The organism is Clostridium malenominatum, assembly GCF_039521365.1.
Lineage (GTDB): Bacteria > Bacillota > Clostridia > Clostridiales > Clostridiaceae > Clostridium_AW > Clostridium_AW malenominatum.
Window position 1 is genome coordinate 1,672,468 of the sequence record NZ_BAAACF010000001.1, and the last position, 44,226, is coordinate 1,716,693.

Consider the following 44,226-nt stretch of genomic DNA (forward strand, 5'->3'; position numbering starts at 1 on the left):
ATAATTGTAACATTATTTTTATCATCTATAGCATTAATATCAGAGATTATTTTATTATTTTCATCTTCAATTATTGAATAACCTTTGTTTAAAACTCTTAGAGGATTATGGGCATTTAATAATTCATTCATTCTTCGGAGAACCTCTTTTTTCTTCTCAATATTTAAATCCATGCTCTTATTAAGGTTATCCTTAATTCTATCTATTTTTTGGTACTCATTTACTACAATTTTTTCAGGGCTATTATAATCTATAGTTCTTTTTAGTAAATTTACTTTATTATGTTTTTCTTTTATCACATTCATTATTAATAAATTCATTCTCTTTTTATGATTTTCTAATATATTATTAAATTCATTTAAATTGAAAACAGCCACTTCGGCCGCTGCCGAAGGAGTTGGGGCCCTCCTGTCACTAACAAAGTCAGCTATGGTAAAATCAGTTTGATGACCTATTCCTGTAATTATTGGTATCTTAGATTTATAAATTGCTCTTGCTAATTCTTCATCATTAAAGGACCATAATTCCTCTATAGACCCTCCCCCACGAGCTAATATTATAACTTCTATATCTCCTCTACGATTTAAAAATTCTATGCCCTTTATGACCTCTTTGCTGGCTCCTAATCCTTGAACTGCTGAGGGGTATATAATTAAATTCACTTTATTATTTCTTCTTCTTGTAACATTTATTATATCTCTTATTGCAGCTCCTGTTGGAGAAGTTATAACTCCAATATTATTTGCATACTCTGGAATTGATTTTTTATTTTTTATATCAAATAATCCTTCTTTTTCTAAAGTATCCTTCAACTTTTCAAAGGCAATATATAACTCTCCGACTCCATCTCTTTTCATCTCTTCGCAATAAAGTTGATAAGAGCCTTCCTTTACATAAAGAGAAACCTTTCCCTTTACTACAACCTTCATTCCATCTTGTGGCATAAATTTTAAATTTTGAGCATAACTTTTAAACATAACACAATTTATTTTGCTTCCAGAATCTTTTAATGAAAAATAAGCATGACCCGAAGAGTGCAGTTTAAAATTTGAAATCTCTCCACTAACTAAAATGTTATTTAATATAAAATCATTATCAATTACTCTTTTTATATAATTATTCACATCAGAAACAGATAAAGTTTTAATATTCATTACCTAATCCCTCACATGTATTCTTTATAAGCATAATAGATGTCATCGCACCTACTCCCCCTGGTACGGGAGTGATATAACTAGCTTTATGAATTACATTTTCATAATCTACATCCCCTGCCATTTTACCATCTACTACAGTAAATCCTACATCTATTACTACAGCACCTTCTTTTATAAAATCTTCCTTGACAAAATTAGGACTTCCTATGGCAGCTACAATTATATCTGCATCTTGGCATATACTCTTTACGTCCATTGTTTTTGAGTGACAAACCGTTACTGTTGCATCCTCATTTAATAGTAATTGGGCCACGGATTTTCCCACAATTATACTTCTTCCAAGGACTACTGCGTTTTTTCCCTTAATCTTTATGCCAGTACTTTTAATTAACTCAATAATCCCTTGAGATGTACATGGAATAAAGCACTTTTCTCCTTTATAAAACTTTCCACAATTAATATCTGTTAGGCCATCCACATCTTTTAAATGACTAATTTTATTTACTATAACCTCTTCATCTAATCCCTCTGGTATTGGCAATTGGATAATAATGCCATGAATATTTTCATCATTATTTAAATCTTCAATAGTATTTAAAACAACCTGTTCTGAAGTTTCCTTAGGTAGGATTATCTTCTTATATTCTACTCCAATTTCGCTACAAAGCTTGTTTTGATTATTCATGTAAAATATAGATCCTTTATCTTCACCAATCAATATACTTGCTATACACGGGGAATTTAAACCTCTTAGGGCTCTATCTTTGATAAAAAGCTTCAATTCTTCTTTATATTTTGCTGCGACAATTTTCCCGTCTATTGGAACTCCCATTAAATTAACACCCCTTATTTTTTTCTTTAGAAATATTATCTAAAACTGCATTGATAAAAGCTGGTGACTTATCTTCTGAATATTTTTTAGCAAGCTCCACTCCTTCATTTATAGAAACATTAACTGGAATGTCTTCATCAAATAATATTTCATAAGTACTTAGCCTTAATATTGCCAAATCTACCTTTGCTAGTCTATCAAGCTTCCATTTCTTTAAGTGTTTTTCTATTGTTTTATCCAACTCTTTCTCATTTTCTTCTATTCCCTTTAAGGTTCTTGTTAAATATTGTATGTCTATTTCCTCCAAGTCCCAATTTTCAGGATCTTTTTCTTTGCTCTTTTCATCTGCGTCTATTAAATCACTTACAAATTCGTCTTTCTTAGTAACTTCTTTCAAGTTTGTAAGAACTTCTAAATAATTTTCTTTTTTAATCATCATTTCAAATAGTAATCTCATTCCTAAATCTCTTGTTTTTTTCCTATTCATATTTTTCCTCCAAACATTAATTCAATTTAATTATACTACTTATTCTAAATATGGAAACACCCTCTGATAACAGAGGGTGATTTCTTATGCATTTTCTACAGTACTTGTTTCTTCATTTCTTTGAATTAAAACATTTTGTACATGTATGTTTATTGCTGAAACTATTAGTCCTGTCATTGACTCTACTGCTTTTTTAACATTCTCTTGAACCTTTACAGCTACCTCTGGAATTTTAACACCATAGTCTACAACTATATGTAAATCTATTGTAGCGCTATTTTCTCCAACTGTAACCTTTACCCCTTTAGATAAGTTCTTTTTACCTGTTAAAATTTGCGTTATACCACCTACAGGGCCAGCACTCATTCCAACTATTCCCTTTACCTCCGTTGTAGCTAATCCTGCTATAACTCCAACAACTTCATCTGATATTCTAACTATTCCTAAATCCATTTCTTTCTTAATAGATTCTTCCATGCTCTCTACCCCCTAGTTTCTTCTTTTATACTAGCAAAAGATTAATCTTAAGGTATATTATATCAAATTGCTCTATCTTTTACAATTATTATTGCATTTCTTGAATTTCTACATTTTTAATCTTGGTCTCGCTCATAACTACACTTTGTATTTCCTTAGTTTGCTTATCAGTAAGCTTCTCCTTAACTTTTACAGTTACTGTAACCTTATCCTCATTAGCTAAACAAACTACGTCTTCATATCCTTTAGCCTGTAGGTTAAGCTCAACTTTGTTTTCATGTGTTGTTGCCATTGTTAAAGCAACATATTGCTCTGCAGTTTTATCTCTTTGCTGTTGTGATATGTTCTTATCTTCCATTATAGTCTTTAACCCCTGTAGCGCTTGTGCATTTCTGTTGTCCCTAGCCATTTTAGCTTCAACAAAATAATTGGAGTTTGATGAAGTCTTTTCGTTACCCTTTAATGATATTGCACTCTTTTCTCCTGTACCCTGAACATATAGTGGATTATTGAGTCTCGTAGCTAGCAACCCCATAGACACTATTAGTGCCAAAAGTGTTAAAATGATTGCCGCTTGTTTTTTATTCATACATTATTCCCCCCATCTATCTTTCTACAAAATTATATGCTTAAAATTTAAAATATATACTACTTTTTCATAGGATAAACATTCACTTTGTTTTCACCTATATTAAATAAATTTGTAACTGCTTTTCTTATTCTATACTCTGTTACTTTATCCTCAGCTCCTTCGGCGACTATAAGCACTCCAGTAACCTTTGCTTTATTCTTTTTTACTATAAGAGGCTCTGTCTTATCTCCCTCCGAAGTCATAACTATAGTAGTTCCACTATTTTTTTGAGTGGTATTTCTTCTTCCTCCTTCATTATCTACTTCCTCTGTGGTATTGGTTGAATCATTCATATTCACTGCTGGAACATGTTCTTCACCACTAGAAAAATATATCATTACCTCAACTCTTCCTACCCCTTCAGTTTGCTGAAGTATATTTTTCAATTCATTCTTAACTTCTCTCTCAGCCTGGTCACTATTTGGTTCATCTATCACTTGTTCTATTCCTGAATCATTCTTATTTTCATTTTTAACCAAAGTACCTTTTACACTAGAAGTTGTACTCTTAAATAAATTTGCAGTAAGCAGTATTAAAACACCCATTAAAAACACTATTATCAGATTCATAACATTTTTACTAAAAATAGGCTTACTCTCTCCACTCTTTAATTTCTCTAAAAATTTTTTAAAATCCATAATGTACCTCCCATTATAACTTGTAAATAGTTATTATTTTTTCTTGAACCTTAAGCTCCTTTGATAAATAAGATTTAATGTCATCATGAAGTTTATCCTTTTCCTCAATATTTTTTTCCCCTATATTTACTTTTACCTTTTCAACTTTTTGAACTTTACCACTATTAATACCAACTTTTATGTATTTAATCTCAAATTTACTCTCTTGAGTAACATATTCTGCTTTTACTTCTAATTTATTATTTGATAAGTTAAATTCTTCCTTTAACTTTTCCCCTATGATTTGTGTTAAATTATTTTCAAAATTATTTATTGTGTTTTTTAAACTTTCCTCTTTATATTTTTCTATGGACTTTGCTGTATCCTCATCATAAATTGACCTTGAAATATTTTGGCTATATACGCTAATGTTAAAATTTCTATTAAATATTTTTATTATTGGATTAATTAGCACAGTCATTAATATTAATCCTAATACAAATTTTGAGTATTTTTTCAAGCTATTATCTGGCAAGAGCATTTCTACCGCTGTAATAAAAAGAACTAATGAGGCTATGTTTATTATCCATTCTTTAAGTAAATCTATCATTTACCTAACCTCCTATGGCTAATTTGCCTGCTGTTGCAATTATGGAAACCATTATAAAAAACATTACTGACACTGAAATAAGACAAGAAGTAATAAGTATAAGTGAATTTCCTGCAGAAGTTATACTATTTACTAGTCTTTTTTCAGCAATAGGTTCAATCAAAGCCGCTGTAATTTTATAAATGAAAGCTGTTAAAGCTATTTTTATTACAGGCAAAATTACTATAAGTATTAAAATAATTAATCCTACGCTGCTTAGTGCATTTTTTAGCAATAAAGAGTATCCTGCCACAGTGGATACTGCATCGGATAAACACTTTCCTACTATAGGCACAAAATTGTCTACAGCATATTTGGCAGTTTTAGCTACTACCTGATCTAAAGTCTTTGATGATATACCTCTAACTGTCATCACTCCTATAAATATAGTCATGAGTATGCCTTGCCCCCATAAGGCTACTTGATTTAATAGTTTAGTTAACTTTTCTATTTTAAATTCCTCTGTCATATTATTTACAAATTGTAGTACAAAAGTGGCTGATATTAACGGAATTAATATATTTGAAAATATTCTTGCTCCTATATTTACAGCAGCAATTACTACTGGATCCATAACTGTGGCTTCAGCAATTCCACCTATTCCAACTAATAACATTAAAAGAACAGGTATTAAAGCAAGCATAAAATCTGACATTCTTTGAACTGTTTCCCTAGCTATTTGAACTCCTATATAAAAGCTTCTAGCCATTATTATAATTAGCAGAGCATAGCAAGCAAAATAGGCTATATTAGTTAGGCGTTCATTGCTAAAAGCCTTTTCTAAATTAGTAATCAAGGCACATACAATAGATATTATTATTAAAGTTGACATGAGCTTTAAAGAAGCTAAGGTCTCTCTTAAGATAAATGCGCTTATGGCTTGTATTAATTTGCCTGCAGAAAATTCTCCATCTCCCTTCTTCATATAGCTGCTTACAAAGGATTTAATGTCCATGTCCTTTAAAAGTTCATGTTCATTTTTCATATTTGTTATGTAATCATATAGCTGTTCTACCTCGGTGCTATTCCTATTATCCACTGTAGATGCTTGTACACTATAGCCTGTCGTTAATAGGAATATAGTCAAAAGAAGAATAATAATTGAATACTTTTTAAAATATATCTTCATATCTCTCCCCTACATTATTCTTAAAATTGATTGTAATACAGCCATTAAAATTGGTATTGCCAACACCAAAATTAGTATTTTACCTGCAAACTCTACCTTTGATGCAATACTTGACTGCCCTGCATCTCTGCAAATTTCACTACAAAAGGAAGCTAAATAGGATATCCCCAAAATTTTAAATACAGTAGTCAAATAAACAAAATCTATATTTGCTTTCAAAGATAGTTGTTGAAGTAAACTCATAATGGCTGTTATTTTGTTTATCATAAAAAGAAAAATAATTATGCCCGCACATAAGCTTACTTGCATTGCTAACTCTTGTTTTTGTATAGTTAAAACAATAAATAAAGCAGTAAAGGCAAAGGCTACTATCTTTACTATCTCCATTTCATCCTCCTATAGCTGAAACATAGTTCTAACAGCATTAAATAGTTTATTAATTAAGTTTATTACCATCATAAGTATTATCAAAAGCCCTGCTAAATTTGTTATTACTGCGTAATTCTCATAACCACTAGTTTTAAACATTTTATCTAAAAAAATAACTAGAATACTTACACCTGCAATTTTGAAAATTAAATTTACATCTAACATTTATATCCCCCTTTAAATGAATATGATTACTACCATCATTCCTATGGTAAAACCTAAGAACCTGTACATTTTAACGTTTTTTTTCACAAGCGTTTCTGCCTCTATCAATTGACTTTTCAAATTATCTAAAGTAAGAGCAACCACCTTTTTTTGCCCTTCTATATCAGTCTCTCCTAGTCCTTTGCCTAGATTGTATATTAAATTTAAATCCTCTTTGTTAAAATTTAATATATCTTCCATTCCCTCATAAGCTTTTTTAATTCCCTCATAAACGCTATCAACTTCATTTGAATAAAGTATACGAGAGAGTTCATTAAAGAACTTGTCCATGGGTACCTTACTCTTTTTACTTATACTTAAGAAAACTTCTGGTAAAGGAGTATAAGTGTATATTATTTCATTTTGCAATTGATAAATGCATCTTTGAAATTCCTTTAACTGATTATTTCTTTTATTCAAATTGCTACTATAGAAAAAACCAATCCATGTAGTTGACACTACTACCATTAAACTTCCAATTATTTTTAACATATTACCCCCTATAGATATAGGCTTTATCTTTAAAGTCATATACATAATGCACTGTTCCTACACCTTTTTTATTATTTAGTACAATAGCTCTATGAAATATATTGTTCTCCACTATGTTTTTAAACACTTCCCTAGCATACAAATCCTCTATTCCATATCCATGTATAGTGGTAACTATGGAAACCCCCGAATTTGAAGCCTTAATGATACTTTCCATATCTAAAGCTGTACCTATTTCATCGCAAATAATGACTTCGGGTGACATGCTCCTTATTCCCATCATTATACCTTCACTTTTAGGACAACTGTCTAAGACATCCGTCCTAAGTCCTACCTCAAGTTGGGGTATACCATTATAACAAGAAGCAATTTCACTTCTCTCATCTATTATGCAAACTTTCTTTCCTGAAAAATTTAAGCCTTTAAATCCATCTGATATATTTCTTCCTATATCTCTTAAAAGAGTTGTTTTACCACATCTTGGAGGTGATATTATTATAGTATTTAATACTTCCTTTTCTTCAAATATGAAATTCATTATTCTATCGGAGCACCCTATTATTTGGGTACATATTCTTATATTTAGAGAAGCTATCTCTTTTATGGTCTTTACATTATTTTTTTCTATAACACAAGTTCCACATATACCAATTCTATGTCCACCTTTTATAGTAATATAACCTTGTCTTATCTCGTCGTCATAAGCGTATATAGAATAATTACTAATTCTTTGAAGTATTGTTTTTATATCCTCTAAGGTAGCAATATAATTTGTTATTACCTCCCCTTCTCCAATTTGTAAAATAGTTTTCTTCCCAGCTTTTATTCTTATTTCTTGAAGAGATCTCATTTTTTCAAAATTTAATAAATTTCTAATACCTTCCGGTAACATATTATTAATATCTTTAGTGTTTATCATTTTTATCCTCCTTTCTTATTAAAAGGTATTTTAGTTTTGCCAAAAATATTCCACAGAAAACAAAAAAATAAAAAGGAATCCTATTTTGGATTCCTTTTTACAATGAAAAATTAACAATCACAATCGTCATCGCAGTCAGAGCAACAACTTGACTTAAATTCAATTTCTTTATGACAATTAGGGCAAGCTATGTTATGTCTATTTTCAAGTATGTTTGAATCAACATATATAGTTTCACCGCAACTATCACAAGTCATATCAATAAAATCTTCTATATCTTCATAACTATCATCTTCATCATATAATTCATCTTCTATATTTGTTAAGTCCTCATCTAATACATCTATGTATTCTTGCATATCCTTTTGAGCATCTTTAATTTCATCGATTTCTTCACTGATGCTCTGTAGAATAACTACTATTTCTTTAATTATTCTTCCTTCTTTACTTCCTTCCTCTAATCCTAGTCCATCAACTAAACCATTTAAATATGATACTTTTGAACTAATTGAACTCATTCATATTCACTCCTTTTTATTATAATTAATAACGACATACTTTCATGTATGCCGTTACCAAAATACGTTAATTATATTATTGACTAAACTCTTTCCATATATTCACCAGTTCTAGTATCTATTCTAATAACGTCTCCTTCGTTTACGAATAGTGGAACTGATACAATTGCTCCTGTTTCAACTGTAGCTGGTTTTAAAACGTTAGAAGTAGTATTTCCTCTAGCTCCAGGCTCAGTATGAGTAATTTGTAATTCAACAAAGTTTGGTGCTTCTACTGAGAAAGCTTCTCCCTTAAAGAATTTAATTACTGCAAACATATTTTCCTTAAGGAATTTTATTGCATCTTCAACTTGTTCAAAATTTAATGGAATTTGTTCAAAAGTTTCTTGGTCCATAAAATAATATAACTGACCATCAGAATATAAATATTGCATTTCTTTTCTTTCAATTACAGCTTCTTGAAGCTTTTGAGTTGGGTTAAAAGTTGTTTCAGTACTTCCACCAGAAATAACATTCTTCATTTTCGCTCTAACGAAAGCAGCTCCTTTTCCTGGTTTAACGTGTAAAAAATCTACCACTGTATAAACTTGTCCATCTAATTCAAATGTAGTTCCTTTTCTTAAATCTCCTGCTGATATCATATCAAAGAATCCCTCCAAAACTATTAATTCATTTATATTATAACCTTATTAGGTAAGATAATACTTATTTGTTTTTATATAATTATTAAATTTTTAGGCGACTTTGAAAGTGTCTCAAAGCCATCTTCTGTAACTAGTACTAAATCTTCAATTCTAACTCCAAATTCATTAGGAATATAAACTCCTGGCTCATCGGTAATAATCATCCCTGGTTTTAATACATTAGTTCCCATAGGACTTACTCTAGGGCCTTCATGAACTTCTCTACCTACTCCATGACCTAGACCATGACCAAAATAGTCGCCATATCCTTCAGCTTTTATTATATCTCTTGCAACTTTATCTACATCTGCACCAGTAACTCCAGGCTTTATGCTCTTTAAAGCTTCTTCTTGAGCTTTTAACACTGTGTTGTAAACCTGCAGCATCTTTTCTGTAGGGTCTCCCATAGCTATAGTTCTTGTCATATCAGAACAATAACCATTATAAATACATCCAAAGTCTAAGGTAACAAAATCACCCAGTTTAATAACTTTATCTGTAGGTTGACCATGAGGTAAAGCTGATCTTTCTCCTGATGCAACAATGGATGGAAAAGAAAGTCTTTCTCCTCCATATCTTTTTAACCAATATTCTAATTCTACGGCTACCTCTTTTTCAGATTCTCCTGGCCTGATAAATTGTAATATTTTTTCGAATGCTCTATCTGCAATAGATGCAGCTTTTTTTATACATTCTATTTCATAACTATCTTTTACTAGTCTTAAATTTTCTACCATTCCATCAAGAGGAAGCATTTCGCATTGAAAGTTTTCTTTGTAATTCATATAAGTTTTATATGTAATAATATCTTCTTCAAAAGCTAATTTTTTTATTCCTAATTCCTCAATTATTGAATTTAAAGTCTCTTCAACTTTCCCTTTATACTCTCTAACCTCAATGTCCTTAACTTCTTCTTTTGCTTGCTGAGTATATCTAGAATCTGTTAAAAAAACTGCTTTTTCTAGTCCAACTACTAAAAAACTCTCATCTCCAGTAAAGCCTGATATGTAATTTCTATTATAATCTCCTAATAATAATACTCCATCTAAATCTTTAGACTTCATTAGGTTTCTTAGTCTGCTTATTCTTTCCTTATGCATCTTTTCACCCCTATTTTAAAAGCTAGAGCCTTCAATTATATAATTAATTATTGCATTAACAGACATAATATATCCAAAATATCCAAAACCTGTTATGACTCCAATACATCCTTCTGCAGTCACACTTTTCCTTCTGTATTCCTCTCTTTTATATATATTGCTTAGATGAACTTCTACAGTAGGTATGTTAACACTTCTTATAGCATCTAAAATAGCTATACTATAGTGGGAATATGCTGCTGGATTTATTATAATTCCAGAGTATTTATACATACTTTCTCCTATAGTAGTTATTATTTCTCCCTCATTGTTGCTTTGAAAAAAATCTATACTTACTTCGTAGCCGTACTGAAAATTTTTCACCTTATTATTAATCTCTTCTAAAGTTAAACTTCCATATACATTTTTTTCTCTTACTCCAAGTAAATTCAAATTAGGCCCATTTATTATTAATATTTTTATGGGTTGCAAATTTAACAATTCCTCTCTAATGAATTTTTTATATAAACTGGAATACATTTGAACAATGATATTTTATCAAAAGTTCTATCTATTTGCAAATAATATTATTTAATTTTATCAATAATGTTCTTTACTATACTCTCTACAGTAGTATTATTACTATCTACTATTAACCTTGCCTTATTATAAATTGGGAGTCTTTCTTTATATAATTTCTTTAGAGCTTCTTCTTTGCTTTTAGCTAGCAAAGGTCTATCAGATAAATCTTTTTTAATTAATTCTTCAATAGGTATTCTTAAAAATATAGTGAATCCTATTTTATTTAGTAATTCCATATTGTTATTATATATAGGAAATCCCCCACCTGTAGAAATAACATATCCGTCATAGTTTATTATTTCACAAAGTACTTCTCTTTCCAGCTCTCTAAAATATTTTTCTCCCTTATCTTTAAATATAGTTTCTATAGAATAACCTGTTTTATTTTCAATATATGTATCCGTATCCATAAGTTTAAAATTTGTAACTTCCCTAAGCTTTTCCCCTACAGTGCTTTTTCCACTACCTGGCATACCGATAAGTATTATATTCATAACATCCACTCCTCTGTTTCTTTAGAATAGATATTATCATAATAACATATAGAACTATTTTAAAATATATTTCAATAACAAATAATTATTTATATATACATTACACTCCATAGATAGGAGATAAAAACTCATAGTTATACATAAAATCCCCATAAAAAAACTATAAGGAATTATAAATCCGTCTCTTTTCTTATGCCAAAACATCTCTCATACTCCTTTCTATCACTCAGTATAATCTTTATATAAATAGTATTTTCCACTTCTGTTACCACAAAACCCTTTACACCTATTAGTATATTATTTATAGTAGCATAACTACTTTTACCGTATGAAATTATTATCTTATCTTTATAGAGCTTTATATAGTCACTCCTATCTCTAGTAGTTATTTCTATTTCATCACTATTAGAAGTTTTTAAAACTTTAATATTATCTCCTTCTTTTATTTTCCCTTCAATGAATAGAAATGCTTGATCTATATAAAGCTCTTCTTTATGGTTAGATATGCTATATTTATAGTTACTTAGTTGTAAAACTAAATTTTTACCTACAGTAATAAATATAATTGATACAATACCTATTGATATAATCAATTCAATTAAAGTAAACCCTTTTTTCATTCGTCCTTCAATTCCTTAAATAATTCGTATTTATGAGAACTCTTTTCTGTTCTAAATTCTAATTTTATCAAAAATGAATTTACATTCTCTTCATTTTCGAAGGTCTCTAGAAAAATATATATTCCTCTCTCCCCTGATGATTCTTTACTTAATATATTTTGTAGATTATGCTGTTTTAATTGTTCTATATTCATATTCTCTTCATAAACATAAAGAGGAGAATTATTATGCATATATATTATTTCTTCTTCACAATGATTATATTTTAAAGTGTTTATCAATGCCTCACAAAATATTATAGATTTGTTTAATCTTAAATTATAACTCTTAAGCTTTAAATATTGCATTGTTCCTAGCAAAGATGACATAAATAAAATTGAAACTATAGACATACTTATTGCAATTTCTATAGTAGAAAATGCTTTTTTATTTAATTTGAACATATCCTGTACCTACCGAAACCGTTATAGTTTGTTCATTATTGTTTCTATCTTTGTATTTCATTGTACACCCATCACTACTTTGCCCTAATTTATTTACATTCAACACACTGTTTGTAGCATTAATAAATGTAATTTTAAAACCTGAAGGTAATTTATATTTCTTTACATTTCTTCCACCTATAATTAACATCATTGAATTTTCACCCTTGGAAAAATACACCTTACCAAGGGCGTCATTTTCTCTACAATATCTCTTACTAAAGTTAATAAACTCTAATACTGAATTATTACACTTCAATATATCTACCTTATTTAATAAGTTATGAAAACCTCTGTAAGTAAACTTATACATGGCCATCATAGACATAATTATAGCTATAGATAGGGTCAGTTCAATTAAAGTAAATCCTTTTTTAATTCTTTTCAAAGCTATATCTTTCAGGGTTTATGCTTAAATTATAAATTTTGCTATCTAAACTTAACGTTACTTTTACAGTTTCATCTTCAGGTTGTTCTATTTTTATTCCATCTCCTATTTCTCCATCTTCGGTTATCGATAAAATATCTACAAGCTCCTTTATACTTTCTTCCAATTTGTCTTTACGAAATTTTCCTCCTGATTCTACATAACTCATCATGGCTGCTGTGTAAATTTGCTTTCCTACATTCTCTGCTTTAATAAAATTTGCTTTATCCCTATATCCTGAAAATTTCGGTATAATCATGCTCATAAAAACAAATATAATAGACATAACCACTAAAAGCTCAACTAATGTAAATCCTTTTTTCTTTCTTTTAATCAATGTCATAACCTCCGCAAATTAAATTCCAATTAATGAATCCATCAACTTTATAATTGGAATAAAAAACGCAATAACTAACACCCCTACTAGAATAGACATAACGCCAATAAGTATTGGCTCTATGTATTTTGTAGACTTTGATAAAGAGTGAATTAATTCCTCCTCCTGAACTAAGGATAAGTTAGTTAACACTTGAGGAAGTTCCCCTTTTTCTTCACCTGACGCTATTAAAGTTAAATATTTTTTATTTATTATTTCATTTCCTAATAGTGAATAACTAAAGCTTTCACCTTTTAATACAGCATCTCCAGCCTTGTTAAAAGTTTCTATTATAAAAAGACTATTTAGAGTATTACAAGCCTTATTTATTGCTTCTACTATATTAATACCTGAGTCCAACATAAACCCTAATGATGAAAACATTCTAGAGATTTGAAGTTTTTTATAACTGTTCCCTATGTAGGGAATTTTAAATATGAATTTATGCAATAACTTGTTTCCATTTTTGAATAGCTTTTTCCATAAATATAGAGATGTGATTATGAATAATATAACTACATGAAAATTTTTATATATCCATGTAAAAAATACAAAACATACTATAGTGAGTTTTGGTGCTTCTACTTTAAATTCCTCTAATATCTTTAAATACTCCGGCAAAATATTAATAACTAAAAAACCTATAGTTAAGTTAGTTATCAAAAAAGTTATTAAAGGATACACTAAAGCTTTATTTATTTCTTTTCTTAAAGAATATTGCCTTTTATAATATTTACCTAGCTTTTCTAAAGCTTCTGCTAGTTTTCCAGATTCTTCTCCTACCTTTACCATTTGAACAAAAAACTCTGGATAAATATAACTAAAATCCTTTAGAGAAAAATACATTCCTTCACCAGAGTATAATTTATCTTTAACGATTAAAAGACTTTCCTTCACATTTTTATTAAAATAATCCTTAACTAAATCTATTGCTACAGGTAAATTAAGGCCTGAATTAAGTAGAGAAGATACTTCTTCACATAAAACATATAAGTCTTTTTCCTTTATGGCTTTTCTTGATTTTAACTTATCTACTATGGCTAAACCTCCTATAATGCTTTTAGTTCTTCTAAGGATGTAATTCCTTCTCTAAATAGCTCTAACCCCCTGCTCTTTAAAGATTTCATTCCTGTTCTAATGCTGTGGTTTTTAAGAAGCCTAGTTGAAAAATTGTTATTTATGATTTCTTTATGAATATCGTCTATTTCCATTATTTCATATACAAGAGTTCTACCTAAATATCCTACATGGTGGCAGGAAGTACACCCCCTACTTTTATAAGCTATAAAATCCATTTTTATATTTTCATCCTCGACCTTACAGTGGGGGCAAAGCTTTTTTATAAGTCTTTGTGCGATAACAGCTCTAACAGCATTCCCTACCATATATTTAGGTATTCCCATATCAATTAACCTTAATATGGTTGAAGGTGCATCCTCAGTGTGTATAGTAGACATTACTAAATGACCTGTTATAGCTGCTCTTGCAGATATTTCTGCCGTTTCTTTATCTCTTATTTCTCCAAGCATTATTACATCTGGGTCCTGTCTAATTACACTTTTTAATGTTTCTGAAAAAGTAAGTCCTATTTTAGGATTAACATTTATTTGATTTACTCCATCTACTGAATACTCTACAGGGTCTTCTAGGGTTATTATGTTGTTATTTTTATTAAGAATTTCATTAATCATTGCATAAAGTGTAGTAGTCTTTCCACTACCTGTTGGTCCACTTATCAATATCATTCCGCCAGATGCCTTTAAAAGTTTTTTTATTCTTTTTGATACCTCTTTGTCAAAACCTATTTGATTTAATTCTGAAATTTTCAATTCATTATAGAGTATTCTAATTGAAACCTTTTCTCCCTTAATTGTAGGAATGATAGATACTCTTATATCATGTATTTCTTCTTTAAATTTAAACTGAAATTTCCCCTCCTGAGGAATTCTTCTTTCTGTAGTATCCATGCCTGACATGACCTTTAATCTTCCTACCACTCTTGAATAACCCTCTAAAGGTAACTGATGTATTCCATATATAATACCATCAATTCTGTACTTTATATTAACTTTAGAACTATATGGATCCATATGTATATCACTACAACCCATTTTCATAGCTTCCCTTATTATATTGTCAATAAAAGCTATAGATGAAGCTACCATAGTATTGCCACCTACCTCCGTTTTTATTTACATTATAGCCATTTATTTTATAATTAAACATTTTTATCACAAAAGGCCGCACCAATATAATATCGGCACGACCTTCTATTTAATTAGTTCCTATTATTTTGTATTTTGATGAATTTATAGATATAAGTGTGTTTGAATTTTCTTTAGGCACATATTTAAATACATCGTTGTTTACACCCTGTATTTCAGTATATCCACAATAATAAACCGCTCCTTCATTATCTATCTTTAATCCACCGTAGGGATCTACCTCTAAAGGAAAATCAAAAGTTATTCTTTCTAGCTTATTTTTCCCTATATCCAATGAGTATAGTTCTGGCACTTCATTATTCTTTCCAAGCCCTATAAAATACATTATATTATTTAAAGAATCGTAACTACCGTCGTATATCTCCTCTATAGCATCGCTAATTTCTATAGATTTATCATTTTCTTTATCATAAAAATAAAGCATGTTATTGTTTTCATCTCTAGATAAAATTATTAAATTATCTCCACAAGGAAGAAAATAAGTATAGTATCCCTTTATGGAATTTACATATAGTTCTTCTTCGCTGTTTTTAACATTATATTTAAATATACCTGCAGTTTTATCTTCTTCATGAGCACCGTAGTAAAGTATTTCTTCCTCATTAATCCATTGATACAAGTTTCCAGATACCAGAACTTTACTATTCAATTGAATTTTTTCACTTTTATTCACGTTATATAAGGATAGTCCTTCTGCACTATCTAAAGATTGAGTAGAATAGCTTCTATAGGACAACAGTGAACCTTTAGGCGAAAGTCTTAAATCTTTTGCATAATAAAACCCTTTTACATCAGACACTTTATCATCTTTTAAAATATTTATACTATTCCTCTTTATTTCATTGGCATCGTGGACTAATAGTGAATATATTGAGACCTCTTTCTTATATACTATTTCAGATACATATTCTAAGTTATCAATTTTTTTAATAGAATTATTATTCAACTTAAAAATATTAGTTTTAATATCTTTATTTTCTAAAATCATAACATCATTAAACTCTAGGTTACTTAAATGTATATTTTTCTCTGGAGAATTTTCTTGTGTTTTGCTGCAGGCTGATAGGGTCATTGTTAGTATTATTGCCATAATAAAGGAGCTAAGTTTGAATACTAATTCCATTTAAGTATCTATTTCTCCTTTAAATACGATTTCAGCAGGTCCAGTCATCATTATACCTTCAGGCGTAATATTAATTTTAAGACTACCTCCAGGTAAATAAACTTGAACTTCTTTATCAACTAACCCCATTTTGTTTGCAGCAATTACACTGGCACAGCTTCCCGTACCACAGGCTAGAGTAGATCCCGCTCCTCTTTCCCACGTCTTCACCTTTATTTCATTTTTATTTATAACTTCACAAAAATTTACGTTTGTTCTATTAGGAAATATTGAATGCTTTTCAATTGCTCTACCTTCACATACATCATAATCATCTGATATGCCAAATATTACAGCATGGGGTACCCCCATATGAAAAGCCGTAATAGTATACTTTTTGCCTTCTACTACTAATTCCCTATTAATTATTTCAGAATGAAAAGAAGGTTTTCCCATATTTATAGTAATATCAGCTATAGTCTTTTCTTCAATTTTCAACACAGCCTCTTTTACTCCATCTCCTGTTTCTATTGCAATGGGATTTTTAAGACATATACCTTCACTGTAAACATATTTAGCAAAACACCTTATTCCATTGCCGCACATGGAGGCATAGGAGCCATCCGCATTAAATATATCCATCTTTATATCTGCCATATTACTATTTCTTAAAAGTATTAATCCATCTCCACCAATTCCAAAATTTCTATTACATAATCTTTTAGACAAATCTTTTTCTTTGCCTAATAAGCCATTATCAAAATCTTCTATGACAATAAAATCATTACCATTTCCATGCATCTTAGTAAATTTCATATTTTCTTCCCTCCTAAAACCCCAGAAATAGTTTACTATTTAAAAGCAATAATATCAATAAATAAATACAACTTTATTTTAATTTTTTATAGTGTTATACTATTCATTATTATACTTGAAAGGATGATAACTTTGGCATTTGACGGAATTTTTTTATATAGTATAGCTCAAGAATTAAAAAATTCTATTTTAAATAGTAAAATCGAAAAAATAAATCAACCTGAAAAAGATGAGTTAATTATTTCCTTAAGAAAGGATAAAACAAACTACAAGCTACTAATAAGCGCTAGTCCTGTATATCCTAGAATCAATTTAACTAACTTATCTAAGGAAAACCCTATGTCTCCTCCTATGTTTTGTATGCTTTTAAGGAAGCATTTAAACAATGCTAAATTAGTGAACATACGTCAATTAAATAGTGATAGAGTTTTATTTTTAGACTTTGAAAGCAAAGATGAACTAGGATTTAATAGCATCTATACCTTAATTATAGAAATAATGGGAAAGCACAGCAATATAACTTTAATACGGGAACGAGATAATATTATTATGGATAGTTTAAAGCATCTTAACCCTAGCTTTAATAGCTTTAGATCTCTTTACCCTGGAATAGCTTATGTGTTTCCTCCAAGCTCTAATAAATTAAATCCTCTAAATTATACTTACGAAGATTTACACTCTTTTGTGTCAGAAAAAAATATAAAAATTGATAAAAATTTTCCTTCAAAGGTATTTGAAGGAATTAGCACTCAATTTTCCAAAGAAATATACTTTAGATTAGCTTTAGATAATTTAGAAATGTGTGAGAATAACTTACAAGAAATAAATAGAAAACTTCTAGAAATATTTAATCTTGTTAAAAATAATGATTTTTATTTTGCCTCATATGAAAATGAAAAGGGAGATAAGGATTTTTATTGTATAAAACTTAATAATTTAGAAGGTTTTTCAATTGAGGAATACACATTTCCATCAAACTTAATAGATAATTACTATGAAAAAAAAGATAAGGAAGATAGATTAAACAGCAGAACCTCTAACCTTCAAAAGCTTATTAATAATAATTTAGATAGATGTTATAAAAAAATAACTTTACTAAAAAACAACTTAGAAGAATGTAAGGAAAAAGATAACTATAAAATTTATGGAGAATTACTCACAGCAAATATTTACAGTATACAACCTGGAGATAAAGAAATAACGGTTTTAAATTATTATAGTGAGGACGAAGAATATATCACTATTCCTTTAAACCCAAATAAATCCTCCTCCCATAATATACAAAGCTACTTTAAGAAATATAATAAGTTAAAAAAATCTGAAGAAGCTTCCACTGAACAAATTAATTGGGCAGAGAAAGAAATAGAATATCTTCAATCCGTATTAACAAATATAAATAATCTTGAGGACTATAAAGGTATCGATGAAATAAAAAAAGAATTAATGGAAGCAGGATATATTAAATTTAAAAAGGATGGCAAAAAGAAAGATGCCCTAAGCAAACCTATGCATTTTATATCATCTGAAGGAATTGATATATATGTAGGAAAAAATAATATTCAAAATGATTATTTAACATTGAAATTTAGCAATAAAAATGATATATGGATGCACACTAAAAACATTCCAGGTTCTCACGTTATTATAAAATCTACAAAAGAATTTACAGATAAGACCTTAATTGAGGCTGGAAATCTAGCGGCATTTTATAGCAAGGCTAAGGATTCTTCCAACGTGCCTGTGGACTATACAGAGGTGCGAAATGTTCACAAACCCAATGGAGCTAAACCTGGAATGGTAATTTACTCAACAAATAAAACTCTATATGTAAATCCTGAAGAACCAGGAATTAGACGAATAGTTTAATTCAGAGAATAGATAAAAGAGTATATCTATTCTCTTTTATTTATTCTCTATTAAAGTTCAATCATTATTGGGCAGTGGTCTGAACCCATTATATCTGTAAGTATTCTTGCATCTTTTATGCTATCTAATAGATTATTTGATACAAAGAAATAATCTATTCTCCATCCAGTGTTCCTTTCTCTTGCTTTGAATCTATAACTCCACCAACTATATTCTATTTTTTCTGGATTAAAATGTCTATAAACATCTGTATAGCCATTGCTTATGAATTTATCAATCCATGCTCTTTCTATGGGTAAAAATCCTGAAGTTTTTTCATTAGCTTTTGCATTTTTTATATCAACTTCCCTATGGGCTGTATTATAATCTCCACATATTATTAACTTTTTTCCTGAAGCTACTAAGGAATTACAGTACTCTAACATAGCGTCATAAAAATCCAATTTATACGTAAGCCTTTCCTCGTTCATCTGACCATTAGGGAAATATATATTTAGCAACGTAAATTCTTCAAATTCTGTAACTAATATTCTGCCTTCATTATTAAATCTTTCGATATGTATTCCTTTTTCCACTTTTAACGGTTCCATATTTGTATATGTGGCAACACCACTATACCCTTTTTTATCTGCAAAGCTAAAATAGGACTTATATCTATTTATGTTACTTAAGCTTTCTTCTAATTTCCCCTCATCAATTTTTGTCTCTTGAATGCATAGTATGTCTGGTTTTTCTTCTTCTATCCATTCATAAAAATTCTTTTTAGCTATAGCTCTTAAACCATTAACATTCCACGAATAAATTTTCACTCTTATCACCTTCTATAATTTTTTATTTGCTAGCTCTATTAATATAAGTATTCATAGCCTGTATACCTTTATATGCGAAAAATATAAAGGCCATTTTTGCCATTATGGTAACTATAGGGTCTATAATAGAACAGACTACTATGAATCCATTAAATCCATTAAATACACTCATCAAAAATTCACTCCTTTGTTTTATTATAACAAATAACTGCTATCAAATAACAGTGAAAAATAATAAAGAACAAATAATGATGGAAACTCCCCTAAATGGAGTATCCATCATATCTGTTCTCTGTACTTTATTATCTATTTTTCTTTTAATTATCTTCAGTGTTACTATGAGCTGGTAGTATTAAATTTAGTACTATTCCAACTAAGGTTGCTAAAGCAACTCCCGCTATTTCAACTGGTGAACCATTAAATTCAAACTTAATTGCCGCCCCACCAATTCCTAAAACTATTATAACTGAAGCTATTATAAGATTTCTTTTTTTACTAAAATCTACTTTATCTTCTACAAACACTCTAAATCCAGAAGATGCAATTATACCAAATAGAAGTATACTTACCCCTCCCATAACTGGCATTGGCATTGTTTCTATTACAGCAGATACAGGCCCTATAAAGGATAGTATTATAGCAACTATTGCCGCTCCTACGATTACCCATACACTGTATACTTTAGTTATTGCCATAACACCTATGTTTTCTCCATAAGTAGTGTTCGGAGGTCCACCTACTAATCCTGCAAATACTGTTGCTAGTCCATCTCCAAGTATTGATCTATGAAGTCCTGGATCCTTAGTGAAATCTTTTCCAATAACATTATTAGTTACATATACGTGTCCAATATGCTCTGCTAAAGTTACAAAAGCTACAGGCGCCATTAATATCATTGCATTTATGTTAAACTTCGGCAACATAAATGGTGGTAACTGAAATAATTTAGCATCCATAATTTTAGCTATACCTTCTGGTGATATTACTCCAAACATAAGAGCTGATATATAACCTACAACCATTGATATTAATATAGGGATAACTCCTAAAAATCCTTTAAAATACATAGTTCCAAGTATTCCAACTCCTAAAGTTATAGTTGATACTGCTATCCATGCCCATCTTGGTACATGATCCATAGATGGAGTTGTAAAAGCTGAATTTAAGCCTGCCCAGTTAATTGCAACTCCAGCAAGTCCTAAACCGATAACTAACACAACAGAACCTACAACTACTGGTGGAAGAAGCTTGTTTAACCATTCAGTACCTGTTAGGCTTATGATATAAGCCACAATTACATAGACTATTCCAGCTGCAATTATTCCTGACAGCATTGCATTTGGCCCAAAATTTGCCGCAGCAACAGTCATAGGGGCTATAAATGCAAAAGATGATCCTACGTAGGCTGGTAATTTAGCCTTTGTACAAAATGTGTAAATAAGAGTTCCCACACCGCTACAGAAAAGTGCCATTGATGGACTCATTCCTGTAAGCATTGGTACTAAAATTGTTGCTCCCACCATTGCAAATAAATGTTGAAAGCTTAAAGGGATGGTTTTGCTAAGGGGTAATTTTTCATTAACATCAACATAATTTTTCATAAATAATTCCTCCTTTTTTAGTCTCACTGGACTAATTAAAAAGACTTTCATCTTTTAATTTTTATACTTCATAAATTTTTACTGAGTCCATTCCATCAATTTCTTTTACTTCAACTGAAACCATTTCTCCCTTTGATGTAGGTATATTTTTCCCCACATAATCTGGTCTTATTGGGAGCTCCCTATGACCTCTATCTACTAATACTGCTAATTGTATCATCTTAGGTCTTCCACCACTGAATACAGCATCTATGGCTGCTCTTACAGTTCTTCCTGTATATATAACATCATCTACAATTATAACAGTCTTATCCTTAACTTCTACTCCAATATTTTGCTCCCTTACACGTGGTTGCTCACCAATGGTAGTAAGGTCGTCTCTATATAAGGTAATATCAACACTTCCAACAGGTATTTTTATTCCTTCAAATTCTTCTATTTTTTCAGCAATTCTTTCGGCTATAGGATATCCTCTTCTTTTGACTCCAATGAGAACTATATCTTCTACGCCTTTATTTTTTTCAATAATTTCATGTGATACTCTTGTTAGCGCTCTACCTACAGACTTATCATCTAAAATTGATGCTTTTAATTTCATAACTAAACCACCTTTCACTAAACTCTTTCTACACAAAATTAAAAGCCTTGACCACTAGAGTCAAGGCGTAATTATCTTACATTACAAAACTTATTTCTCATACGCCTTATGATTTCTCTGAATCACTTAAAGGTTTTTCATTTATTAAATAATATCATATAGCTTTGTTCATTGCAACTATTTTTCTACAATATCCAATATTTTTTTAAAGTATTTCGGTAACTCTGTGTCAAATTCCATATATTCCTCTGTACTAGGATGAATAAAACCTAATTTCTTAGCATGAAGCATTTGGCCTTTTAAATTAAACTTTTGCTTTTTATATCCATATACTGGATCCCCTACTAATGGGTGTCCAATATGAGCCATATGTACTCTTATTTGATGAGTTCTACCTGTTTCCAGTCTGCACTCTACTAAAGTATTGCCCTCATATCTTCTAACTACTTTAAAATGAGTTACAGCGTTTCTTCCTTCCTTTAATACAGAAATTTTAATTCTATCCACGGGATGCCTCCCTAAAGGTGCATTAATTGTACCTTCATCTTCTTTCATGATACCTTCTACTAAAGCAACATATACCCTTGTCATACTGTGGTTCTTCAACTGTTCTGCTAACTTATTATGAGCATTGTCATTTTTAGCTACAACTAAAACCCCCGAGGTATCCTTATCAATTCTATGTACTATGCCCGGACGAGTAATGCCATTAATTCCTGAAAGGTCCTTGCAATGATATAACAATGCATTAACTAAAGTTCCAGAATAATTCCCTGGAGCCGGATGAACGACCATCCCCTGAGATTTATTTATTACAATAACATCACTATCCTCATATAGTATTTCTATAGGTATTTCCTCAGCTTCTACATCTAAAGAGATTGGCTCAGGAATAGATAAAGAAATTCTATCTCCTTTTTTTAGCTTATAATTGCTTTTTCTTATTTTATCATTTACTTTAACTTCTTCTTTTTCTATGAGTCCCTGAATATAAGCCCTAGATTTCCCCTCTAAATGATCTGTTAGAAAAACATCCAATCTTATATCCTCATAATTATCCTCAATTAAAAATTCCTTTATCTCCATAACTCTCTTCCTTTAATATAAATAAAGTTAATAACACTGCACCAATTGAAACACAAACATCTGCCACGTTAAACGTTGGGAAATAATACTTATCTTTAAAATGAACTAATATAAAATCTACTACATATTTATATTGCACTCTATCAATCAGATTTCCTATAGCTCCGCTTATTATCAACGCCAAACTAATTCTTAGTAAAATCCAAGAGGGTTTGTAATAAAACAAATATACTATTAATCCTATAGTTACTAAAGAAGTAATTAAAGTAAGAAAAAATAGTTTGTCTCTAAATATCCCAAAGGCTGCTCCCGTATTTTCCAAATAGGAAAATTGAAAAAAATCCTTTATAATCACTATATCTTTTCCAGAAGATAAGTTTTTAATTGCCCAAAGTTTAGTAATTCTATCTAAAAAAATTCCTAATAATATAATTGCTATCTCCACAAAAATCCCCCCATTACTATACAAAAATTCACAGTGGACAGCTAAAAAACTGTGCTATCCACTGTATTTTATTAATATAAACTATTTCTGTATTGCTGATTACTTATTTTTTCAACAGGTTCAACAATTCCAATATCTTCATCATCATATTCTTCTTCATATATATAATCTCTGTCATTAAATCTTCCTACGCTTTGATAAGTATCTTCGCTGTCAAATCCTATTTCTCCTCTTCTATTAAATCCTGTTAACTCCTCTTCTATAGGTCTATCCTTAGGAATAAACCCTCTAGTGTAAGGCTTTTCATTAATTAGAGAATTATTTTCTTTTTGACAATCTATACAATATTCTGCATATGGTATGAAATTAAGTCTCTCTTCATTAATCTTTTTCCCACAGCTTTTACAGGTTCCATAGCTACCATCTTCCACCATCTTTAGGGCAGATTCTATCTTATTCAATATATTCATTTCATTTCCCTTAAGGGCTAAGCCTCGTTCTTTATCAAAGGTTTGGGTAGCTAAATCAGCTGGATGGTTATCATAAATTGATAATTCATTTGCCATTTCTACATTTGAGTCAATAGTACGCATATCCTTCATTAGATTCAGCAAATCCTCAACATCCTTTTTCTCTGCTAGTAACCTTTTTTTGTACATGTCAATCTTATTATTATCCATAATTATAGTTAACCCCTTTCTTAACACGGATTTTTGTAACTATAATTATTTTATCTTTTATCCATTAAATTATTCTAAGAAAGTCCTTAAAATAATTTATGGCATTAGGAAAAGATATTTCACTGCAACTCCAACCATTAATAATGGTTTTTCCAGAGTTTCTCATAGCAATTCCTAAAAAACTCATAGCAATTCTATGGTCATCGAAGGACTCTATAGATATTTCTTCATTAAAATAGTTATGTCCTCCTTCAATAATTAAATCTCCTGAACTAAAGTAGGAATTAACTCCACATTTATATAAATTATTTATTATTGCCTCTATTCTATTGCTTTCTTTATATTTCAATTCTTCTACAGATTTAATTATGGTTTTACCTTCACTAAAAGCAGCTAATACAGAAAGCATAGGTATTTCATCTATGATATAGGGTACTACCTCCCCTTCTATGATTACTCCCTTGAGCTTACTGCTTTTTATTTCAATAGTGCCGATCTCTTCATTGTTAACTATATGCTCTATTGTGTAATTAGCATCTGCTCCCATTTCCTTTAATATATCTAAATATTTTCTCCTTCTTTCATTAAGAGAAACCTTTTCAATTTTTATAAAATTATTTTCTCCAAGTAAAGCAAGGGAAATCAAAAAGGCTGCCGAGGATATATCTCCAGGCACATATATATCCTTAGCTTCTATTTTAGAATTTTTTATGCTTATTTTATTTCCATAAACCTCTATATCCGCTCCTATATACTTAAGCATTCTTTCACTATGATCTCTAGTAAATAATTTTTCCCATACTGTTGTAGTATTCTTACTTAGAAATCCAGCAATAAGTACGCAGGACTTAACCTGAGCAGAAGCTACAGGCATATGATATTCTATTCCCATTAACCCTTCATTTTTGCTAAAAATTAAGGGAAGTCCTTCTTTTGAACTACTTATATTAGCTCCCATCTCTCTTAATGGAGTAACTACTCTACCCATAGGTCTTTTACTCAAAGAGCTATCTCCTATTAGTTTTCCTTCTATACTTAAAGCTGCTAGTGTTCCTGATATCAGTCTAGCTGCTGTGCCGGAGTTTTGGCAATCTAATTCTTCCACATAATTATTAAATTTAGCATAGCCCGGTGATTTTACAAATAAAGTCTGTCCTACTTTATTTACTTCTAGTCCTAAATTTATCATTACCTTTAAAGTTGCAGCACAATCCTTACTATCTGGATAATTAAAGACTTTATATTCACCGGTGGGTAATCCTCCTATAATTAAAGCTCTGTGAGCTATGGATTTATCTCCTGGCAAAGTATAGGTATTACATATACCTTCTTTGGCACCATATATGGTAAGTATATCCTCTATCATATTAATTTCTCCAATAATAATGTTTTATCGATTATTGCCTTTACAGTTTTTATTGACACCGTTTCCCTTGCATCAGAGACGGAATTATCAGGGCTAATATGGCTTTCTATGATAAGCCCATCTGCTCCTGTTGCAATAGAAGCCATGCTCATTTGAGGTACAATTTCTCTAAGTCCTGTACCATGACTAGGGTCAACAATGACTGGAAGTCTATATTTTTCTTTTATCACAGCAACACTATTTAAGTCTAAAGTGTTTCTTGTATAATTTTCAAAGGTTCTTATGCCTCTTTCACATAAAACTACGTTCATATTTCCTTCAGCCATTATATATTCCGCTGCATAAAGCCATTCCGATAAAGTAGCACTCATACCCCTTTTTAATAAAATAGGTATGTTTGTTTTTCCCACTTCTTTTAATAAACTGTAGTTATACATATTTCTAGAACCTATTTGTATCATATCAATATAATCTATAGCCTTTTCAACATCCCTAGTATCCATAATTTCTGTAACAAAAGGTATATTAAATTCCTTACTTACTTCTTTAATAATTTCTAATCCATTTTCTTTGAGTCCTTGGAAATCATAAGGAGATGTTCTAGGCTTAAAAGCTCCACCCCTTAACATATGAACTCCAATTCCTTTTAACTCTCTTCCAATTTTCCTCATAGTCTCATAATCTTCAATAGCACATGGCCCAGATATAAATACCTTTTCCTTGCCACCTATTACTACATCTTTAACTTTAACTTTTATTTTCTCACCACTTGTTAAATCTACTAGCAATTTTTTCATTCATATATCACCTACATAACTTCTAACATATTTTTTAATATGTTAACAGAATTATTTACTGCAATTGGCTTAAATTTTTCATAATCCATATGAGCACCGTTATTTGCATTGTCTGAGGCTGATCTTATGACTACAAAAGGAATATTATTTAAATAACAAACCTGAGCCACACTTCCGCCTTCCATTTCACAGGCTAAGGCATCAAACTCTTCATTTAACCATTTAATTTTATCAGTGTCTGCTATAAATTGATCTCCTGTTACAATTCTTCCCACAAAGTGCTTTGAATTATTCATTTTTTCGCAAGCTCTTTTAGCTTTTAACACTAAATTTTCATCGCACTTAAAATCAAAAGTATCTAATCTTGGTATTTGACCTCTTCTTTCTCCAAAGGCTGTGGAGTCCATATCGTGTTGAACTAAGCTTTCTCCAATAACTACATCCCCTGGATAAACATTATTGCCAACACCTCCAGCTACTCCTACATTTATAACTGCGTCTACCTTGAATTCATCTATTAATATTTGGGTACATACTGCGGCATTCACTTTGCCAATTCCACTCTTAACTACTACTACTTCATTACCCCAAAGACTTCCTTCATTAAATTCCATATTAGCTTTCTGAAGCTTTCTTTTCAAATTTAAATCTTTAACCAATGGTTCTATTTCTTCAATCATTGCGCCTATTACACCTATAATCATATTTCTACCTCCTAGCCTATGCTATCTTTTATAGCATGGTATAATTGTTCCTTTGTCACTTCCATTTTTATTTTAGGTTCACCTATTTTACTAAGCAGTACAAACTTAATACTATCATCATTTTTTTTATCATGATTAATAGCATACATAAATAATTTATAATTGTCAACTTTGTGTTTAATAGGTAAATTTAACTTTTTTAATACTTCTTCTACTTCATTATAAATTCTCTTTGGCAGTTTTAAAATATCTTCTGATAATCTTATTGCCACTAAACTTCCTAAAGCTACAGCTTCTCCATGACTTAAGTTTTCTTTTGAAGTAATTTCTAGCCCATGTCCTACCGTATGGCCAAAGTTTAGTATATTTCTTATACCTAAATCCTCATAATCTTGTTCGATTATATCTTTTTTAATTTTCAGGCAACCTTTTACTAAATATAACAGCTTATCATTTTCTCTCTCTAATATTCCCTTATAGTTTTCTTTTAGATAAGCTAACATACCATCATCTCTAATTAAAGAATATTTTACTATCTCCCCTAAACCATCAATGAATTGTTTCTTCTCTAAGGTTTTTAAAAAATTAGTTCCTATATATACGAACTCTGGATTATGAAAACTCCCTATAATATTTTTTATACCTTTAAAATTATATCCTACCTTGCCTCCAACAGAGCTGTCTACTTGTGACAAAAGGGTGGTTGGAATATTTACATATTTTATCCCTCTCATAAAGGTTGATGCCACAAACCCAACTAAATCCCCTACAACTCCGCCGCCTAAGGCTATTAACAAACTATTTCTGTTGCAATTATTCTCTATAAGAAAAGAGTAAATTCCTTCAATTGTATGGAAATCTTTGCTTTCCTCTCCATTTTTAAAATAATAAAGTTCCATATTCAAGGATTTCTTTAGTTTTTCTATAACATCTTTATGTAATTTATAAACCTTATCATCAGTTATCAAAAAACACTTCATTTTACTATTAATTTTATTCTCTTCTAATACTGTAGATAATTTGTCTAGATTATTATCAATATAAATTCTATAAGGCTTTCCAGATATTATTTCTAATTCTTTCATAAAAATCCTCCTTAAAATTACTTTATTATAACATATAAAAAATCTCACTCTTAAGTGAGCGAGACTTTAATCTTCAACAAAAAAATTCTTTATTTCTTCCATACTATTAACTCTTATATCTTCTATAGCTTCTTCAGTATTGTATTCCTTTAACGTATCTATTTCTTTTTCCTTTGGCATTAGTTCATCAATTGGATTTCCTATAGCATATTTCTTAGCAAAATCCTTTTCCATATCACCAAACATTTCCAGTTGGGACTGCATAAAGTTTTTAAATTTGTTTTTAAACATAACAAACTCGTTTTTTAGTTTTTCATATTCGTCATTAATTTTTATAACATCGTTATGTGCCTTATCAAGAAGCCTTTTTGAAGCTTCATTAGCATTTTTAATAATTAACTCTGATTCCTGTTGGGCAGATTTTCTAGATTGATCCGCAGCATTTTGTGCTAAAAGTAATGTATTTTGAATTGTTTCTTCCATTTTTCTATAGTGGTTAACATTCTCTTCCATTAAACTTAACTTCTCTTTTATTGACGAGTTTTCCTTATATAAAGCCTCATAACTTTCTCCGATTTGCTCTAAAAACTCATCAACCTCATCCATATCATAGCCTCTAAAGCCTTTTTTAAATTCTTTGCTCGTAATATCCATTGCCGTTATTTTCATGCCAAACACCTCATATTAAACAAATTTTTTAAAGAGAACCCTCTTTCTTCCACTTCCTGTTACACCACTTTGCCCTATATACTTAAACTTTCCGTATCCTCTTATAGTAATTATAGCTCCATCCTCCACAGTTTTATCCTTATCCTTTACTACTACATAATCCACTAACACTTTACTATTTTGTATTATTTCCATAGCCTTGGTTCTAGAAAGTTTCGTTAAAGAGCTTACAATACAGTCTAATCTATTAGAGGTAATTATCAAGAATACCTCTTCAAAATTGAAGTCAGGAATAATCTCATCATATACATCCACAACTTCTACTTTGCAAGGGCAAGCCCCCACCCCTTTTAAATTAGTTATTATATATTCACTTAATTCTTCTTTTACAGGCAAATAACATGTTTCATCCTTTATTATTAAATCTCCAAACTTCTCTCTTTTAAGTCCCAATGCCATTAATGCTCCTAGATAATCTCTGTGACATAAGACTGAAAAGGACGATAGGTTAGTAATTTTCAATAGCTTAATAGGATAATACCAAACTTCATCCGATGAAAAAGAAATAATTCTTCTTTCAGCATCTTTAAACACACCATTACTATAAACATTTACGGATATGCTTCCTGAAACTCTCTCCAATACCTTCCATACATTAGGTGGATAAAAATCTTCAGTATATACCGTACTATTAGTTTTCTCTGCAAATAATAATTTACCATATATATTGGACAACCTGTTTTTATCTTCATATTCTATTAGATTTAAAAATACAGCTTTATCTATCATAATACTATTGATATTATAATTTGTCGTAAAAATCTAATCATAATTAATGCAAAAACAGGCGAAAAATCAACCATTAATCCTGGCAGTATTTTCTCTTGAATTTTTCTCCCTGGAATTAAAAGAGGTTCTGTAATAGTTCTTATTATTTGAGTAAAAGCATTATTGTTCATAGGAACAAATGACAATATTACATCAATTAATATAGACCATTCTACTATATTAAAAAAAGTAGCTACTATTTTGTATGCTAGTGCGTTCATTACTTACCCCCTAACTATTTACTCCAAGCAAATAAACCCTTACTTGAAAGTTCGTTCTTTAATGTACTATCAACCTCAACATTAGAAGGCGACACTATGTAAATACCTTTTTCTACCTCTTCTAAACTTCCTGCTAAAGCATAGGTAGCACCACTTATAAAATCCAAGAGTCTTTGAGCTGTTTTTTGCTCTAATCCTGTGGAATTCACAACTATTATTTTCCTATTTTTTAGATTATCACATATATCAATTACTTCATCATAAGTAGCAGGTTTTATGATAACTACTTTTGCAGTAGATGCTGTATGAATACTTACTACTTTCCCTTGTTTTTTTCCAGAAGATTGAACTAACGGCTCATATTCCTCATCACTGATTTCATTTTCTTCCATATCTACATCTTCTTCAAATTCATCATATTCATCATCTAATTTTAATAATCCCATCATTTTATTTAATATTTTAGCCATTTTTTATCCTCCTATTTATTATAAATTCTTTTTCCAAAAACTCCTTGACCTATTCTTACCATGTTAGAACCCTCTTCTATTGCTACTTTATAATCGCTAGACATTCCTAAAGACAAATACTCCATTTTAATATTCTTGTAGCTCCTTTGAGCAATATTATCAAAAATCTTTTTCATTTCTTTAAAATAATTTCTACAAGAAATTTCATCTCCTACTGGAATTATCGACATTAATCCTCTTACCTTTACATTGCTAGAATTCTCACAGTTTTTTAGCATCTCTTCTAATTCTTCCATAAAAATTCCTGTTTTACTTTCCTCTTGCCCTATGTTTATCTGTATCAATACTTCTGCGATTTTTCCTTCCTTTTCGTACTGCCTTTGAAGTTCTTCTAGTAATCTTATGCTATCTAAAGAGTGAATTAAATCTACTCTTCCAATAATATATTTAATCTTATTTCTTTGAAGATGCCCTATTAAGTGCCACTTAACATCCTTATATTGAAAATTATCCATTTTATATATTAGTTCTTGGACTTTGTTTTCTCCAAAATTTCTTAAGCCAGCTTCATAAGCCTCTTCCATATCCTCTAGCGGCTTTGTTTTTGATACTGCAATTAAAGTTACTTTTTCAGGTATTTCATTTTTTAGCTCTATTACGTTATCTGCAATGGTCAATTTAATCGCCCCTTAGACTTTATTTAAATCTTATATTCTATTATTCTTCATAAATATCAAAATTCCTTCATAATTTTATTTATTTATAGATTTACTGTACTTATATTCTAATTTTCCCTCGAAGGCTGGTACTCTTATTTTATCTTCATCTATAACCTCTACTTGAATTTCTCTAAACATTAATGATTTTAAATAATTATCATCAGCCAGCATATAACCTTTTAAGGTTTCTTTATTACCTATAACATTTATATAAAAAGGTGCGCTTATTTGCACTCCATTTATCCTCAAAAATGCCCCATTGCAGTATATTCCTGAAGAGGGAACTAGTCTTATTCCATTTATAGATATTGCCTCAGCTCCTGCATTCATCAAATCATTAACTACGTTTATCATATCCATGTCATGAATTAACCTTAATGAATACATAGTTGGATCTTCAATAAAATCAGTAGTAGCATCCATTAAAGTTATTCTAATTCCTGGGCCTTCTACTTCAGAATGCCCAATTAAACTTTTATTTTGAATTAATTCATTGTTGATTTGCTCAATTATTTTATTTCTATTTATGATATTTTTTTCATAACTATTAAGTTTATCCAAGTATTTTAAATATTCATTATTTAAATTACTCACGCTATTAACCAATTGATTTCTATAGGAATAAGCATCTTGATACTCTTTGCTACTTAAAAACAGAAAATTACTTTCTCTAGCAAAACTTATGTTCATAGATATAAGTATTCCAATTATTATAGAAGCAATAAATAAAAATATGCTACCTTCACTATTTCTCATATATATTCACCTCAATTATGGGATTTAGCTTTTTCTATGAGCAATCTCCTCACAATAGCAAAGTTATCAAATATCCTTCCACCGAATACTATTACCGCTGCAATATATATAGGAACACCTAATTTATCTCCTAAATATGCTAATGCTGCAGCAAGTACTGAGTTCCCAAAAAAACCAGATATAAATATATCGGGTTGGAAATTTTTTGACAAAGTTGCCCTAATAGCTCCAAATACTGAATCTAAACAAGCAAGTATGGCAACAGACATATAGGGAGAAAATTTTTCTGGAATATTAATATTCCAAATTGCCCCTATTACTACACCAATTATAAGTCCTAAAAATGCTATCATATCTTAACCACCCCTGACTAAAAATTATTGCTTTTGAACAGGTTTAGCGTATTCAAACCTAAATGATTTATTATATTTCTCTATACTAACCTTATCTGATGGCTCATATTTTATTTCAGTAATACCTTTAAAATCAGCAAAGGTTTCTGGAAAATCTAAAACCGCTTGAAGATTTTTCTTAGGTCCTACAGCCTTAATAACTATTCTTTTTGAAGGAGAAACTCTTTCCTCTCCATTTATAGAAATACTATTACCAGATATTCTTATGCCAGTTCCTCCTGTAATTCTTATATCATTTATAGAAATTGCTTCCGCTCCTGCATACCTTAATTCATTAACTAAATAAACTAAATGTCTATCGGTTATTTTCACATCTATATTCCCAAAAAGTCCACTGTTTGGAGTAAGATAAATTATAATTCCCTCTCCTTCCACATCAGTAGTTCCGGTAGTTATTCTGGTGTCTTCTAATTCCTTAAGAAGAGCCTTTGTTCTGTCATCTTTTCCCGCAACGGACTCCTCATATTCTTTTAATTTAGATTGTAATTCATTAATTTTTTTATTTAAACTATCTTTTTCCTTCTTATATTGCTCTATTTGAGCTGTTATATCCGCAGTATTATAGGGATTAACTCCCAGCTGCTCTCTCTTATACAATACTCTAAATTGATACGCCAACATAAATCCAAGTATAGCACATACTAAAGCTACACTTATTTGAGAACTCCACTTACGCATAATTTGCTTCCTCCTAATCCTCAATAAAAACTACAGGATTCCCCTTAAAGCCCACATCTATATAACCTTTAGCATTTTTTAGTTCATCCTTTTGAAGTATTATATTAAAAGCTTTATTTAACTTTTCATCTAATTCCTCATCATTGCCAACCTTTATAATAATATTTTTGTAAAAAAATTTTATATTATTAATGTCACTTAAGTCTACCAATGCAATACTATAGTTATCTTTTTTATCTTTAAACAACTTACTTAAAGTAGTTACTACTTTCACTTTTCTCTCATTATCTACTTTAATTACCTCACCAATATTGCTCTTGTCAATATCAAAGCCCTGTAATCTTACTAAATTCATTCCTTTAATATCTTTCTTTTTTTCTAAAACTACTCCATATTTATCAATTATAACATAATTTTCTCCGGTTTTACCATAAAATACAGCTTCCCTTTCACTAATTTGTATTACAATAGTACTAGGTAATTTTCTTTTAATAGATACGTCTAATATATATGGATTTCTTTTAATTCCTTCCTTAGCTTTATCTATATTAACATAAAAAATGTTATCACCTTTATGCAATCCTGAAAACTCTTCAACCTTTAAAGCAGGTATATTTTTATTGCCCTGAACTTTAATTTCACCAAGATTAAAAAAAGGATGCTTTAAACAAAGCGTAGTCATTATTGAAATTAAAAAAATTAAAAAGATAATACTTTTTTTTATTCTTTTTTTTCTTCTTCTTTTTATTATAAGCTCATTCTTTCCTTTTTTTGAAAATGGTATAACTTCTCCCATGTTTTCTCCACCTTACAATTTTATAGCATATATATATAATAACATTTTTAAGAGCCAATTTCATTAAAATAATAAATTTAATTAATATTTTAATTTATTTAAAAAAATAAATTATAGCATTGCAAAATCGCAATGCTATTCTAATATTATATATTATATGATACTTTTTTGCCTGGATATATTAAGCAATATTCCCATGGCTGTCATATTTAAAACCAGGGAAGATCCTCCGGAACTTATAAAAGGCAAAGGTACCCCTGTTACAGGTATGGAACCTGTAACAACTGCAATATTTATAAGGGCTTGAATTGCTATAACCGAGGTAATACCCGTAGCTACTAACGTCCCATAAACATCTTTTGCTCTTACGGCAGTTACAATTCCTCTCCATACAAATAAGATAAATAGAACTACTACAAAGGTACACCCTATTAAGCCTAACTCTTCTCCTAAAACAGCAAAAATGAAATCATTGTGAGGTTCTGGTATGTAATAGCACTTTTGCCTTGATTGCCCAATACCTACGCCCCATATTCCTCCTGATCCTAAAGCTAAAAAAGACTGTATAAGTTGATACCCTGTTTTTAAAGGATCTACCCAAGGATTTCTATAGGAAAAAAATCGAGCTCTTCTGAAAGGAACCAATAGTATAGCTGCCATACCTGCCACTATTACGGGCATTACCACTACAAGTAAATGATGAAACTTTGCCCCTCCTACAAATAATATAAAGAAGGTTACTCCCATAACCACAATGGTTATACTTAAGTTTTTTTCAGCATATATTAATCCAGCATAAAAAAGTCCCACCATTAGACAAGGTATTACACCTTTCATAAAGCTTTCTATTTTATCCCCTTTTGCCTCAATAATCTTTGCCAAATACATAACCACAGCATATTTTGCTACTTCCGAAGGCTGAAAGGTTGCTGGTCCTAAGGGAATCCATCTTCTTGCACCATTTCTTTCAGGAAAAGCAAAAACTACCAACAATAATATAGTTGTAACTATCATAATTAATCCCGTATATCTTTTATATTTATGATAATCAATGTTTATAGTCGCTATCATAGAGGCGACCCCTATTATTGCCCAAGCCCCTTGCCTCTTTAGAAAATGCATATCATCGGAATATTTATAAAAAGCAAAATATGAACTAGCACTATAAACCATTACTACACCAATGGCTAGCAAAAGCATAATAATGCAAAATAGAAAAAAATCTATGCTTCCCATCTTTTTTTGGAGTCTTCTCATAATACCCTCCTCTTCTCTAATTACTAAAAGGATAAAAATGCTATCATACACAAAACAACTGTAATAATTGAAAATACCGATACAACCTTAGTTTCGTGCCATCCACTTAATTCAAAGTGATGATGTAATGGACTCATCTTAAATATTCTTTTTCCTGTAAGCTTAAAATATGCTACTTGAATAATAACTGACAAAGTCTCCATTACGTATATTCCACCAACTATTACTATAAGCAAAGGTAGTTTTAATATCATAGCTACCGCCGCAACAGCTCCTCCTAAGGCTAAAGATCCTGTGTCTCCCATAAAAACCTGAGCTGGGAAGGCATTGTATCTTAAAAATCCTAGTAGTGCACCTGCAATTACAGAACAAAATACGGATAAAGTATAGTATCCCATATTATAGCTTATAATAATAAAGAATGTCATTACTAATATAGTAATTGAAGTAGCAAGTCCATCAAGGCCATCTGTTAAGTTTACTGCATTAGTAGTAGCGGTAAAATAAACTATAATAAATGGTATATAATAATATCCTAAATTAAAACTTTTTCCTGTAAAAGGCAATATTATAGATGTTCCTATTTCTGGATTATTGGCTGCATAGTATCCAAAGCCATAAGAAACAATCAGCAGCAATAACATTTTTTGATAGGCTCTTAATCCTAAATTTTTCTTATGTACTATCTTTAAGAAATCATCTATAAAGCCTATAAAGCCATAGGCTAAAAAGGCATATAAGGCAAACATTGCTTCATCGCTAGGCTTTCTTACTAAAATTATCATAGAAACCATAGAAGATATTATAAATATAATCCCTCCCATAGTAGGCGTTCCTGCTTTTTTTTGATGACTTTCCGGCCCCTCTTCTCTAATACTTTGACCAAATTTTAGTTTATGGAGTATTGGAATTAAAATTGGACCTCCAACTATTGAAAAAAAGAATGCTACAAGTACTGAATACACTATTTTACTATTCATTGCAATAATGCTCTAATTCCAGAGCAAAGTCACCTCCTTAAGCTTTTTTACTCTTTAGTATCTCTATTATTTCTTCAAATTTCATTGCTCTTGATGCTTTAAATAATAATACATCACCGAAACTAATATCAGTTTCTAAAAACTCTGCCACTTCTTCTCTACTATTAAAACTTTTAAATTCATGATTGAAACCCTCTTCATAAGCATTGTTATATTCTCCTAAAGCAATCAACAAATCTACACCTTTTTCCTTAGCATACTTCCCCACTTCTTTATGGGCATTATAAGACTCTTCTCCTAACTCTTTCATAGTACCTAAAACAGCTATCTTCCTTTTCCCATTAATATTTATCAAAACATCTATAGCTGCCTTCATAGAATCTGGACTAGCGTTATAACAATCATTTACAATGGTATAACTTTCTTTTTTTATTATATCAAGCCTCATACCCGTGCCCTTTAAGTTCCTAAATCCCTCTTTAATTTCTTTCAGACTCATACCTAGTTCTATCCCACAAGCTATACTAAGAAGTCCATTGGAGACATTATGTTTTCCCGGAAGGTTAATTTCAAAAACTTCCTCCAACACCTTAAAAGAAACCTTATCTTCCTGTAAATGGATTTCACTTGGAAAATAATCCCCCTTGTTTTCCATTCCTACTTTTATAACTTTAAACCCTTCTCTAGTTATACCCTTTAATAAATCATTATCCCCATTTATGATAAGTATGTTATTTTTGTTGAAAAAATTCGTAATTTCCATCTTAGCCTTTAGAATATTTTCTCTAGTTTTAAGATTTTCAATATGAGAAATACCTACATTGGTTATAAGTGCTATATCCGGCCTCGCCGCTTTTGCCATCCTATGTATTTCTTCCAAATTATTCATGCCCATTTCTAAAACTGCTACATCATAACTATTATCTAATTTAAATATCATCAAAGGCAGTCCTATTTCATTATTAAAATTACCCTCTGTTTTAAATACTTTATATTTGGCACTTAAAGCCGCGGCGGTTAAATCCTTTGTTGAGGTTTTCCCTGTAGAGCCCGTAACACCTACAATTTTGATATTTAGCATGCTTCTATAGAATTCTGCTAAATCCAATAAGGCTTTTCTACAATTCTCAACTTTTATTATAGAAGTATGTTTTTGTAATTTTTCCTCACAAAACAAAACCTCATCTATAATACATAAAGCTGCTCCTTTTTCGCTAGCCATTTCTACATAGCAATTGCCATTAAAGTTATCTCCCTTTAAGGCAAAAAATATATTTCCTTTTTCTATATTGCGTGTATCCGTTGATACTCCACTAAAATTTACGTCTTTACCTCTAGTAATTAATTCTCCACTAAGAGCTTTAATTATTTCATCTAATTTTAATAGTTCCAAATGAAAGACCCCTTCCCTTTTAATAAAGTGAAACTTAGTTTGCATAAAGCTCCTCAATAATTTCTTTAACAACTTCTCTTTCATCAAAATGTATAGTTTTATCTTTTAATATTTGATAATCTTCATGCCCTTTTCCAGCCAATACTATAACATCGCCTTCTCTAGCCATGCCCATGGCTGTTTTTATAGCTTCTCTTCTATTTTCTACAACAATATAATTATCCTTTTTTATACCCTTTAAAATATCTTCAATTATCATTAAAGGCTCTTCTGTTCTTGGATTATCTGAAGTTATTATAGCAACATCGCTTAATTCCGTTCCTATATTACCCATAATAGGTCTTTTAGTTTTATCTCTGTCTCCTCCGCAGCCAAATATACTAATTAATCTTCCCTTAGTAAATTCTCTGGCAGTTTTCAAAATATTATCTAATCCATCTGGAGTATGAGCATAGTCAACAATTACATCATAACCTAAATTATAGTTTTTTGTTACTATTTCGCATCTTCCAGGCACCCCTGACAAATTTTCTAATCCATTTTTTACTGCATTGAGACTTATACCTTCATTTAAACAAGCAAGCATTGCACCCAATGCATTAGAAATATTGTATCTACCTGGTATATGAATATCTATTTCTTCTTTTTCATCCTTATAGTCTACAGAAAACTTTATCCCCCTTGAATGCATTTTAATATTATAAGCTTTTAAGTTCGAATCTTCCATTGTCGAATAAGTTAAGCTTTCATTAGCTATATCTTTCAACAATTTTTTTCCATATTCATCATCTGTATTTATTATTGATTTTTTACTATTTTGGAACAAAATAAACTTAGCTTCATAATAATTGTCAAAAGTCTTGTGAAAATCCAAATGGTCTTGAGTTAAATTAGTAAAAATACCTTCTTCAAATTCTATTCCATAAACTCTATCTAAGTATAAGGAGTGAGATGATACCTCCATCACACAATACTGAACTCCTTCATCTACCATATCTTTAAAAAGCTTGTGCATTTCTAAAGATTCAGGAGTAGTTCTTTCAGCAGGTATTCTTTTGTCTCCTATGTAATTTGATATAGTTCCAAGCAGACCAACTTTATAGCCAGCTTCTTCTAGTATGGACTTTATCATAAAAGTTGAGGTAGTTTTACCATTAGTTCCTGTGACTCCAATTATCTTCAACTGTTCCTTGGGATTATTAAAATAATTAGAAGAAAGAATAGCTAAGGCCCTTCTTCCATTTTGAACCTTTAAAAGTGTATAATCTCCATCTATTTCCTCAATATCCTTACTACAAATTATTATTTTTGCTCCCTTCTCGATGGCCGATTTAATATATCTATGACCGTCGGTACTATAACCCTCGATAGCTATAAATAGACTACCCTTCTCTACATTCTTAGAATTATAATGTATATCTAAAACTTCTTTATTTATATCTCCTTTTATTAGCTCATAATCAATACCTTTTAATACTTCTCTTAATTTCATTATTTCACCTCTAAACAACTATTAAATTAACTTTACAGTACAACAGTGAACGGAAGTACCCGTTCACTGTAATATTACTCAATTACTTCTTCTAATTTTAAGTGTATTGTAGTTCCTTTTGTTACTTCTTTTCCTTCAGCTATACTTTGGTGGTAAATTAATCCATAGCCATTGTACTGGAGCTTTAATCCTAAATTATTAATAATTTGAGAAGCTCTTTCTAAACCATAACCTGTAAGACTTGGAACTACTACTACTTTATTATAATTATCAGCGGCTCCCGTGTAAAGTAATATTTTACTTCCCTCTTTTACAGTATATCCAGGTTTTGGATTTATATCCACTATATATTCTCCTGCAGTATCAACTTTATAATCTAATCCATTTTCCTTTAAAATCTTTAATCCTTCAGCTTTTTTCAATCCTCTTACTTCAGGAATTATTATATTCTTTTTCAAACTTTCTGCTACTTCTTCCAAGGATGCATCACTTTTTAAAGATAAATAGTTAAAAATATCATTGAATATTTGCTGTCCTACTGGAGCTGCAATTTGCCCTCCATAATAATTTGATGGATCTGGTTCATCTATGGATACAAAAAGAGAAATTAATGGATTATCAGCTGGAGCCATCCCCGCAAAGGATGATATATATTTACCTGATGCATATTTTCCTCCAATTGGCTTCTGAGCTGTTCCCGTCTTTCCTCCAATTCTATATCCTTCAATAAAAGCTTTCTTACTTCCTCCTTCAGTAACTACTTTTTCCAAGTACATTCTCAAGGTTTTAGAAGTTTCTTCGCTAATTATTTGTTTTTCTCCATAATTATCAAACTCTTTATCTACTACATATTTATTTGTATTTTCATCATATCTAAGCACCTCTTTTAACAAATGCGGTCTTATCCACTTTCCACCATTTACTGCTGCATTAAATGCCGCCATATATTGTATAGTAGATACGGTATTTGCCTGTCCAAAAGATATGGTAGCAAGATCAATTTCTGCCATTGAAGCTGCCTTCTTCACTATTCCTTTAGCTTCTCCAGGTAAATCTATACCTGTACCTTGACCAAAACCATACTTGCTTATGTAAGAAGCTAGTCTATCTTTTCCAAGCCTTCTTCCAAGTTCTGCAAATCCAACGTTACATGAGTTTTTTAAAATATCCACAAGACTTTGAGAGCCATGTCCTCCATTATACCAATTCCAACACTTAATAGTGTTTTTGCCAATAGTGGTGCTACCATTACAATGAAACACTTCATTTTCTGGAGATATTTTTTCATCCAATGCTGCAGCCATAGTAAAAACTTTAAATATAGATCCTGGCTCAAAGGTATCATTAACCGCTCTATTTCTCCAAGCGGCTTGTAGATCATCACCTGATTTCCCTTCTATCCAAGGAGAATTAGGGTCATAATCTGGCTTATTAACCATAGCTAATATTTCTCCATTATTAGGATTTGTGACAATTATAGTAACTGCCTTAGCTTTATTATCTTTTAGAGCCTGATCCGCAGCTTTCTCTGCAAAATGTTGAATCATTTCATCTATAGTTAAAACAACATCTTTGCCATCTTGTGGCTGGGTAAACTCTGAAATTACATAAGGAAGTTCGCTAGTCCTAGTACTATCCATTTCGGCTATTCTATTTCCTGGTTCTCCAGAAAGTATTTTATTATAAAACATCTCTATTCCAGTCAATCCATCTCCATCTGAATTAGTATGTCCCAATACATGAGTTAAAAAATTATTATTCGGATAGTATCTTTTAGTGTCTGCAGAAACTAATACTCCTCTAATGTCTAATTCCCTAATTTTATCCGCCATAGGTTTTTCTATTCTTCTTTTAAGTGTAGCAGAACCATAGGGAAGCCCACTAGGAAACTTCTTATTTATTATTTTAACTACGTCATCTGTACTCATTTCTAATACTTCTGAAAGTTTAGAGGCCACCTGTTCTACAGAAAGTTTTTTGCTTTCCATTGTTTGTCTTAAGGTATTTAAGTCTAAGTCAATTCTATAGACATTTGCGCTTATAGCTAATTCATTTTTATTTCTATCTAAAATTCTTCCTCTTTTTGCAGCTATTTTAACTTCACTGGTCCATTGATTTATTGCTAGTTTCTTGTATTCCTTACCTTTATATATCATCAAAAAGGCAAGTCTACCGATTAGAGCTATAAATAAAAACGTTAATCCCAACAATATCAGAAACATTCTCTTTTTTACTTTAACCCTATCCCTGTATACTTTTTTGTCCAAAACTATACCTCCGTTAAAAATCCTTGCTTATTTCTTTATTACTTCCTTTGACATATCAACGTACATTACATCAGCTTTTGTTGGTCTAATCATTTTTAACTTAGTGGTTGCTATATTTTCAATAAATTTTAAATTATTGTATTTAGCAAGTTCTAATTTCAAACTTTCATTATCCTTATTTATATTACTTATTTCTCTATTTAGTGTATTTAATTGTCTTTGCATAGTATATATTTGAGAATATCTTCCCACAACAGCAACTCCAACTACGAATATCAATGCTATATTTCTCATGATCTTTAGTTTACCTTTTAATTTTTTATCTCTTTCTTCTTTTAAAGCCTTCCTATCAATGGAAACCTTCTCTTTTTTCTCCTCGTCTTCCCTAGGATGAACATTAGGAGCAAGTACAGCAGTGCCGTTTATGTAGTTATTTTTTTCAGTTATTATCACTTTATTCACTCCCCTTTTTAATTAGAACAATTAATTATAGTTTTTCTCCTACTCTAAGTTTTGCACTTCTACTTCTTGGATTAATTTCTACCTCTTCCTTTGATGGTTCTATAGGTTTCCTAGTTATTGTTTTAATTTCTGGCAACTTCCCGCAGGCACATATTGGAAAATCCGGAGGACATTTGCAAGGATTTTCTAAATCCCTATATTTGTTTTTTATAATTCTATCCTCTAAAGAATGGAAGGTTATTATGGCTATTCGTCCATTCTTATTTAAATGTTTAACACTATCCTCCACTGCTTTGTTTAATATTTCAAGCTCCCCATTTACCTCTATCCTTATTGCTTGGAAAGTTCTTTTAGCTGGGTGAGGTCCCTCTCTCCTAAACTTTGCAGGAATAGCTTCTTTTATAATTTCCGATAACTCTCCTGTAGTGCTTATCTCTTTAACTTCTCTTCTTTCTACAATGAATTTAGCTATTCTCTTGGCAAAATTCTCTTCACCGTAATCTCTAATTATTCTTTCCAAATCCCTTTCAGCGTAATTGTTTACAACATAGTGAGCTGTTAAATCTCTTCTTCTATCCATTCTCATATCTAGTGAAGCATCCTTCATATAGCTAAATCCTCTATCTCCTGTATCTAACTGATAAGAGGAAACTCCTAAGTCCATTAAAACACCGTCTACTTTAGGTATTTCTAATTCATTTAGTATTGAATCTATGTTATGAAAATTGTTATGTACATATATAACATTATCATAGTCTTTAAGTCTATTCTGTGCTGCTTTTAATGCATCCTCATCTTGATCTATGCCAATTAAAGTTCCTTTATTTGATAACCTTCTTAATATTTCACTAGAGTGACCTGCACCACCTAAAGTACAGTCTACATAAATACCATCTTCTTTTATATTTAATCCTTCCAAACATTCATTTAGTAATACTGATACATGTTTAAATTCCATATAAACTACTCCTTTAAATTCCTAGTTCGCTCATCTTTTCTGCAATTTCATCAAAATCGACGTTTGATTCATTGTAATCTTCCCATTTTTCTTTGCTCCATATTTCTATTCTATTCAATACTCCTATACTTACTATTTCCTTTTCTATATTTGCATATTCTAAAAGATTTTGTGGTATTAGTGCTCGGCCCTGTTTATCTAGAATTATTTCATTTGCACCTGAAAAGAAAAACCTAGAAAAAGCTCTGGCATCTTTACTCGTTAATGGAAGCTTTTTTAGCTTTTCTTCTAAAACACTCCATTCTGCCATAGGGTATATATAAAGACATCCATCTAATCCTTTTGTTAAGATGAATTTATCTCCTAAGTCATCCCTAAACTTAGAGGGAATTATTATTCTGTTTTTTGGATCAATTCCATGAACATATTCCCCTATAAACATTTCGCACCTCTTTAATCTATTTCGCTCCACTTTGACCCACTTTAAACCACTATATGTACAATTCTATAATAAACCAAAAATTCCTTCTTTTAAAGAGGTTTTTAATAAATATTTAATCAAATATTTAATCAAATAATATGTAAAAAAAAGTAAAAGTCGCTGATATCCTTAGATATCAACGACTTTAAAATTATTTTTTATAAAATTCTCTTATTTTTTCACATACATATTCTACTTCTTCATCTCTTAATTCAGGATATATTGGAAGAGCAAGAATTTCCTTACACGCTCTTTCTGAAACTGGGAAATCACCTTTTTTATATCCTAAATAACTAAAGCAGTTTTGAAGATGTAATGGCATTGGATAGTAAATACTAGTTCCTATACCATTTTTCTTTAAGTATTCATTTAATTCATCTCTTTTTTCACATAGTACATTAAATACATAGTAAACAGGAATTTGATCTCCTTTAATAACTGGAAGCTTTAAACCTTCTATATCCTTTAATCTTTCTCTATAAAGATTTGCAATTTCCTCTCTTCTCTTTATAGCATTATTGATATATTTCATTTTTACATTAAGTATAGCAGCCTGCATAGTATCTAGTCTTGAATTATATCCTATGTAATCGTAATGGTATTTGGTTTTAGCTCCATGTACTCTATAAATTCTACTAAGTTCTCCTAATTTATCGTCATTAGTAATAATCATTCCACCATCACCATAGGCTCCTAGGGTTTTAGTTGGGAAGAAAGAAAATATACCTGCATCTCCTATAGTTCCTGCATGTCTATAGGTATCCCCTTTTCCCTTCCATTTCATCCCAAAAGCTTCTGCAGCATCTTCTAATACTGAGAGACTATGTTTTTTTGAAATCTCCATTATATGATCCATATCAGCCATTTGGCAAAACAAGTGAATAGGAAGAAGTCCTACTGTGTCCTTAGTTATTCTTTCTTC

The 44,226-nt window shown here is 30.4% G+C and carries 55 protein-coding genes (1 of these 55 only partly in view); 1 reads left to right on the plus strand and 54 read right to left on the minus strand.

Going from position 1 to position 44,226, the window contains the following annotated elements:
- The 25 genes from xseA to dapF form a co-directional block, all read right to left on the minus strand.
- A protein-coding gene (gene xseA, locus ABDZ69_RS08505; RefSeq protein WP_343768747.1) for an exodeoxyribonuclease VII large subunit crosses the window boundary here: on the minus strand, positions 1 to 1,154 show its 5' portion. 43 nt of this gene lie to the left of the window's left edge; only the first 1,154 of its 1,197 coding nucleotides appear in the window; it begins with the start codon at positions 1,152 to 1,154; its stop codon lies beyond the left edge, outside the window.
- On the minus strand, positions 1,144 to 1,989 hold the full coding sequence (locus ABDZ69_RS08510) for a tetrahydrofolate dehydrogenase/cyclohydrolase catalytic domain-containing protein (protein WP_343768750.1): 846 nt from the start codon (positions 1,987 to 1,989) through the stop codon (positions 1,144 to 1,146). The genes xseA and ABDZ69_RS08510 overlap by 11 nt, the downstream gene beginning before the upstream one ends.
- A gap of 4 nt (positions 1,990 to 1,993) precedes the next feature.
- Positions 1,994 to 2,476, minus strand: a complete 483-nt coding sequence (gene nusB / locus ABDZ69_RS08515; protein WP_343768752.1) for a transcription antitermination factor NusB — start codon at positions 2,474 to 2,476, stop codon at positions 1,994 to 1,996.
- Positions 2,477 to 2,560: 84 nt separating this feature from the next.
- Complete coding sequence (locus ABDZ69_RS08520; RefSeq protein ID WP_343768753.1) at positions 2,561 to 2,953, minus strand: Asp23/Gls24 family envelope stress response protein; 393 nt, start codon at positions 2,951 to 2,953, stop codon at positions 2,561 to 2,563.
- A gap of 88 nt (positions 2,954 to 3,041) precedes the next feature.
- Positions 3,042 to 3,542, minus strand: a complete 501-nt coding sequence (locus tag ABDZ69_RS08525) for a SpoIIIAH-like family protein (RefSeq protein ID WP_343768754.1) — start codon at positions 3,540 to 3,542, stop codon at positions 3,042 to 3,044.
- 59 nt (positions 3,543 to 3,601) lie between these two features.
- Complete coding sequence (gene spoIIIAG / locus ABDZ69_RS08530; RefSeq protein WP_343768756.1) at positions 3,602 to 4,222, minus strand: stage III sporulation protein AG; 621 nt, start codon at positions 4,220 to 4,222, stop codon at positions 3,602 to 3,604.
- A 13-nt stretch (positions 4,223 to 4,235) separates the two neighbouring features.
- Positions 4,236 to 4,811: a stage III sporulation protein AF gene (gene spoIIIAF, locus ABDZ69_RS08535; RefSeq protein WP_343768758.1), complete on the minus strand. Its 576-nt coding sequence runs from the start codon at positions 4,809 to 4,811 to the stop codon at positions 4,236 to 4,238.
- Between the two features lie 4 nt (positions 4,812 to 4,815).
- Positions 4,816 to 5,979 (minus strand): stage III sporulation protein AE, encoded by a 1,164-nt coding sequence (gene spoIIIAE, locus ABDZ69_RS08540; RefSeq protein ID WP_343768759.1) that lies wholly within the window; start codon positions 5,977 to 5,979, stop codon positions 4,816 to 4,818.
- Between the two features lie 9 nt (positions 5,980 to 5,988).
- Positions 5,989 to 6,366, minus strand: a complete 378-nt coding sequence (gene spoIIIAD, locus ABDZ69_RS08545; RefSeq protein ID WP_343768761.1) for a stage III sporulation protein AD — start codon at positions 6,364 to 6,366, stop codon at positions 5,989 to 5,991.
- Between the two features lie 9 nt (positions 6,367 to 6,375).
- Positions 6,376 to 6,573 carry a stage III sporulation protein AC gene (gene spoIIIAC / locus ABDZ69_RS08550; protein ID WP_343768762.1) on the minus strand — a complete coding sequence of 66 codons (198 nt, stop codon included), beginning with the start codon at positions 6,571 to 6,573 and terminating at the stop codon, positions 6,376 to 6,378.
- Positions 6,574 to 6,585: 12 nt separating this feature from the next.
- Positions 6,586 to 7,104, minus strand: a complete 519-nt coding sequence (spoIIIAB, locus tag ABDZ69_RS08555) for a stage III sporulation protein SpoIIIAB (RefSeq protein WP_343768764.1) — start codon at positions 7,102 to 7,104, stop codon at positions 6,586 to 6,588.
- Position 7,105: 1 nt separating this feature from the next.
- Complete coding sequence (gene spoIIIAA, locus ABDZ69_RS08560; RefSeq protein WP_343768765.1) at positions 7,106 to 8,023, minus strand: stage III sporulation protein AA; 918 nt, start codon at positions 8,021 to 8,023, stop codon at positions 7,106 to 7,108.
- Positions 8,024 to 8,133: 110 nt separating this feature from the next.
- Positions 8,134 to 8,541 carry a CD1247 N-terminal domain-containing protein gene (locus ABDZ69_RS08565; protein ID WP_343768768.1) on the minus strand — a complete coding sequence of 136 codons (408 nt, stop codon included), beginning with the start codon at positions 8,539 to 8,541 and terminating at the stop codon, positions 8,134 to 8,136.
- A gap of 83 nt (positions 8,542 to 8,624) precedes the next feature.
- The gene (efp, locus tag ABDZ69_RS08570) at positions 8,625 to 9,182 is read right to left on the minus strand and encodes an elongation factor P (RefSeq protein ID WP_343768770.1); all 558 of its coding nucleotides are present in this window, start codon (positions 9,180 to 9,182) and stop codon (positions 8,625 to 8,627) included.
- A gap of 74 nt (positions 9,183 to 9,256) precedes the next feature.
- The gene (locus tag ABDZ69_RS08575; protein WP_343768772.1) at positions 9,257 to 10,324 is read right to left on the minus strand and encodes a M24 family metallopeptidase; all 1,068 of its coding nucleotides are present in this window, start codon (positions 10,322 to 10,324) and stop codon (positions 9,257 to 9,259) included.
- Between the two features lie 15 nt (positions 10,325 to 10,339).
- Positions 10,340 to 10,786, minus strand: a complete 447-nt coding sequence (gene aroQ / locus ABDZ69_RS08580; RefSeq protein ID WP_343769630.1) for a type II 3-dehydroquinate dehydratase — start codon at positions 10,784 to 10,786, stop codon at positions 10,340 to 10,342.
- A 104-nt stretch (positions 10,787 to 10,890) separates the two neighbouring features.
- Positions 10,891 to 11,379, minus strand: a complete 489-nt coding sequence (locus ABDZ69_RS08585) for a shikimate kinase (protein ID WP_343768774.1) — start codon at positions 11,377 to 11,379, stop codon at positions 10,891 to 10,893.
- A gap of 170 nt (positions 11,380 to 11,549) precedes the next feature.
- Positions 11,550 to 11,999: a prepilin-type N-terminal cleavage/methylation domain-containing protein gene (locus tag ABDZ69_RS08590; protein ID WP_343768776.1), complete on the minus strand. Its 450-nt coding sequence runs from the start codon at positions 11,997 to 11,999 to the stop codon at positions 11,550 to 11,552.
- Complete coding sequence (locus ABDZ69_RS08595; RefSeq protein ID WP_343768779.1) at positions 11,996 to 12,442, minus strand: hypothetical protein; 447 nt, start codon at positions 12,440 to 12,442, stop codon at positions 11,996 to 11,998. The genes ABDZ69_RS08590 and ABDZ69_RS08595 overlap by 4 nt, the downstream gene beginning before the upstream one ends.
- On the minus strand, positions 12,426 to 12,869 hold the full coding sequence (locus tag ABDZ69_RS08600) for a type II secretion system protein (protein WP_343768781.1): 444 nt from the start codon (positions 12,867 to 12,869) through the stop codon (positions 12,426 to 12,428). Before ABDZ69_RS08600 ends, ABDZ69_RS08595 begins: the two co-directional genes overlap by 17 nt.
- A complete protein-coding gene (locus tag ABDZ69_RS08605; RefSeq protein ID WP_343768784.1) occupies positions 12,856 to 13,245 on the minus strand; it encodes a type II secretion system protein in 390 nt (129 codons plus the stop codon). Before ABDZ69_RS08605 ends, ABDZ69_RS08600 begins: the two co-directional genes overlap by 14 nt.
- Before the next feature lie 18 nt (positions 13,246 to 13,263).
- The gene (locus ABDZ69_RS08610) at positions 13,264 to 14,361 is read right to left on the minus strand and encodes a type II secretion system F family protein (protein WP_343769632.1); all 1,098 of its coding nucleotides are present in this window, start codon (positions 14,359 to 14,361) and stop codon (positions 13,264 to 13,266) included.
- Positions 14,334 to 15,449, minus strand: a complete 1,116-nt coding sequence (locus ABDZ69_RS08615) for a GspE/PulE family protein (protein ID WP_343768786.1) — start codon at positions 15,447 to 15,449, stop codon at positions 14,334 to 14,336. The genes ABDZ69_RS08610 and ABDZ69_RS08615 overlap by 28 nt, the downstream gene beginning before the upstream one ends.
- A 109-nt stretch (positions 15,450 to 15,558) precedes the next feature.
- Positions 15,559 to 16,632: a hypothetical protein gene (locus ABDZ69_RS08620; RefSeq protein ID WP_343768789.1), complete on the minus strand. Its 1,074-nt coding sequence runs from the start codon at positions 16,630 to 16,632 to the stop codon at positions 15,559 to 15,561.
- Positions 16,633 to 17,427, minus strand: a complete 795-nt coding sequence (gene dapF / locus ABDZ69_RS08625) for a diaminopimelate epimerase (protein ID WP_343768791.1) — start codon at positions 17,425 to 17,427, stop codon at positions 16,633 to 16,635.
- Between the two features lie 132 nt (positions 17,428 to 17,559).
- Between dapF and ABDZ69_RS08630 the strand changes: the two genes are divergently transcribed.
- On the plus strand, positions 17,560 to 19,293 hold the full coding sequence (locus ABDZ69_RS08630) for an Rqc2 family fibronectin-binding protein (protein WP_343768794.1): 1,734 nt from the start codon (positions 17,560 to 17,562) through the stop codon (positions 19,291 to 19,293).
- Positions 19,294 to 19,343: 50 nt separating this feature from the next.
- Here the strand turns inward: ABDZ69_RS08630 and ABDZ69_RS08635 are convergent, their stop codons facing one another.
- From ABDZ69_RS08635 to ABDZ69_RS08775, 29 genes are all read right to left on the minus strand, one after another.
- Positions 19,344 to 20,102: an exodeoxyribonuclease III gene (locus ABDZ69_RS08635; protein WP_343768796.1), complete on the minus strand. Its 759-nt coding sequence runs from the start codon at positions 20,100 to 20,102 to the stop codon at positions 19,344 to 19,346.
- A 22-nt stretch (positions 20,103 to 20,124) separates the two neighbouring features.
- Positions 20,125 to 20,274 carry a hypothetical protein gene (locus ABDZ69_RS08640; RefSeq protein ID WP_343768798.1) on the minus strand — a complete coding sequence of 50 codons (150 nt, stop codon included), beginning with the start codon at positions 20,272 to 20,274 and terminating at the stop codon, positions 20,125 to 20,127.
- Positions 20,275 to 20,419: 145 nt separating this feature from the next.
- The gene (uraA, locus tag ABDZ69_RS08645) at positions 20,420 to 21,703 is read right to left on the minus strand and encodes a uracil permease (RefSeq protein WP_343768800.1); all 1,284 of its coding nucleotides are present in this window, start codon (positions 21,701 to 21,703) and stop codon (positions 20,420 to 20,422) included.
- 61 nt (positions 21,704 to 21,764) lie between these two features.
- Positions 21,765 to 22,301, minus strand: a complete 537-nt coding sequence (pyrR, locus tag ABDZ69_RS08650; RefSeq protein ID WP_343768803.1) for a bifunctional pyr operon transcriptional regulator/uracil phosphoribosyltransferase PyrR — start codon at positions 22,299 to 22,301, stop codon at positions 21,765 to 21,767.
- 177 nt (positions 22,302 to 22,478) lie between these two features.
- The gene (locus ABDZ69_RS08655) at positions 22,479 to 23,387 is read right to left on the minus strand and encodes an RluA family pseudouridine synthase (RefSeq protein WP_343768806.1); all 909 of its coding nucleotides are present in this window, start codon (positions 23,385 to 23,387) and stop codon (positions 22,479 to 22,481) included.
- Positions 23,362 to 23,832 (minus strand): signal peptidase II, encoded by a 471-nt coding sequence (gene lspA / locus ABDZ69_RS08660; RefSeq protein ID WP_343768808.1) that lies wholly within the window; start codon positions 23,830 to 23,832, stop codon positions 23,362 to 23,364. Before lspA ends, ABDZ69_RS08655 begins: the two co-directional genes overlap by 26 nt.
- A 71-nt stretch (positions 23,833 to 23,903) precedes the next feature.
- Positions 23,904 to 24,512, minus strand: coding sequence for a TraR/DksA C4-type zinc finger protein (locus ABDZ69_RS08665; protein ID WP_343768810.1), 609 nt, complete (start codon positions 24,510 to 24,512; stop codon positions 23,904 to 23,906).
- A 64-nt stretch (positions 24,513 to 24,576) separates the two neighbouring features.
- A complete protein-coding gene (gene aroA / locus ABDZ69_RS08670; protein WP_343768812.1) occupies positions 24,577 to 25,878 on the minus strand; it encodes a 3-phosphoshikimate 1-carboxyvinyltransferase in 1,302 nt (433 codons plus the stop codon).
- On the minus strand, positions 25,875 to 26,675 hold the full coding sequence (gene aroF, locus ABDZ69_RS08675) for a 3-deoxy-7-phosphoheptulonate synthase (protein WP_343768814.1): 801 nt from the start codon (positions 26,673 to 26,675) through the stop codon (positions 25,875 to 25,877). Before aroF ends, aroA begins: the two co-directional genes overlap by 4 nt.
- A gap of 11 nt (positions 26,676 to 26,686) precedes the next feature.
- Positions 26,687 to 27,379, minus strand: coding sequence for a 5'-methylthioadenosine/adenosylhomocysteine nucleosidase (locus ABDZ69_RS08680; protein WP_343768816.1), 693 nt, complete (start codon positions 27,377 to 27,379; stop codon positions 26,687 to 26,689).
- Between the two features lie 11 nt (positions 27,380 to 27,390).
- A complete protein-coding gene (aroB, locus tag ABDZ69_RS08685) occupies positions 27,391 to 28,464 on the minus strand; it encodes a 3-dehydroquinate synthase (protein WP_343768818.1) in 1,074 nt (357 codons plus the stop codon).
- Between the two features lie 66 nt (positions 28,465 to 28,530).
- Complete coding sequence (locus tag ABDZ69_RS08690) at positions 28,531 to 29,133, minus strand: DivIVA domain-containing protein (RefSeq protein ID WP_343768820.1); 603 nt, start codon at positions 29,131 to 29,133, stop codon at positions 28,531 to 28,533.
- Positions 29,134 to 29,148: 15 nt separating this feature from the next.
- On the minus strand, positions 29,149 to 29,922 hold the full coding sequence (locus ABDZ69_RS08695) for a YlmH family RNA-binding protein (RefSeq protein ID WP_343768822.1): 774 nt from the start codon (positions 29,920 to 29,922) through the stop codon (positions 29,149 to 29,151).
- A complete protein-coding gene (locus tag ABDZ69_RS08700) occupies positions 29,919 to 30,182 on the minus strand; it encodes a YggT family protein (protein ID WP_343768824.1) in 264 nt (87 codons plus the stop codon). Before ABDZ69_RS08700 ends, ABDZ69_RS08695 begins: the two co-directional genes overlap by 4 nt.
- A gap of 14 nt (positions 30,183 to 30,196) precedes the next feature.
- Complete coding sequence (locus ABDZ69_RS08705) at positions 30,197 to 30,652, minus strand: cell division protein SepF (protein ID WP_343768826.1); 456 nt, start codon at positions 30,650 to 30,652, stop codon at positions 30,197 to 30,199.
- Between the two features lie 11 nt (positions 30,653 to 30,663).
- A complete protein-coding gene (locus ABDZ69_RS08710; RefSeq protein ID WP_343768828.1) occupies positions 30,664 to 31,329 on the minus strand; it encodes a YggS family pyridoxal phosphate-dependent enzyme in 666 nt (221 codons plus the stop codon).
- Between the two features lie 75 nt (positions 31,330 to 31,404).
- On the minus strand, positions 31,405 to 32,127 hold the full coding sequence (locus ABDZ69_RS08715; RefSeq protein ID WP_343768830.1) for a DUF881 domain-containing protein: 723 nt from the start codon (positions 32,125 to 32,127) through the stop codon (positions 31,405 to 31,407).
- Between the two features lie 11 nt (positions 32,128 to 32,138).
- Positions 32,139 to 32,480 carry a small basic family protein gene (locus ABDZ69_RS08720; RefSeq protein WP_343768832.1) on the minus strand — a complete coding sequence of 114 codons (342 nt, stop codon included), beginning with the start codon at positions 32,478 to 32,480 and terminating at the stop codon, positions 32,139 to 32,141.
- A gap of 24 nt (positions 32,481 to 32,504) precedes the next feature.
- Complete coding sequence (locus ABDZ69_RS08725) at positions 32,505 to 33,218, minus strand: DUF881 domain-containing protein (protein WP_343768834.1); 714 nt, start codon at positions 33,216 to 33,218, stop codon at positions 32,505 to 32,507.
- Between the two features lie 13 nt (positions 33,219 to 33,231).
- A complete protein-coding gene (locus ABDZ69_RS08730) occupies positions 33,232 to 34,014 on the minus strand; it encodes a cell division protein FtsQ/DivIB (RefSeq protein WP_343768836.1) in 783 nt (260 codons plus the stop codon).
- A 153-nt stretch (positions 34,015 to 34,167) separates the two neighbouring features.
- Complete coding sequence (gene spoVE, locus ABDZ69_RS08735; RefSeq protein WP_343768839.1) at positions 34,168 to 35,271, minus strand: stage V sporulation protein E; 1,104 nt, start codon at positions 35,269 to 35,271, stop codon at positions 34,168 to 34,170.
- A 23-nt stretch (positions 35,272 to 35,294) separates the two neighbouring features.
- Positions 35,295 to 36,251 (minus strand): phospho-N-acetylmuramoyl-pentapeptide-transferase, encoded by a 957-nt coding sequence (gene mraY, locus ABDZ69_RS08740; protein ID WP_343768842.1) that lies wholly within the window; start codon positions 36,249 to 36,251, stop codon positions 35,295 to 35,297.
- A gap of 37 nt (positions 36,252 to 36,288) precedes the next feature.
- On the minus strand, positions 36,289 to 37,644 hold the full coding sequence (locus ABDZ69_RS08745) for a UDP-N-acetylmuramoyl-tripeptide--D-alanyl-D-alanine ligase (protein WP_343768844.1): 1,356 nt from the start codon (positions 37,642 to 37,644) through the stop codon (positions 36,289 to 36,291).
- A gap of 34 nt (positions 37,645 to 37,678) precedes the next feature.
- A complete protein-coding gene (locus ABDZ69_RS08750) occupies positions 37,679 to 39,136 on the minus strand; it encodes a UDP-N-acetylmuramoyl-L-alanyl-D-glutamate--2,6-diaminopimelate ligase (RefSeq protein WP_343768846.1) in 1,458 nt (485 codons plus the stop codon).
- Positions 39,137 to 39,210: 74 nt separating this feature from the next.
- Positions 39,211 to 41,403, minus strand: a complete 2,193-nt coding sequence (locus tag ABDZ69_RS08755) for a stage V sporulation protein D (RefSeq protein ID WP_425544632.1) — start codon at positions 41,401 to 41,403, stop codon at positions 39,211 to 39,213.
- Between the two features lie 27 nt (positions 41,404 to 41,430).
- Entirely contained in the window at positions 41,431 to 41,856 is a 426-nt protein-coding gene (locus tag ABDZ69_RS08760) for a septum formation initiator family protein (RefSeq protein WP_343768848.1), read from the minus strand.
- Positions 41,857 to 41,890: 34 nt separating this feature from the next.
- Positions 41,891 to 42,823 carry a 16S rRNA (cytosine(1402)-N(4))-methyltransferase RsmH gene (gene rsmH / locus ABDZ69_RS08765; RefSeq protein ID WP_343768850.1) on the minus strand — a complete coding sequence of 311 codons (933 nt, stop codon included), beginning with the start codon at positions 42,821 to 42,823 and terminating at the stop codon, positions 41,891 to 41,893.
- A 13-nt stretch (positions 42,824 to 42,836) separates the two neighbouring features.
- Positions 42,837 to 43,265, minus strand: a complete 429-nt coding sequence (gene mraZ, locus ABDZ69_RS08770) for a division/cell wall cluster transcriptional repressor MraZ (protein ID WP_343768853.1) — start codon at positions 43,263 to 43,265, stop codon at positions 42,837 to 42,839.
- Between the two features lie 190 nt (positions 43,266 to 43,455).
- Positions 43,456 to 44,226, minus strand: a 771-nt coding sequence (locus tag ABDZ69_RS08775) for a DegT/DnrJ/EryC1/StrS family aminotransferase (RefSeq protein ID WP_343768855.1), incomplete at its 5' end; no start/stop codon positions are given.

Coding starts and splice junctions, on each gene's coding strand:
- ABDZ69_RS08725 (WP_343768834.1), bottom strand. CDS start 33,218: ATGCGTAAGTGGAGTTCTCAAATAAGTGTAGCTTTAGTATGTGCTATA.
- spoIIIAG (WP_343768756.1), bottom strand. CDS start 4,222: ATGGATTTTAAAAAATTTTTAGAGAAATTAAAGAGTGGAGAGAGTAAG.
- ABDZ69_RS08705 (WP_343768826.1), bottom strand. CDS start 30,652: ATGGCTAAAATATTAAATAAAATGATGGGATTATTAAAATTAGATGAT.
- ABDZ69_RS08695 (WP_343768822.1), bottom strand. CDS start 29,922: ATGATAGATAAAGCTGTATTTTTAAATCTAATAGAATATGAAGATAAA.
- spoIIIAD (WP_343768761.1), bottom strand. CDS start 6,366: ATGGAGATAGTAAAGATAGTAGCCTTTGCCTTTACTGCTTTATTTATT.
- uraA (WP_343768800.1), bottom strand. CDS start 21,703: ATGAAAAATTATGTTGATGTTAATGAAAAATTACCCCTTAGCAAAACC.
- ABDZ69_RS08525 (WP_343768754.1), bottom strand. CDS start 3,542: ATGAATAAAAAACAAGCGGCAATCATTTTAACACTTTTGGCACTAATA.
- ABDZ69_RS08715 (WP_343768830.1), bottom strand. CDS start 32,127: ATGAGAAATAGTGAAGGTAGCATATTTTTATTTATTGCTTCTATAATA.
- ABDZ69_RS08585 (WP_343768774.1), bottom strand. CDS start 11,379: ATGAATATAATACTTATCGGTATGCCAGGTAGTGGAAAAAGCACTGTA.
- ABDZ69_RS08565 (WP_343768768.1), bottom strand. CDS start 8,541: ATGAGTTCAATTAGTTCAAAAGTATCATATTTAAATGGTTTAGTTGAT.
- spoIIIAA (WP_343768765.1), bottom strand. CDS start 8,023: ATGATAAACACTAAAGATATTAATAATATGTTACCGGAAGGTATTAGA.
- ABDZ69_RS08575 (WP_343768772.1), bottom strand. CDS start 10,324: ATGCATAAGGAAAGAATAAGCAGACTAAGAAACCTAATGAAGTCTAAA.
- spoIIIAF (WP_343768758.1), bottom strand. CDS start 4,811: ATGATAGATTTACTTAAAGAATGGATAATAAACATAGCCTCATTAGTT.
- dapF (WP_343768791.1), bottom strand. CDS start 17,427: ATGAAATTTACTAAGATGCATGGAAATGGTAATGATTTTATTGTCATA.
- ABDZ69_RS08510 (WP_343768750.1), bottom strand. CDS start 1,989: ATGGGAGTTCCAATAGACGGGAAAATTGTCGCAGCAAAATATAAAGAA.
- aroA (WP_343768812.1), bottom strand. CDS start 25,878: ATGATAGAGGATATACTTACCATATATGGTGCCAAAGAAGGTATATGT.
- ABDZ69_RS08615 (WP_343768786.1), bottom strand. CDS start 15,449: ATGGTAGCTTCATCTATAGCTTTTATTGACAATATAATAAGGGAAGCT.
- ABDZ69_RS08730 (WP_343768836.1), bottom strand. CDS start 34,014: ATGGGAGAAGTTATACCATTTTCAAAAAAAGGAAAGAATGAGCTTATA.
- ABDZ69_RS08520 (WP_343768753.1), bottom strand. CDS start 2,953: ATGGAAGAATCTATTAAGAAAGAAATGGATTTAGGAATAGTTAGAATA.
- ABDZ69_RS08655 (WP_343768806.1), bottom strand. CDS start 23,387: ATGGAGATAAAGGAATTTTTAATTGAGGATAATTATGAGGATATAAGA.
- spoIIIAC (WP_343768762.1), bottom strand. CDS start 6,573: ATGTTAGATGTAAATTTAATTTTCAAAATTGCAGGTGTAAGTATTCTA.
- ABDZ69_RS08700 (WP_343768824.1), bottom strand. CDS start 30,182: ATGAACGCACTAGCATACAAAATAGTAGCTACTTTTTTTAATATAGTA.
- rsmH (WP_343768850.1), bottom strand. CDS start 42,823: ATGGAATTTAAACATGTATCAGTATTACTAAATGAATGTTTGGAAGGA.
- spoIIIAE (WP_343768759.1), bottom strand. CDS start 5,979: ATGAAGATATATTTTAAAAAGTATTCAATTATTATTCTTCTTTTGACT.
- ABDZ69_RS08690 (WP_343768820.1), bottom strand. CDS start 29,133: ATGAAAATAACGGCAATGGATATTACGAGCAAAGAATTTAAAAAAGGC.
- ABDZ69_RS08680 (WP_343768816.1), bottom strand. CDS start 27,379: ATGATTATAGGTGTAATAGGCGCAATGATTGAAGAAATAGAACCATTG.
- pyrR (WP_343768803.1), bottom strand. CDS start 22,301: ATGAAATTAAAAGCATCAATTTTAGATGATAAGTCTGTAGGTAGAGCG.
- ABDZ69_RS08665 (WP_343768810.1), bottom strand. CDS start 24,512: ATGGATAATAATAAGATTGACATGTACAAAAAAAGGTTACTAGCAGAG.
- mraY (WP_343768842.1), bottom strand. CDS start 36,251: ATGAATAGTAAAATAGTGTATTCAGTACTTGTAGCATTCTTTTTTTCA.
- spoIIIAB (WP_343768764.1), bottom strand. CDS start 7,104: ATGTTAAAAATAATTGGAAGTTTAATGGTAGTAGTGTCAACTACATGG.
- ABDZ69_RS08640 (WP_343768798.1), bottom strand. CDS start 20,274: ATGAGTGTATTTAATGGATTTAATGGATTCATAGTAGTCTGTTCTATT.
- aroB (WP_343768818.1), bottom strand. CDS start 28,464: ATGAAAGAATTAGAAATAATATCTGGAAAGCCTTATAGAATTTATATT.
- mraZ (WP_343768853.1), bottom strand. CDS start 43,265: ATGTTTATAGGGGAATATGTTCATGGAATTGATCCAAAAAACAGAATA.
- spoVE (WP_343768839.1), bottom strand. CDS start 35,271: ATGAGAAGACTCCAAAAAAAGATGGGAAGCATAGATTTTTTTCTATTT.
- efp (WP_343768770.1), bottom strand. CDS start 9,182: ATGATATCAGCAGGAGATTTAAGAAAAGGAACTACATTTGAATTAGAT.
- ABDZ69_RS08750 (WP_343768846.1), bottom strand. CDS start 39,136: ATGAAATTAAGAGAAGTATTAAAAGGTATTGATTATGAGCTAATAAAA.
- ABDZ69_RS08620 (WP_343768789.1), bottom strand. CDS start 16,632: ATGGAATTAGTATTCAAACTTAGCTCCTTTATTATGGCAATAATACTA.
- aroF (WP_343768814.1), bottom strand. CDS start 26,675: ATGAAAAAATTGCTAGTAGATTTAACAAGTGGTGAGAAAATAAAAGTT.
- ABDZ69_RS08720 (WP_343768832.1), bottom strand. CDS start 32,480: ATGATAGCATTTTTAGGACTTATAATTGGTGTAGTAATAGGGGCAATT.
- ABDZ69_RS08590 (WP_343768776.1), bottom strand. CDS start 11,999: ATGAAAAAAGGGTTTACTTTAATTGAATTGATTATATCAATAGGTATT.
- nusB (WP_343768752.1), bottom strand. CDS start 2,476: ATGAATAGGAAAAAAACAAGAGATTTAGGAATGAGATTACTATTTGAA.
- ABDZ69_RS08595 (WP_343768779.1), bottom strand. CDS start 12,442: ATGTTCAAATTAAATAAAAAAGCATTTTCTACTATAGAAATTGCAATA.